The sequence below is a fragment of the Psychrobacter sp. Ps1 genome (assembly GCF_022129425.1).
Classification (GTDB): Bacteria; Pseudomonadota; Gammaproteobacteria; order Pseudomonadales; family Moraxellaceae; genus Psychrobacter.
In genome coordinates, this window is sequence record NZ_JADQAN010000005.1 from 1 (window position 1) to 57671 (window position 57671).

49 protein-coding genes (1 of these 49 running past the window's edge) are annotated in these 57671 nt (G+C 43.4%); 25 read left to right on the forward strand and 24 right to left on the reverse strand.

Going from position 1 to position 57671, the window contains the following annotated elements:
* Positions 1-231 precede the first annotated feature (231 nt).
* Positions 232-798 carry a DNA glycosylase gene (locus I3249_RS03335; RefSeq protein WP_346268576.1) on the reverse strand — a complete coding sequence of 189 codons (567 nt, stop codon included), beginning with the start codon at positions 796-798 and terminating at the stop codon, positions 232-234.
* Between the two features lie 481 nt (positions 799-1279).
* Between I3249_RS03335 and upp the strand changes: the two genes are divergently transcribed.
* Both upp and I3249_RS03345 read left to right on the forward strand, forming a co-directional pair.
* Complete coding sequence (gene upp, locus I3249_RS03340) at positions 1280-1939, forward strand: uracil phosphoribosyltransferase (RefSeq protein WP_194364955.1); 660 nt, start codon at positions 1280-1282, stop codon at positions 1937-1939.
* A 73-nt stretch (positions 1940-2012) separates the two neighbouring features.
* Positions 2013-2762 (forward strand): SDR family NAD(P)-dependent oxidoreductase, encoded by a 750-nt coding sequence (locus I3249_RS03345; protein WP_238068578.1) that lies wholly within the window; start codon positions 2013-2015, stop codon positions 2760-2762.
* A gap of 69 nt (positions 2763-2831) precedes the next feature.
* On the opposite strand, the gene I3249_RS03350 is transcribed toward I3249_RS03345, so the two are convergent.
* Positions 2832-3500, reverse strand: coding sequence for a hypothetical protein (locus I3249_RS03350; protein ID WP_165598164.1), 669 nt, complete (start codon positions 3498-3500; stop codon positions 2832-2834).
* Positions 3501-3723: 223 nt separating this feature from the next.
* Here I3249_RS03350 and I3249_RS03355 point away from each other — a divergent pair, with 223 nt between their 5' ends.
* Entirely contained in the window at positions 3724-4692 is a 969-nt protein-coding gene (locus I3249_RS03355; protein ID WP_238068579.1) for an alpha/beta hydrolase, read from the forward strand.
* Positions 4693-4779: 87 nt separating this feature from the next.
* Here I3249_RS03355 and I3249_RS03360 read toward each other — a convergent pair whose 3' ends face one another.
* Positions 4780-5007, reverse strand: a complete 228-nt coding sequence (locus I3249_RS03360; protein ID WP_179799147.1) for a DUF1653 domain-containing protein — start codon at positions 5005-5007, stop codon at positions 4780-4782.
* Between the two features lie 99 nt (positions 5008-5106).
* Positions 5107-6318 (reverse strand): tyrosine--tRNA ligase, encoded by a 1212-nt coding sequence (tyrS, locus tag I3249_RS03365; RefSeq protein ID WP_238068583.1) that lies wholly within the window; start codon positions 6316-6318, stop codon positions 5107-5109.
* Positions 6319-6461: 143 nt separating this feature from the next.
* Between tyrS and I3249_RS03370 the strand changes: the two genes are divergently transcribed.
* The 3 genes from I3249_RS03370 to I3249_RS03380 all read left to right on the forward strand — a co-directional run bounded on the left by I3249_RS03370 (position 6462) and on the right by I3249_RS03380 (position 10281).
* Entirely contained in the window at positions 6462-7820 is a 1359-nt protein-coding gene (locus I3249_RS03370; protein WP_238068584.1) for an anhydro-N-acetylmuramic acid kinase, read from the forward strand.
* A 153-nt stretch (positions 7821-7973) separates the two neighbouring features.
* Positions 7974-9308: a beta-ketoacyl-ACP synthase II gene (gene fabF / locus I3249_RS03375; RefSeq protein ID WP_238068744.1), complete on the forward strand. Its 1335-nt coding sequence runs from the start codon at positions 7974-7976 to the stop codon at positions 9306-9308.
* Positions 9309-9438: 130 nt separating this feature from the next.
* Positions 9439-10281: a hypothetical protein gene (locus I3249_RS03380; RefSeq protein WP_238068586.1), complete on the forward strand. Its 843-nt coding sequence runs from the start codon at positions 9439-9441 to the stop codon at positions 10279-10281.
* Positions 10282-10418: 137 nt separating this feature from the next.
* Here the strand turns inward: I3249_RS03380 and I3249_RS03385 are convergent, their stop codons facing one another.
* From I3249_RS03385 to I3249_RS03405, 5 genes are all read right to left on the reverse strand, one after another.
* Complete coding sequence (locus tag I3249_RS03385) at positions 10419-12236, reverse strand: aminopeptidase P family protein (protein WP_238068588.1); 1818 nt, start codon at positions 12234-12236, stop codon at positions 10419-10421.
* A gap of 407 nt (positions 12237-12643) precedes the next feature.
* Positions 12644-14212 carry a peptide MFS transporter gene (locus I3249_RS03390; protein ID WP_238068590.1) on the reverse strand — a complete coding sequence of 523 codons (1569 nt, stop codon included), beginning with the start codon at positions 14210-14212 and terminating at the stop codon, positions 12644-12646.
* A gap of 300 nt (positions 14213-14512) precedes the next feature.
* A complete protein-coding gene (locus I3249_RS03395; protein ID WP_102093922.1) occupies positions 14513-14956 on the reverse strand; it encodes a hypothetical protein in 444 nt (147 codons plus the stop codon).
* A gap of 192 nt (positions 14957-15148) precedes the next feature.
* On the reverse strand, positions 15149-16723 hold the full coding sequence (lnt, locus tag I3249_RS03400; RefSeq protein WP_238068592.1) for an apolipoprotein N-acyltransferase: 1575 nt from the start codon (positions 16721-16723) through the stop codon (positions 15149-15151).
* Between the two features lie 289 nt (positions 16724-17012).
* The gene (locus I3249_RS03405) at positions 17013-17912 is read right to left on the reverse strand and encodes a CBS domain-containing protein (RefSeq protein WP_057761902.1); all 900 of its coding nucleotides are present in this window, start codon (positions 17910-17912) and stop codon (positions 17013-17015) included.
* A 288-nt stretch (positions 17913-18200) separates the two neighbouring features.
* Between I3249_RS03405 and I3249_RS03410 the strand changes: the two genes are divergently transcribed.
* Positions 18201-19535 (forward strand): DUF4105 domain-containing protein, encoded by a 1335-nt coding sequence (locus I3249_RS03410; RefSeq protein ID WP_238068594.1) that lies wholly within the window; start codon positions 18201-18203, stop codon positions 19533-19535.
* Positions 19536-19542: 7 nt separating this feature from the next.
* Here I3249_RS03410 and I3249_RS03415 read toward each other — a convergent pair whose 3' ends face one another.
* A complete protein-coding gene (locus tag I3249_RS03415) occupies positions 19543-20082 on the reverse strand; it encodes a YcgN family cysteine cluster protein (protein ID WP_238068746.1) in 540 nt (179 codons plus the stop codon).
* Positions 20083-20317: 235 nt separating this feature from the next.
* Here I3249_RS03415 and I3249_RS03420 point away from each other — a divergent pair, with 235 nt between their 5' ends.
* From I3249_RS03420 to mutY, 5 genes are all read left to right on the forward strand, one after another.
* On the forward strand, positions 20318-21055 hold the full coding sequence (locus tag I3249_RS03420) for a dienelactone hydrolase family protein (RefSeq protein WP_238068596.1): 738 nt from the start codon (positions 20318-20320) through the stop codon (positions 21053-21055).
* A gap of 172 nt (positions 21056-21227) precedes the next feature.
* On the forward strand, positions 21228-24434 hold the full coding sequence (locus tag I3249_RS03425) for a DUF2339 domain-containing protein (RefSeq protein WP_238068598.1): 3207 nt from the start codon (positions 21228-21230) through the stop codon (positions 24432-24434).
* A 125-nt stretch (positions 24435-24559) separates the two neighbouring features.
* Positions 24560-25516, forward strand: a complete 957-nt coding sequence (ylqF, locus tag I3249_RS03430; protein WP_057761911.1) for a ribosome biogenesis GTPase YlqF — start codon at positions 24560-24562, stop codon at positions 25514-25516.
* Positions 25517-25646: 130 nt separating this feature from the next.
* Positions 25647-27044, forward strand: a complete 1398-nt coding sequence (locus I3249_RS03435) for a P-loop NTPase fold protein (RefSeq protein ID WP_238068601.1) — start codon at positions 25647-25649, stop codon at positions 27042-27044.
* Positions 27045-27149: 105 nt separating this feature from the next.
* Complete coding sequence (mutY, locus tag I3249_RS03440; RefSeq protein WP_238068604.1) at positions 27150-28421, forward strand: A/G-specific adenine glycosylase; 1272 nt, start codon at positions 27150-27152, stop codon at positions 28419-28421.
* A gap of 87 nt (positions 28422-28508) precedes the next feature.
* Here mutY and I3249_RS03445 read toward each other — a convergent pair whose 3' ends face one another.
* The gene (locus tag I3249_RS03445; RefSeq protein WP_238068606.1) at positions 28509-29411 is read right to left on the reverse strand and encodes an acyl-CoA thioesterase II; all 903 of its coding nucleotides are present in this window, start codon (positions 29409-29411) and stop codon (positions 28509-28511) included.
* Positions 29412-29772: 361 nt separating this feature from the next.
* The gene (gene rapA, locus I3249_RS03450) at positions 29773-32661 is read right to left on the reverse strand and encodes an RNA polymerase-associated protein RapA (RefSeq protein WP_185156624.1); all 2889 of its coding nucleotides are present in this window, start codon (positions 32659-32661) and stop codon (positions 29773-29775) included.
* Between the two features lie 454 nt (positions 32662-33115).
* Between rapA and I3249_RS03455 the strand changes: the two genes are divergently transcribed.
* Entirely contained in the window at positions 33116-34063 is a 948-nt protein-coding gene (locus I3249_RS03455) for an NAD(P)-dependent oxidoreductase (RefSeq protein WP_238068607.1), read from the forward strand.
* An 11-nt stretch (positions 34064-34074) separates the two neighbouring features.
* Here the strand turns inward: I3249_RS03455 and I3249_RS03460 are convergent, their stop codons facing one another.
* Both I3249_RS03460 and I3249_RS03465 read right to left on the reverse strand, forming a co-directional pair.
* Positions 34075-35700, reverse strand: coding sequence for an NAD(P)/FAD-dependent oxidoreductase (locus I3249_RS03460; RefSeq protein WP_238068608.1), 1626 nt, complete (start codon positions 35698-35700; stop codon positions 34075-34077).
* A gap of 97 nt (positions 35701-35797) precedes the next feature.
* Positions 35798-36511 carry an RluA family pseudouridine synthase gene (locus I3249_RS03465; RefSeq protein ID WP_057761926.1) on the reverse strand — a complete coding sequence of 238 codons (714 nt, stop codon included), beginning with the start codon at positions 36509-36511 and terminating at the stop codon, positions 35798-35800.
* A 480-nt stretch (positions 36512-36991) separates the two neighbouring features.
* Here I3249_RS03465 and trxA point away from each other — a divergent pair, with 480 nt between their 5' ends.
* The 3 genes from trxA (at position 36992) to I3249_RS03480 (ending at position 39657) form a co-directional block, all read left to right on the forward strand.
* A complete protein-coding gene (trxA, locus tag I3249_RS03470; protein ID WP_057761928.1) occupies positions 36992-37318 on the forward strand; it encodes a thioredoxin in 327 nt (108 codons plus the stop codon).
* Positions 37319-37843: 525 nt separating this feature from the next.
* Positions 37844-39112, forward strand: coding sequence for a transcription termination factor Rho (gene rho, locus I3249_RS03475; RefSeq protein ID WP_201614993.1), 1269 nt, complete (start codon positions 37844-37846; stop codon positions 39110-39112).
* Between the two features lie 317 nt (positions 39113-39429).
* On the forward strand, positions 39430-39657 hold the full coding sequence (locus tag I3249_RS03480) for a hypothetical protein (RefSeq protein WP_101204904.1): 228 nt from the start codon (positions 39430-39432) through the stop codon (positions 39655-39657).
* A 196-nt stretch (positions 39658-39853) separates the two neighbouring features.
* On the opposite strand, the gene I3249_RS03485 is transcribed toward I3249_RS03480, so the two are convergent.
* Entirely contained in the window at positions 39854-40741 is an 888-nt protein-coding gene (locus I3249_RS03485) for a neutral zinc metallopeptidase (protein ID WP_102092076.1), read from the reverse strand.
* A gap of 539 nt (positions 40742-41280) precedes the next feature.
* On the opposite strand from I3249_RS03485, the gene I3249_RS03490 reads away from it, so the two are divergent.
* Positions 41281-41637: a hypothetical protein gene (locus I3249_RS03490; protein ID WP_238068609.1), complete on the forward strand. Its 357-nt coding sequence runs from the start codon at positions 41281-41283 to the stop codon at positions 41635-41637.
* A gap of 246 nt (positions 41638-41883) precedes the next feature.
* On the opposite strand, the gene I3249_RS03495 is transcribed toward I3249_RS03490, so the two are convergent.
* From I3249_RS03495 to rpmI, 5 genes are all read right to left on the reverse strand, one after another.
* Complete coding sequence (locus tag I3249_RS03495) at positions 41884-42183, reverse strand: integration host factor subunit alpha (RefSeq protein ID WP_057761935.1); 300 nt, start codon at positions 42181-42183, stop codon at positions 41884-41886.
* Positions 42184-42397: 214 nt separating this feature from the next.
* A complete protein-coding gene (gene pheT / locus I3249_RS03500) occupies positions 42398-44797 on the reverse strand; it encodes a phenylalanine--tRNA ligase subunit beta (protein ID WP_238068610.1) in 2400 nt (799 codons plus the stop codon).
* Positions 44798-44985: 188 nt separating this feature from the next.
* On the reverse strand, positions 44986-46041 hold the full coding sequence (gene pheS, locus I3249_RS03505) for a phenylalanine--tRNA ligase subunit alpha (RefSeq protein WP_057761938.1): 1056 nt from the start codon (positions 46039-46041) through the stop codon (positions 44986-44988).
* Between the two features lie 327 nt (positions 46042-46368).
* Entirely contained in the window at positions 46369-46725 is a 357-nt protein-coding gene (gene rplT, locus I3249_RS03510; protein ID WP_011281252.1) for a 50S ribosomal protein L20, read from the reverse strand.
* A 119-nt stretch (positions 46726-46844) separates the two neighbouring features.
* Positions 46845-47042 (reverse strand): 50S ribosomal protein L35, encoded by a 198-nt coding sequence (gene rpmI, locus I3249_RS03515; RefSeq protein ID WP_057761939.1) that lies wholly within the window; start codon positions 47040-47042, stop codon positions 46845-46847.
* A 435-nt stretch (positions 47043-47477) separates the two neighbouring features.
* Between rpmI and I3249_RS03520 the strand changes: the two genes are divergently transcribed.
* The 7 genes from I3249_RS03520 to I3249_RS03550 all read left to right on the forward strand — a co-directional run bounded on the left by I3249_RS03520 (position 47478) and on the right by I3249_RS03550 (position 53925).
* Positions 47478-47921, forward strand: a complete 444-nt coding sequence (locus tag I3249_RS03520; protein ID WP_102093896.1) for a thioesterase family protein — start codon at positions 47478-47480, stop codon at positions 47919-47921.
* A gap of 195 nt (positions 47922-48116) precedes the next feature.
* On the forward strand, positions 48117-48974 hold the full coding sequence (gene hisI / locus I3249_RS03525; RefSeq protein WP_238068612.1) for a phosphoribosyl-AMP cyclohydrolase: 858 nt from the start codon (positions 48117-48119) through the stop codon (positions 48972-48974).
* Positions 48975-49192: 218 nt separating this feature from the next.
* Positions 49193-49432: a Sec-independent protein translocase subunit TatA gene (tatA, locus tag I3249_RS03530; RefSeq protein ID WP_057761945.1), complete on the forward strand. Its 240-nt coding sequence runs from the start codon at positions 49193-49195 to the stop codon at positions 49430-49432.
* 26 nt (positions 49433-49458) lie between these two features.
* Positions 49459-50169 (forward strand): Sec-independent protein translocase protein TatB, encoded by a 711-nt coding sequence (gene tatB / locus I3249_RS03535; protein ID WP_238068613.1) that lies wholly within the window; start codon positions 49459-49461, stop codon positions 50167-50169.
* On the forward strand, positions 50169-51101 hold the full coding sequence (tatC, locus tag I3249_RS03540; protein ID WP_238068615.1) for a twin-arginine translocase subunit TatC: 933 nt from the start codon (positions 50169-50171) through the stop codon (positions 51099-51101). Before tatB ends, tatC begins: the two co-directional genes overlap by 1 nt.
* 216 nt (positions 51102-51317) lie before the next feature.
* A complete protein-coding gene (locus I3249_RS03545; RefSeq protein ID WP_057761950.1) occupies positions 51318-52817 on the forward strand; it encodes a UvrD-helicase domain-containing protein in 1500 nt (499 codons plus the stop codon).
* A gap of 73 nt (positions 52818-52890) precedes the next feature.
* The gene (locus I3249_RS03550; RefSeq protein ID WP_238068617.1) at positions 52891-53925 is read left to right on the forward strand and encodes a tRNA-dihydrouridine synthase; all 1035 of its coding nucleotides are present in this window, start codon (positions 52891-52893) and stop codon (positions 53923-53925) included.
* Between the two features lie 217 nt (positions 53926-54142).
* Here I3249_RS03550 and I3249_RS03555 read toward each other — a convergent pair whose 3' ends face one another.
* Together I3249_RS03555 and I3249_RS03560 are read right to left on the reverse strand one after the other, a co-directional pair.
* Entirely contained in the window at positions 54143-54568 is a 426-nt protein-coding gene (locus I3249_RS03555) for an MAPEG family protein (protein ID WP_238068748.1), read from the reverse strand.
* A gap of 14 nt (positions 54569-54582) precedes the next feature.
* Positions 54583-54996, reverse strand: a complete 414-nt coding sequence (locus I3249_RS03560; protein ID WP_114701777.1) for an OsmC family protein — start codon at positions 54994-54996, stop codon at positions 54583-54585.
* Between the two features lie 475 nt (positions 54997-55471).
* On the opposite strand from I3249_RS03560, the gene I3249_RS03565 reads away from it, so the two are divergent.
* Positions 55472-55990, forward strand: a complete 519-nt coding sequence (locus tag I3249_RS03565) for an RNA pyrophosphohydrolase (RefSeq protein ID WP_238068618.1) — start codon at positions 55472-55474, stop codon at positions 55988-55990.
* Positions 55991-56087: 97 nt separating this feature from the next.
* Here I3249_RS03565 and I3249_RS03570 read toward each other — a convergent pair whose 3' ends face one another.
* Both I3249_RS03570 and I3249_RS03575 read right to left on the reverse strand, forming a co-directional pair.
* Positions 56088-56921, reverse strand: a complete 834-nt coding sequence (locus tag I3249_RS03570; protein WP_238068620.1) for an NRDE family protein — start codon at positions 56919-56921, stop codon at positions 56088-56090.
* Between the two features lie 108 nt (positions 56922-57029).
* On the reverse strand, positions 57030-57671 hold the end of the coding sequence (locus tag I3249_RS03575; RefSeq protein WP_238068622.1) for a DUF4139 domain-containing protein. The gene runs 1011 nt beyond the window's last position; the window shows 642 of its 1653 coding nt (coding positions 1012-1653); the start codon falls outside the window, past its right edge; the stop codon is at positions 57030-57032.

A 57671-nucleotide genomic window follows, 5' to 3' on the forward strand; every position in this document is an offset into this window, starting at 1 on the left:
TGTGTCAACCCGTTTTATTAATGTTTTTAATCTTATTTTAATAGATAAAGAAATCTGCATTTCTTTCAATGGGTTATGATTCAACTAATTTTGATAGGTTTAGAAACTGATTATAAATGTGCTATTTACTATACTTTCTAACATCAAAAATGTTTAGCTTTACTAGATAAACACCTTTTATTATCTCTAAGCTTTATTCTCTATTAGTGCAACCATTTCTCTATTTCCATTTTATAACTTACCCATCTTTTCAAAAAATGCTTTATACGCAGCGACTTTCTTATCCAATGATAGCGGATAGGCACGTGAGGTTGAAGGCAATCTATATAGGATTAGATTATTCACATCAGCTTTCTGATTATCTGTATTTTGCCATTGATAAGGGTAATCCATACTCTGATTGGTTTTTGGATGCTTTGATTTGGCAATTGGCTCATCTAGTAATCCGAGCAGTACTTCGGTCGCCTTACCTCCTGTCGTAAACAATGACGCTACCTTCGGCACTTGCGGCAAGATAACCTCTAAATCAACAGGTGTGACTACTGTTAGATTTTTATCCGAAGCATTACCCGTCTCACGGATCGCCTGCTTTACTGTCGGACAAGACGCAATGCCACGTTCAAACATAAAATCTCGAATGCGCTCAGGGTCAAAGCGTTTTTCATCGCCTATTCTAAAGTAGTCAGCATCATCAAAAAACACTCGACCATATATCCGCCACATATCATTATAAAAATTAGGATAATGAAAGCTCATCGCCCATTTATCAGCAGTCGGTGGAAACGTACCCATCATCATGACCGTTGCATTGGGTGGTAAGACAGGCTCAAAAGGATGGGTTTCGAGCTCTGTGGCTTTGTCATTAGACAATTTCGATTCAGTATCAGTGGTTTTTTGAGTGCTTGGTGTTTTTATAGTCATGATATTCTTCATCAGAAAAGCGGTTTTTTTGGTATCATAGCAAGTCTAAACACTACCTCACTTATAATCACGCTATATAGCCAAACTTAGTCGGTTCAATCAGTTGACTTAAATAGCGCGATATCTTTTTACTTGGCCTGAATTGCTTAGGCTTTGATGGCAGCTGTGAACGCAAATATTGTCATTGCGATAAATGAGCACTGTCGTAAAGTAGTTAATTAGCTTGATTGTGAAGGATTTAACTTTACTATTTATGAGCTAAAGATATGGTTAAAGTGCGGTAAGTGTTTGTATCTTTTATACTAATAGCAACCGCAGTAACTGCGCAAGCATCAGACAAGAAACCAAGAGAGTACTTATGAGTGACTTAAATAGCGGTTTAAATATTACGGTAATCGATCATCCACTAGTCCGTCATAAACTCAGCCTTATGCGTGAAAAAGACTGTAGCACTTATAAATTTCGTACGCTGACCAAAGAGCTTGCGCGCTTGATGGCTTATGAAGCGAGCCGTGATTTTGAAATTGAAACTTTTCCAATGGAAGGCTGGTGTGGCGAAATTACTGGTGAGCAAATCATCGGTAAGACGGCGACGATCGTACCGATTTTGCGCGCAGGTATTGGCATGCTTGATGGTGTGCTCGATCTAATCCCTACCGCTAAGATTTCTGTGGTCGGTCTACAACGTGATGAAGAAACGTTACAGCCAGTACCGTTCTTTGAAAAGTTCGTCAGCCACATGGACAAACGTCCTGCGCTGATTATTGACCCAATGCTAGCCACAGGTGGCTCGATGGTAGCGACCATCGAGATGCTCAAGAAAAATGGCTGTACCAATATCAAAGCATTAGTACTCGTGGCTGCTCCTGAAGGCGTACGTTTGGTGAATGAAGCGCACCCTGACGTGACCATTTATACCGCTGCGCTAGACAGTCATTTGGATGAACATGGTTATATCATTCCAGGTTTGGGTGATGCGGGCGACAAGATTTTTGGTAAGCAGTTATCGAATAGATAAGTCTCATTAGGGTAAATAAAGCCGTCATCAAAATTATGGCAATAGCAGACAACATCAATAATAAGGATAGATCATGAACGTATTGATTACAGGAGCAAGCGCAGGTTTTGGTAAAGCGTTGGCAGAGCGTTTGGTTGCTAACGGCCATCGCGTGATTGGTTGCGCCAGACGCCTTGATAAACTGAATGCTTTGGCAGAGACTTTGGGTGAGGCTTTTTTGCCCGTGGTTATGGATGTGAGTGATACAGCTGCTATCCCGCAAATCATTGCTGACTTGCCTGATGATTTTAAACAAATCGATGTCTTGGTCAATAATGCAGGATTGGCACTGGGTACAGAGCCTGCTCACAAGGCCAGTCTTGATGACTGGATGCGTATGACTGATACCAATGTTAAAGGCTTGATGGCATTGACCCATGCGGTCTTGCCAGCGATGGTAGCTCGCGATAGCGGTTATATTATTAATGTTGGTTCGATTGCTGGTAGCTGGCCTTACTTTGGTGGCAACGTTTACGGCGCAACTAAAGCGTTTGTAAAACAGTTCAGCTTAAACTTGCGAGCGGATCTGATTGGCACCCAAGTACGCGTGACCAACCTTGAACCTGGCAATGTGGCTGGCACTGAGTTTTCAAACGTGCGCTATCACGGGGACGATGACAAAGCTGCCAAGGTGTATGACGGTTTTAAAACCATGACAGGTGAAGATATCGGTGATATTTTGTTATGGCTAATTGAGTCACCTGCTCATATCAACGTTAATCGCCTAGAAGTAATGCCAGTCGCCCAGACCTATAATGGGCTAACGATTGCCAAGCAAGATTAATATTAACTGGTCGGCTAGTTTTAGTATTAATGTCGATTATCAATATAACACTTATCAACACCGAACCTGTTAGCGCATCTCATAAGATCGAAGCAATATAGAGTCATCTATATTGCTTTTTTTTATGTCTTCAATAGCTTGCTCATTGACCAAACGCAAATCCTGAAAGTCCAAAATCAACACTTCGTTACGCAGACGTTCGCTAGTGCGCTTATTATGACGTATCGCAAACCCTAATACTTGCTTACCAGTGATAGTTATCTGATTAATAATTAACCTTGAAGTATTCACGGTCAGCTTTTGTGCCAGATTTTGAGCATTTATTATTGCCGTTGCTGGATTCACCGTAGTGGTTAACGTCTTTGTCTGTCGTACACTTTTGGGCATATCTCCTGCAAAAAACAATATCTGACCTAATGGTAAATATTGCGTATGCCGTACTAATTCTTGTCGGAACAATGCAGGCATATCTGTGTTAAAACTGTCTTCTGTCTGCTGATAAAATGCGGTGAAGTTACGATGTAAATAACGCCCGAACACCGTAGTATTAATCCATTCCTGATAAACATCGTCTGCTAATAACTGCTTGGTAAAAGCACTGGCATCAATTGTGATATCCCTACTCAAAGTAGCAGATAACAGCGACAGTAAAAGCGCTTGCGGACTGGTAAATGTCTGCTGCTGCCATACTTGTGGATATAGGCTACTATCGAGTAATGGCAATGTTGATCTACTCATGCACTTGTATCCTCAACAATCATTTTCAGCCCCTATATAGCACTGGTATAGTATCACTGTTGACTTTTACCCTTAGCCAAATTCTATGCTATGGTCAGGCGACAGCTTTAATATAGCAGTCTTTTATTCGCGGTATAACTATTTTGTAGTGGTATATTCTACCGCTATACTTTCTTAACTAAATTGACCGAGACAGCTTGAAGAATCAAAGAGATATCACTCTATGAAAAAAGATCTCATACCGTTTCCTACTTCCTACCAGCTAAAGACCATTACTGTCCAAACAGCTGATGGAACACTGCTGCCCGTCTCTGTCATTGGCAAAGGTAAACCTGTCCTATTAATGCACGCTTTTGGTATGGATGCGAGGCAATTTTTGCCATTTATTTTACCGCTCATTCAGCACTACTGCTTTTACTTGCCTCATTTTAGAGGGTTTGGTTTGGCCAGTAACCTAACGCTGCCAACGTTTGATTTTATCGAGCAATATGCACAAGATACCCAAGATGTATTTGAATACGTGAGCAAAGAAACTGGCTTTGAGGCTTTTCCTGTTGCCGCGATTTCGATGGGAGCATTGGTCATGTGGGCGTATTTTCAGCGCTTTGGTATTCAGCACGTAAATCACTATCTGAATATTGACCAAGCACCAATTATTCATAATCAGCCAGACTGGCAAGGTGGCGGTGTATTTGGTACGCGGCAAACCGAATTATTCGCGCAATTTACAAGCTTAATTAGCGACACAGCTCCTTATCTACAAGCAGATCAAGAGGTTGACTTCCGTCATCTGCCCTATCGACTAAAAGTAAATTTATTAGACATGGAACGCTCTTTTTCTCTGCTCTCTGTCAGTAGCAAACCTTCGCAATTATTGGTAAAAGCCCTCAGTTATCGGGCACCACACAAAATTTCACTAATGCAGCACGCGACTTGGCAGCATAAACTGCGTTGCCTATCTGCTTATGTTGCGCTGCCCTACGATTACCGAGATGTTTTGCCCACTATCAATATTCCGACTACTTTACTAATTGGCGCGCGCTCGCAATTATATAGTGCAGAGTGGCAACAGCGTTTGACCACTCTGCTGCCCAATGCGCACAGTATTATGTTGCCAACATCAGGGCATGCTGTACCGATGGATGCACCAGTTAGTTTTTATAAAGTATTGAAAAAGTTTCTGAACGCTTAATGATGGGTTTTTAATAATGCACAAAAAAAACGACCTCAACGGGTCGTTTTTTTTGCGCTAAATTCAATCGAAATTATTGGCTAAGTATTAATCATTTAATGGTTTAATCAATTCAAATCGCGGAATTTCTTTACCATCGACCATGACTGTTTCAGCAAACATCGCAAGCGGACGTACCCACACGCCATATTCACCGTATAGGCAACGATATACCACTAGCGATTCTTCGGTTTCTGAATGCTGCGCCGTATGCAATACTTGATACAAACTGCCTTTATAGTGGCGGTAAATGCCTTGGGAAATGGTTTTAGTCATAGCAAACTCCTACTATTAAAAAATGGCTACTAATCATCGCTTCATAAAAAAGGTCGACAATTACTGCCGACCTCACTTTTAATCATTTTTATAGATTATCTAACCAACCGTCACTTTTGCATAAGCCTTTTTACCTGCTTGAATCACGACCGTCTGACCTGAGGTTAGACTAAAGCCACCATCAACGACTTCGCCATCTACTTTTACCGCGCCACGTTTTACCATGTCTTTAGCTGCTGAGTTGTTTTTAGCGAGCTTAGCTTGGTTCAATATCTGGGTGATAAACAAGGCATCTTGCCCCTCTAGATCCAACAAGATTTCTGGCAAGTCAACTGGTAGCTCGCCATCTGCTAAAACGTTACCCGCAGATTTGTGCGCATTAGCAGCGGCATCAGCATCATGAAAACGCTCGATTAATTCTTCGGCTAAGATACGTTTGATTTCTTGCGGATTACGGCCATCTTCCATTTCGCGCATCAATCTTTCAACTTCTTCCATTGGCTTAAAGCTTAAAAATTCAAAGTAACGATGGATTAGTGTGTCTGGCATCGACAGGATTTTTTGATACATGGTGCCTGGTGCATCATAGATAGCGACATAGTTGCCCAGTGATTTGGACATTTTATTGACACCATCCAACCCTTCTAAGATTGGCACAGTGATACAAACTTGCGGCTCTTGGCCATAGCGTCCTTGCAACGTGCGACCCATTAGCAAGTTAAAGGTCTGATCGGTACCGCCAAGCTCAACATCGGCTTTTAGAGCGATAGAATCGTAGCCTTGTACTAACGGGTAGAGAAATTCATGGATTGAGATGGGCGTTTGTGATGCATAGCGTTTTGAAAAGTCATCACGCTCTAGCATACGCGAGACGGTTTGCTGACTGGCAAGCTGAATCATGTCAGCAGCGCTCATGTCATTGAACCACTCAGAGTTAAAGACCACGCGAGTCTTTTCTTTGTCCAAGATTTTGAATACTTGTTCAGCATAAGTCGTGGCGTTGGCTTTGATTTGCTCATCAGTCAACGGTGGACGCGTGCTGTTTTTACCAGAAGGGTCACCAATCTTGGCGGTATAGTCACCGATTAGAAAATAAATCTCATGACCCAAATCTTGAAAATGCTTAAGCTTATTGATCAATACTGTGTGACCTAAATGCAGATCAGGGGCGGTAGGATCAAAGCCAGCCTTGATACGTAGTGGACGATTGAGCTTTAGCTTAGCCACTAAGTCATCTTCAGACAATATCTCTTGCGTACCACGCTGAATAAGGGCCAGTTGTTCTTCTAGGGTGTAAGTTTGATTGGTCATGATGCTCTCTATATATCACTTTAATTGGGATTTTTATGAATGACGGTTACTGGCTCAATACCTTAGGAAGTTTAGAACCTCAAAAGGTTGGAAAAAATGCTAGAATTTGACGGATATACTAGCGTTTTTTAAGGTAAATTGCCATGACCAACCCCGCATCGATTGCTGATACTGACCATAATGCCCTCGCAGACTTGCTTATGAATAATGGTTTGGATAACCCTTCAGACGATATTGATGATTTGACCTTTGATGATTCGAACTATGCCACCCTAACGGATGCCCTTGAGCAAACCGTGTTTGAAAGCTTCGATGATGGCTTATATATTGGCATGATGTCTGGCACCAGTTTGGACGGTATGGATGCTGTTCTTTGTCAGTTTAATCCTGAGATGAACAACGAAGACAACACTCAACCGCCGATGCAACTACTGGCGACCTATAGCCAAGATTTTCCGCCACGTCTGCGTGAAGTGCTATTGGCATTGTGTCAGCCGAATGGTGTGAATCAACTCGTACCAGAGGCCAATGAACCAAACAGTGAATTGGATTGGTTCGGCTGGGCAAGTCGCGAATATGCGGAATTTGCGAGCGAGGTGGTCAATACGCTATTGCAGCAATCAAATACCGATCCTGAGTCAGTACTGGCGATTGGCTGTCATGGACAAACCGTACGCCATCGCCCGCAGATGGGATTCACGTTGCAACTGGTCGATGCCAATATCATCGCGGAGCGCACAGGCATCAGCGTGGTCAGTGATTTTCGACGTCGTGACATGGCAGTTGGTGGTCAAGGTGCGCCTTTAGTACCTGCGTTTCATCAGGCACTATTTGCCAATCCTGATAGTACCCGTGTGCTATTAAACTTAGGTGGTATTGCTAATATAACCGTCTTGCCCGCCAATGAAAAAGATCAGGTTGTTGGCTACGATACTGGACCTGCCAACTTGTTATTGGATGCGTGGACCTCATTGCATACAGATAACTCTTATGACGCAGGTGGCGCTTGGGCGCAGTCTGGCACCATCATTGAGTTATTATTACAGCAACTTTTGGCACATCCATTTTTTGCTCAATCTCATCCAAAAAGCACAGGCCGCGAAGATTTTAATTTGGCATGGTTACAAGACGAATTACAGGTTTTTGAACAAGCCAATGCTGACATCATTTATTCAGCAGTTGATGTACAAACGACGTTGACTGAGCTGACGGCTATCAGTGCCAGTACACAGATCAATATGTTTGTCAGCACTTCAAAAAACAGCTCGGTTTATGTTTGCGGTGGCGGCGCGTTGAATGAATATTTAATGACACGCTTGCAAGCACACCTACCCCATTGCACAGTAAAAATCACTGAACATTTAGGGCTTGCGCCAACGTGGGTAGAGGCCGTTGCTTTTGCATGGTTAGCCAGACAAACATTGATGGGAGAAACTGGTAATTTACCAGCGGTGACTGGTGCAAATAAAGGCGTGGTATTGGGTCAAGTATGTTTTGCCTGACCAGTTAAATTTTAGTTTACATACGTGCACTTATGTGTTTTATAATGACTTTTGAAACGCCATCCTCTTAGGACCTGTAAGTATAGGATATATCGCATGAGCCAGAATAGTAGTTCACCTATAGACCAAGCCACCACTGATGACACAAATAATATGACTGCAGCACCTGTACATAAATCGCGTCAAAAACCACCTCACTACGAGCGTTCTGATGATACGCGTGTGGTAGTCACAGGTATGGGCGCCATTACGCCGCTCGGTCTAGACGTCGATAGCTCATGGATCAAGTTGCTCAATGGCGAGAGTGGTATCTCACCGATTACGCATTTCGATGCTACCGGCTACCGTGCGCAAATCGCAGGCGTGATCAAAGACTTTGATGCCAAGCAATATATGAATGCCAAAGATGCGCGTCGCTATGATGAGTTCATGCATTATGGGGTTGCCGCTTCTGCCATGGCACTAAAACACGCTGGTTTTATCGAGGAAGTCAGTGCTGCTGATGCGCCTGTGCAAGGCGTTGACCAAGATCGCTTTGGTATCATTTTAGGTTCAGGTATTGGCGGTATCCAAACAATCGAAAACAGCCGTGATACCCTACATGAAAAAGGCGCAGGCAAAGTCTCACCTTTCATTATTCCAGGCTCTATCGTTAATATGGCCGCTGGACTGGTAGCAATTAAGCATAAGTTGAAAGGCCCAAACCTTGCGACATCCACGGCTTGTACCACGGCGACTCATGCTATGGGTCTTGCTGCTCGTTTGATTGCTTATGGTGATGCTGACGTTATGTTGGCAGGCGGTAGTGAAAAAGGCTCTAGCCCACTTGGTATTGCTGGCTTTAGTGCTATGCATGCACTCTCTACGCGCAACGATGAGCCAACTAAAGCTTCACGTCCGTTTGATAAAGGTCGTGATGGGTTCGTCCTTGGTGATGGTGCTGGCGTGGTGGTATTAGAAAGCCTTGCCCATGCCAAAGCGCGCGGTGCAACGATATTGGCAGAGCTAGTCGGTTTCGGTATGAGCGATGATGCTGGCCATATTACTGCACCACCAGAAGACGGTAGCGGTGCAGCTAAAGCGATGCAAAATGCACTAAACGATGCCGGTATCGAGTCATCAAGCGTCGGTTATGTCAACGCGCATGGTACCAGCACCCCTGCTGGTGATGTGGCTGAGTCTATTGCTATCGAAACTGTGTTCTCTCCCGTTAAAGATAGCATTTTAGTTAGTTCAACCAAATCAATGACCGGTCACCTACTTGGTGCCGCTGGCGGAGTTGAAGCTATCTTTACAGTATTAGCGCTACAGCATCAGCATGTACCGCCTACGATTAATCTAGACGATGTCGAAGACAACTGCAACCTTGACTATGTGGCTAATCAATCGCGCAAGGTCGATAACTTGCAGTATGCAGTGTCTAACAGCTTCGGCTTTGGTGGTACCAATGGCTCCTTGGTATTTGCTCGCTGGCCTGTCAATCAATAACAGCCACCCAACTAAATTGCAGCGCATGGTAATGAGTGCGTTGTAACGTTGGCGTCAGATTTGCTACGTTTGTCCACTTGCAGCCCCTTATCGTACTTGCGTATGATAAGGGGTAATTTTTGGAACATTTATGGAAGATACCATGTCAAGCTACTCATTTTCCCATCAGTTTTATCAACGCTGGACGTGTGCGCCTGAGCCAGTACGCGCAGCGATTACCCAAGAACTAAAAGACATCACTACCCTGCTGCAATCTGACACCTCATTTGAAGACTTTACTTTTAATACTCACGATTTAGATGCGCATGTAGACGAGCTATACGACAACTACAATGCAGAGCAAGCCATTGCGAAAGCGATCACAGACAAACAAGAGCAAGAAGACGCGGCCGCTGCAAAACAAAAGCTAGAAGACGAGCAGAAGAAAGAAGAAGAAACCACACGTAAGGCAGAAGCAACTCGAAAAGAACAAGAAAAAAATACGCAGTCAGCGTTAGAGCAAGACAATATCGACAAAGAACTGGCTGCTACCGACGTAGCTAAAGTAGACACAGATAAAGTCGTGGCAGATAGCGCTGTTACTGACGATTTTGTTACTGATAATTCTAGTGCAAAGACTGAAAAGTTAACATCAGAAACAACTAATACTAAGGACAACGCTAGCGATAATAAAAATACTGACAGCAAAGCCATTAGTGAACAAACACAGGCGCTCAGTGATAGTCACATTAAAGATATTAATAATAAAGCCAGTGCAGCGATTAATTTAGCCTTAAAAGACGCTAAACTAGATGCAACACACCAACAGCTAATCCGTGAGCTAGAAACACAGGTCGATGACTATCTAAGTGAGCAAATGATGCTGATGTCTGAAAACCTAAAATCTTGGCTACGTGCTGAGGTCACTCAACACTTTAGCGAGCAGAGTGATTCAACTACTAATAATGAAGCTGCTAAGAAAAGCATCCACTAACAGTGATTATTTCTCAGTGTTAAATTTACAGTTAGAACAGCCGCTCAGTAGCAAGTACTAAATCACGAACACTAAAAAGCCCCGTAAATAATTTACGGGGCTTTTTAGTACTTTTAGTTAATGTTTTGAGCTTGGTATTAAATGGCTTTGGTACGTTCAGTCAACCACTCAAGCGCTGCACCTTCAACACGATCTTTTAGCTCTGCGAAGACTTGGCTATGATAGTCATTTAGCCAATCAATCTCAGTTTGGTCCAACAACGATGGCTCAATCAGACGCGTATCGATTGGGCAGTAAGTGATGGTCTCAAAGTTCAAGAAATCACCAAACTCTGTCTCAGTAGGCTTAGCAACTGGCGTATTTACTACCAAGTTCTCGATACGAATACCCCATTTACCTTCGCGGTATAGACCTGGCTCATTACTAGAAATCATACCGACTTTCATCGCGCGCTCTTTTGGCGTGCTAGCGCTATAGGCGATGACTTGTGGGCCTTCGTGTACGTTTAAGAAATAACCAACGCCGTGACCCGTACCATGACCATAGTCCATCTGTGCTTGCCACAATGGCGCACGGCAAATAGCATCGATCAACGGTGAGGCGATACCATCAGGGAAATGGGCACGAGCCAGCGCAATATGAGCTTTTAACACAATCGTAAAGTCGCGTTTATGCTCAGCAGTGACTTGTCCAATACCGACTACGCGGGTGATATCAGTCGTACCATTTTGATATTGTGCGCCTGAGTCAATCAGTAGCAATCCGCCTTCGCCCTCGGCCACATCAAGGTAGCTGAATTTTTCTGGTGTCGCACGGTAATGTGGCAACGCGCCATTTTCATTAAAGCCTGCGATGGTTGGGAAGCTTGGCGAGACATAATGCGGCTGACGACTGCGCACATCTATCAGCATGCTATCAACATCTAGCTCACTTAAACGCTCGCCGTTTGCTAGACGCTGCTCAAATGTGGCAAAAAACTCAGCTAAGGCAGCACCATCTTGACGCATCGCTTCACGGACATGATCGATATCTGCATATGATTTTACAGATTTGAGTAATGTGCTAGGTGCCATTTGCTCAATGAAGCCAACATCATCTGCCATTTTTGAGAGCGTACCTACTGCGACTTTGCTCGGATCTAACAGTAGTAAATCGTCTGGCGTTAATGCACTCAATGCTTCTTGCACAGCAGAATAGTCAGCCAGTGTGATACCGCTGTCTTTTAAACTCTGTGCAATATCTTCGCTTACTTTATCAGTATCAACAAACAACGTTGCTTTGTCTGCGTCAATCAACATATGTGATAAGAATACCGGATTATAATCAACATCAGCACCGCGCAAGTTTGTCAACCAAGCGATATCGTCTAAGCTTGAAAGTAAATGATGGGTCGCACCTGCTTCTGCCATGCCTTCGCGTACTGCAGCTAGCTTTGAGGTGGCAGACTGAGCAAGGAACTGCTCATCATGAGCATATAATTTGGCCGCTGGTAGTGCTGGGCGATCTGTCCAAATCTCTGTCAGCACATCACGCTCAGTAATCAAAGTAATATCATTGGCATCAAAGGCATTTAGCAGGCGATCTTGCTCAGCGATAGATAAAACATTACCGTCCACTGCTACGCTATCCCCTTCTTGCAAATGATCGGCTAGCCAATCGATATGATTTGGCTGACCTGGCGCAAGCTTTTCTAAAGTAATACCTGTGCCTTCTAACTGGTCGGCAGCATGTACCCAATAACGGCTATCCGTCCATAGACCTGCAAAATCAGCAGTCACAACCAGCGTACCGACAGAACCGGTAAACCCTGATAGCCATAAGCGTGCTTGCCAGTACTCTGGTAGATATTCAGATAAATGTGGATCAGCAGAGGGTACGATAATTGCGGTGAGATCTTGCGCGGCTAAGGTACTACGTAAGTTAGCAATACGTTCGTGAATGGCTTGTTTATTCATTGAATGTGTCCTTATAGAAGTTATAAAAATATGATGATGGCGCGATTATTTACAATCGTCTTGTTCTAATAGTCGTCTTGTTTGAGTTGTTGATACCGCTTTAGTTTTAATAAGACATTTATTATCGATAGTAATTGTTCAAGCAAACAGTCTACTTATTTAGCTATCTAACTGTGTTTTCGTTGATAACTGCATCCGCTTATTGAGAGTAGAAAATTGAAATTAATATTGCATCACGGATATTTATGTTGAGCTATCATTAGATGTCTGGGCAGATAGTAAGCTTTCAATGGCTCGTGCCAAATATCTCACCAATTGAAACAATAAAACGTGCTACCAGTAATGGTAACACGTCTCATCATATGTCACTTGTGCTGTTGTTAATCACAAATGTACATCAAACTATCTTATTGCTTGGCCAATTGTTTTTCACGCTCGCTTTCTTTAAGCATTTTATTGATAGGTTTTGCTAGTATCAATAATAGTACAGCAGTAACCACCAAGAAGATGGTCATGGTAGTAAATAGACCTGGTAAGCCTTCGATTTTATCAGCAGATACGTGCCCACCAAAGAAAGCAGCAACCAAGTTACCCATAGCGATAGAAGCAAAAAACAGGCCCATCATTTGGCCTTGCATACCCTCTGGCGCCAGCTTAGTCATGGCAGATAACCCAACTGGGCTTAATGCTAACTCACCTAGCGTCAATAATAATAAACTACCTACCAACCATAGCGGCGATGCCAAGCCAGCACCAGGCGCTAAAATGCTTTTTGAAGCAAAAATCATCAAGGCAAAACCTGCGGCTGCCAGTAGCATACCGAGTGCAAACTTAGCCATACTGCTAGGCTCAAGACCTCGGTTACCAAGCTTGACCCAAATAATACTAACGATAGGTGCCAATATTAAAATAAATAGCGGGTTCAATGACTGGAACCAAATACTTGGTATCTCAAATCCTAAAACATTCAGATCGGTATAACGATCAGCAAACAAGTTAAAAGACGTTGGTTGCTGCTCAAAGCTTGACCAAAACAGCGTCGAACCAATGATTAAGACAAAGCAAATTAACAAGCGTAGTTTGTCCGTCTTATCCAATCTCGGTGAGATAAACATAATCGCAAAATACAAGATGACCACCGCAGCAATGATATACGTCATATACTCTGCAACCATCTCAGGATTGAACGATATCATGCCAGTAGACACTAATAGCACTGCGGCTACTAGCAAGGCGACAAAACCACCAACCCAGCGACCGATGTTTTTATAATGGTCGTTAGATTTTTCCCACTCGGCTGAGATACCTTTGGCACGTGCATAACGTGTTAAATTCTTTTGCGCGAAAAAACGATAAATCAATAATGAAACCAGCATACCCAGACCACCAACGCCAAAGCCGACATGCCACATGCCTTTTTCTTTGAATACGCCAACGATAAGTGCTGCTAGTAACGCACCGATGTTAATGCCCATATAAAACAAGGTAAAACCGCCATCACGGCGAGAGTCGCCTTTGGGGTATAAGGCGCCAACCATCACTGAGATACAGGTCTTAAATAACCCTGAGCCCAAGACAATACAGATTAAACCAACAAAGAACAGCGTCATGCCAAACATCGCTGAAAGCGCGATACACAAGTGACCAAGGGCAATAATAATACTACCCCACCATAACGCCCGCTCTTGACCTAGCCAGTTATCTGCCAGCCAACCACCTGGTACTGCTGCTAAGTATAACGAACCCGCAAAAATACCATAAATAGCAGAGGCAGTGACTTCATCGAAGCCAAAACCGCCACTGCTCACTGTTGCCACCATAAATAAAACTAATAGTGGACGAATACTATAATAGGAGAATCGCTCCCACATTTCGGTAAAAAACAATGAGCGTAAGGGCGCAGGATGTCCCATAAAGCCATTGTCTAGTGCTTCTAGCTCTGCTGCACTAGCCCCCGAATTTGTTTCTGTGCCCATAACTTTATTCCTTTAAAGATCATATTTGTAATGACCAAACCCCTGATTATCCAGATGGACGGTCATATAGGCGGAACATTGTTTCACTTGGTTATAATCAAGTAAAGAAAAAGTTGGTCAAAAATTACACAAATACTCATAAAAAAAAGCCCGCTCTCAATGGTTGAGAACGGGCTCTTTTTATGACTATTTAGAACTGTATCATTATGCTTATAGCACTGTTGATAGAGACTTCATAATAAGACTCATTTTATAGTTAAGTAGCACTATTTTAGATCATTTACACAGTCATACTACAGCTTACTGTGCTGCGGTCTCTTCAGTAGCTTCACCAGCCTCTAAGTCACCATCCGCTTGCTCAGCTGTCAAATCAGCATCAGCAACAGCGGCTTGGTTTACAGTGCCAGAGGCAGTCGCTGTACCTGCTTCCGCAGTAACGACTGCACTATCTGCATCTGCCGCTGGTGTTGCATCTGCTGCAGTTTCAGGCGCTGTAGCATCTGACGCCTCTGCTGTTGTTGCAGCTTCTGCATCGGTTGGAGCCGCTTCTTCTTCAGTAGCAGTGGCTTCTGCTTCATCTGCCGCAGCCGACGCTTCAGTCGTCTCAGCAGTGATATGCTCGCCTGCTGGACGCAAAAATGCAGAAACACCAATAAGTAAGACAATACCTAAGAACATGGCAATGCCACCTAAAGCGAATAACAGCTCTTTTTTTGGATTGTTATTAACGATACCTTCTGACATACCTTATCCACCTTGCACAAAATATTTGAAATATTGACCTATTATATCGCAATTTATACTGATTTGTGAAAACCCTTAAGTATTTAAAGGGTTTATTATCCACAATTCTAACATCTGTTTTTGGCACTTGTGACAGCTAACCACTTAATCAGTTATCTATTATTCGCTATCGACACATCTTACTTAACAATACTACTTCACCGAACGTACTGGATTCTTCGGACGTTTACCCAAATAGCTGAGTATCAGCAACAGTGCCATGATAAACAAGATAGGATATTGACCAAAGCGCATGAATGGCGTATTGCCAACTCGCGCCTGAATGTCACCGCGCAATACAGTACGTTCAAACTGCGGTGCACGCTCTACGATACGACCTTTGTGATCAATGATAGCTGTCACACCTGTATTGGTCGCACGCATAAACCAGCGACCGTTCTCTAATGCGCGCATCTGTACCATTTGTAAGTGCTGTAGTGGGCCTGCTGACGTACCAAACCAAGCATCGTTTGAGATAGTTAATAAGAAGTCCGTGCCAATGGCGTTTTTGCGCGTGGTATCTGGATAGGCCACTTCGTAACAGATGGCTGCGCCTAAATTATGCCCTCGCACACGCAGCGGCGACTGCTGATCACTGCCACGACTATAGCTCATGATGTCTTGACTACCTGCTAGGTTTGGCAGAATATCGAGCACGCCTTGGAATGGAATATATTCCCCAAATGGCACCAGACGTTGCTTTTTATAAAGCCCTTCTGCCTGTGCCCCTAGCGCTACCACGCTATTGTAGAACGGCGGATATTTATCTGTACTGGCATCAAACGCTGCTTCATCCTTATAAGGAATACCTGTCACCCATGTCGTATCAGTCTCTTTGGCCATCGCGACCATTTCACTGATAAAACCAACAGCTTCTGTCTGAAACATAGGAATCGATGATTCAGGCCACAGCACGATGTCACGTCCCCACTCGTCACGAGTCAACGTTGCATAGATTTTTAGCGTTTCAATCTGATACTCAGTGAGCCATTTTAGGTCTTGAGGGATATTACCTTGAATCAAAGATACCGATAGATCAGGAGTGCCTTTTGGTTTGGTCCACTGCGGATTGATTAACCATAGCGCGCTACTAATGACTAGCAAGGCTATCGATGGAATCATATAGCCACCGCGGCGACGCAACAGCTCAACGATACTGGCAGCCAGTAGTACTGCCACAAAAGAAACCGCAAAGACACCAGCCACAGGCGCGAGCGACGACAACCAGTACTGCTCAGTAAATGCATAACCAACGAATAGCCAAGGAAAACCAGTAAATAGCCACGTTTTCATCCACTCTTGGAGTATCCACAGGGCGGCAAAAGATAACGGCTGCTTGCCGACCACACGATTAAAGATGAGCGCCAAAAAGCCATGGAACAATCCCATGCCTAGACCCATGAGCGCAATCATAATCAGCGCAAGCCATGCGGGCGTATCACCATAAACGTGTATCGAGGTATATAGCCAAAACGCGCCAACACACCACAGCCCTGTACCGTAGGCTTGACCAATCAGAAAGGCGCGGCGACCTGTCATCGCTGGTACCAATAACGCATATAAGATGGCAGGTGACACCAAGGCAACTGGCCAAATATCATAAGGCGCGAGCGCGAGTATAAAAGCGGCCCCTGCCAGCCAAGCTATTAGTACCGTCAACCCCATATGTAAACCTTTTGGCTTATCGGGGTTCAAACGTTTTTGTAAATCAACAGTAGACAGACGCATAGCAGTTATCCAAAACCATATTTTCTAAAATTTCTCAGCTGAGCGATGAGATAACACTCACGCAAAATCTGACTGCACAATGCTTTATGCAGGGCCACAAGTAAAACTCACCCATGATACCAGTCAAAACCTACAAGTGGGTAAATTTGCGTAGCTAAAACCTCATTCTAAAGTTCAAAAGGCAGAAAGCAAAAAACACGATTTTTCATCGTGTTTTTATGAAACTTGCTAGAAATAAGCTTGCCTGAAACTGTATTAATTAGGCATTTGATATAGCCCTATAGAAAAGCTAGTGGCTGCCTATCAATATCTGTTGCTCGGCATTGGTTTTGGTCAGCTCTAGATTTTGGATAAATCGCCCTTCTACGTCAGTAATAGTAATTTTCCAATCATCTATCACGACGCTCTCGCCTTCTAAATCACCAACGAAGCCAAGTGCTTGCATGACCAGACCGCCCATCGTATCGACATCAGTATCGTCAAAACGACTACCCAGCTCATCATTACAGTCTTCAATTACTGTAGACGCTTGGACACGCCATGTGTTTGGCTTTTCTGGATCAGGGACGATGTTATTGATATCGCTGTCTTCATCAAAGTCATCATGCTCATCGACGATGTCGCCAACGATTTCTTCCAACAAATCTTCCATGGTGACCACACCACCGAAGTTACCAAACTCATCAACGACAATCGCCATATGTACTTGGGTGCGCTGCAATGAGCGTAGCAAGGTATCAGAACGAGCCGTTTCACTGATATATAACGGCTGGCGCACCAAGTCTCTGAGACGCTTACTGTCAATTTTGTCTTCTTGATTGCGAACCATATGTACCAGAATCGGAATCAAGTCTTTTGCCAATAAGATACCGATGACGGCATCATCATCTTGACTGTCAAAAACAGGATAGCGCGAGTGAGTGGTCTCAAGAATGATGTCCATCACTTCGGCAAGACTGGTGCTCTCGTGCAAGCCAATCACTTGCGGACGCGGCGTCATGATTTCGCGGACTTGTGTCGCAGGCAAATCTAGCACGCCTTCTAGCATATCGACCGTATCAGGCTCTAAAAACTGGCGCGAGTCTTGTACCAGACGAATCAATTCATCACGGGTTTCGGGGGCGGTCGATAGCCAGCGTTTTAAGCCGCGCATCGACCAACTACTCGGGCTGGGAGTGTCGTCAGACATGGTGGTGTGATTTAACCTCTTTAGTTAATAAAAATTAGAATAGTATTCAATAAAAAAACGAACAATACTCAATAAAAAAATAAGTAGAGCCTAGATGGGGATAAAAGTAGCAAATAAAACAGCTGGTTTGTTATTAATTACTGCATGAATAACAAACTAGCTAGTACAAATTAGCTTCACTTTATCGCAAGGCTCACCGACATTCAACGACAAATTCACTCAAATTGTATTGTCAGCGTGTTATAAACTTTGCTATGGTCAAAGCCTTTATTTATCAAAGCAAACCCTATGTCGCTACGTTCCTTCTTTTCTCGCTTACTCTCGTCGCATACGCGTAGTCGACTGTCAGACAGTCGTGGCTTAGAGAGCTGTGGTTTAGAGAGTCTGGACTTAAAACGCAAAACATTAGAACGTAAACAGCCAAAGCCTACATGGCGCCAGCGTCTTGTGACTTTTTTAATTGCCGTTACGTTATTGTTATCAGCGCTATGGTTATTACTCGCGATTTGGTATCAATACGGCGTCAGCTCAGTATTGACTTGGCTTGCGACAATAGCAATTGTAGGCATATTAGCTGCGCTGCTAAGTACACGTTATTGGGATGCCGTCACAAGAGTATTGCACAGTGACTCATTATCTAATAAAAAATCAATTAGCAAAAATATAGCAACCAAGCTACTTATCGGCGTATATGGCGCTATTTGGCTTGTAGGTCTAGGTTGGTTTTTTTCTATCGAACCGAAACAAGATCGAGAATGGATGGCTGAAGTCGACCAGCGAGTCTCCTATGAGCGCGATGCGACCAATCCTGACTTGATTACCTTAACCAATGTTCGAAACTTTGATTGGCAAACTGAAGAAGACGCTACCGAGCATTGGGATACCCGTACGATTGATTTGTCTAAACTCTCTGGCGTTGATGTGACCAACTCTTATTGGATGGGACCACTAATCGCTCATACCTTGGTTAGCTTTCGATTTGAAGGTGATAGACCACTTGCCTTCTCATTTGAGATTCGTAAAGAAGACGGCGAGTCTTTTTCAGCGCTGGCTGGGTTTTTTCGACGTTATGAGCTGAGCCTGATTGCCGCAGAAGAGCGCGATATTATTTACACTCGCAGCAATGCGCGCGGCGAGCAGGTTTATCTGTTTCCTATCAGTAATTTGCAGCAGCATGAAGTGAGGTCGCTATTTGAATCTTATCTAACGGCGGCTGATGATTTGAACGCTAAACCTGCTTGGTACAATACATTGCTCAGCAACTGTACCAATATTATCTTTTATATGGCGCGTATCGTCAGTGGCGATCGTTTGCCATGGGATTATCGAATTTGGGTCTCTGGTTGGTTACCGAACTATCTATATGATGTAGGCATGTTGGATGCGGCGCCAGAAAAGGACAACCAGCCTTGGTCAATGAATACGTGGTATGAGCGCACTCATATCAACCCAAAAGCAAAAGGCTTTGATAATCAAGTCAACTCACAGTCTGATACCAATAGAGATAAAAACAGCCGTAAATTTTCACAGCAGATTCGTCAAGATATTCCGATACCAGCATTGGCTAACTCGCAAGCCAGTGCTGAAGCAAAGGCCAAATCTACTGCTCAGGCATCTAACTAACTGTAGACTAAGGGTTAACCCAGTTAACCACCCGCGTTTCCATCTCTTCATCAGACATACCGATTTCCGTGACACAGCGACCGGCGACGCCCACGTTGGCCGCTCGCATTTGTTGTTGTGTTACCACAGCATCCCCAGTCAATAATAAATGCCAACTTGGTAAGCCCTGCCCTTTATACAAACGCTTATAAGCGCAGTGCGATGGTAGCCACATCATCTTGGGTAAGTTGTCCATAGTCAGCTGAATACAGTCTGGTACGTGCTCCTGACGCGTTGCATAGTGACTGCAATACCCCGTCGCGCAGTCCATCAACTGGCAGGTGACATCGGTATATTCGACCAGCTCCTCATCTACATTGCCACTTTCATCTTCATCGATATACTTAATCAAGCAACAACTGCCGCAACCATCGCACAACGCTTCCCACTCGCTATGGTTTAGTTCTGTTAACGCAAATCGCGACCAAAACTGCGGACGTAGTGGCTCAGACTCATACTTAGAGTCAGAATCAGCATTAGAATCGACAACGGTACTATCAGGGAACAAACTCACCGATTGCGCAGGCTTGGCCGCTGCATCGAGACCTAAGTTCAAGTCTGATTGGTCATTATTTTTGTTTAACAAATTTATAGTCATAAAGTCGCAGTAGCATTTTGATAAAGAGCGTTACAGTATTATAGCTGTTTTTGCTAGACATGGGCGTTAAGGTAGTACGAGTTAGAAAAACGAACCATCACAATGACGAATAATTAAAACTCACAACATAAAAAAGGACAATAATATGTCAATTAAGACGTTTGAATTAATCAGTACTACCGAGAATGGTGTAGAACTTATCAGTTATGTAGCACTACCAGAAAACGCTTCAGATGAAAATCCAGCAGCAGGTATCTTAGTTGCACCAGAATGGTGGGGCGTGGTCGATCATCCAAAATCAGTGGTTGAGCGTTTGGCAGAAGCGGGCTATGCAGCAGTCGCTATGGACGTTTACGGTGAAGGCAAATTAACTACTGATGCAGCGCAGGCAAACATGTGGATGGAGCAAGTACTGGCCGATCAAGACATGCTAATGGCACGCTGCCGCTTAATTTTGAATGATTTCAGCGATCAGTTATCAGTCGATGGTGATAACCTAGGCGCAATCGGTTACTGCTTCGGTGGTAAAGTTGTACTAGATATGGCTCGCGAAGGCATGCCGCTAAAAGCAGTTGCCACTTTCCACGGTAACCCAACGCCAAAACAGCCAGCAGACAAAAGCTTTGCAGCAAAAGTGTTGGTCGCTCATGGTCGTGATGACTCAATGGTATCAATGGATGCTATCGAAGGTCTAAAATCAGAGCTAGATGCAGCCGATGTTGATTACACTATTGACGTTTATGACAACGCCAAACATGGCTTTACCAATCCGCATGCTGATGAACGCGCTGCTAAAAACGAAGTAGATCTTGGTTACAATGAAGCCGCTGCTAAACAAAGCTGGGAAAATATGCTTGAGTTTATGAAAGCCAATTTAGCATAAAAAATGATTTGGTATAAAGATCATTAAAAAGGGTAGCTTAATTATTAAGCTACCCTTTTATTTTGAGTGTCATTCTAGCATTTGTCTTTTAGCCCAGTAATCAGAGTAGTCTTGTGCTTCTTATCAAATCACGTCATTATCACTTTACTATAAACTGGATTGAGTGACGAAGATGTTGTATCTAATGGTGACCCAGTTGGGCTGGCTGGCTTTTACGATTTTATTGATCGTAGTGGTCGCGTTATATACTAGGATAGCTCGAAAAATCGAGCATCTACGCCGTGATGTAACGACGCTGCAAGCTGAGCTTGAGCAGCAAAGACATCGTATTATGTCGCCTCCATCTGCACCTTTGATCGATAAAAGCAATTACGCACGCAACACTACTACTAACGATAATGATCTTAAAGACAATATTCCTAAAGACAGTAACACTAAAGACCATGATGCTAAAGAAATAGCTTTTGACTCACAGCACTCTTCTCTAGATAATCGGCTGCCTGTATCACCACCACCGCTTCCTACCGTTGCTTCAAACTCGACCACACATGCAGCATCAAATATATCTAATAGTAAATCTATAGACGATAACGCCTCGATAAATACGAAAAACACGGCGTCTACCGCACCGATTGAGCCAGATGAACGCTCACTACCTATCGTTACCTCACTGATTCATTCAATCAAAAACTGGTTTTTCGGTGGCAACTTGGTCGTGCGAGTCGGCGTATTGGTTCTGCTAGTAGGTGTGGTGCTCCTGCTTCGCTTATTAAGCGAATATATCGAGATTTCGATTGCCACGAAGTTGATAACAGTTGGCGTTACAGGGTTAGCATTGGCAGCGCTTGGATTAAAGCTGACCGCAAAACGCTTTTCATATGGGATTACGCTACAAGGTGCAGGCTTAGCGATTGCCTATCTAAGTACTTTTTTTGCTTACAGTGTTTATGAAATCATTCCTAGTATCCCGAGCTTTATCGGACTTGGGTTATTGTCTGCCATTACCATTGCTCTCGCCGTACGTCAAAACGCCTTCCCATTAGCATTACTAGCATTATCGGGTGGATTTTTTGCACCGATTTTGACCAGTGAAGATACTGGTAGCTTGGTCACGTTATTTAGCTATTATCTACTGCTAAACGTCACGATTGCCGTCATTGCTCATTATCGACCATGGAAAATACTGAATCTCTTCGGTGTAACTGTGACATTTGGCTTGGCATACTATTGGGGTATCAGCGAAAACCTGAGCGCCGTCATTGAAACGCAGCGCTGGTCATTGGTAGCGTTAGCAACCTTACACTGGCTGCTTTACTTATTTGTCGTCATTCGTTATGCGCAGCAAATCATCACCTATAATGCGCTAAACGAAAAAGACCTCAGTCATGCTGATAATGTAGATGACACAAAACACTTGGACAGAGCCCATGTAGGCAGCTCCTATGTATTTCCCATTGATACGGGCTTACTATTTTCAGTACCGCTACTGGCTTTTGGTTTGTTTTCTGCCTTACTAAACGACATTTCTAACGCCCTCACGATTACCAGTGCCATTTTGGCTACGGTTTATCTTGGGGTGGGCTGGTTGTTCATCCAGCGCAGTAGACGCTATGCTTTAATCACCGAAGGCATGCTGGCGTTAGGGTTAGGGTTTTTTGCGCTCGTTATTCCGCTGGCGCTAAATGCTGAATGGATTGCTTTTGGTTGGTCTGTACAAGGATTGGCGCTAGTATGGTTTGGACGACGCTCGTTGAGGTCTTGGTCGGTGTTATTCGGTTTACTATTACAGCTCGTCAGTATTGGTATGCTAGTGACGACAGCGATATTCTCTATCGAAGACTATCCTGTTTTGGCCTTTAGTATTTCAGCGCTCAGTTATCTAGCGACCGTCTTTATATTACGCGCTAGCAACTCCCCTGCCGCGCTGATTAATAGCTTAAATAGTAGTAACAACCTTAATAGCTTTAACAATAGTGGCGCTACAACATCCTCGGTCATACAATCACTGGACAGCACATCAGATGTCTTGACCAGCTATGCCCATGCGCTGGGTGTCAGTACGCAAGCTGCGCAGCAATGGCTGACCTCTATCAATAGTCAGAGTCGCGTATTCAAATTCGTTTGGCATAGCCCTAGATTCATCAAATTTTTGACATTGACCGCGATGGCTTGGATGCTACAAGTACTGATGCTTGATTTGCATCATTGGTTTGATATCTGGCAATCAAGTACGACCGTAATTGCACTAGCAGCACTCATGAGCCTGATCGCTTATTGGGTCATCAATCGCTATCGTCCATGGGTGGAAATCAGACAGCTTAGTCATGGATTGCTAGCTTTGTTCTACTTTATGCTAATACTGCAACTGCCCCAAAAGTTTGAGCAAAATTTAACATGGGCAACAGCGGAATGGTTGGTCTTAATAGGGTTGATAGTCGGCTGGTTAGTCATGGGTCAGCTATGGTTAAAGACATGGTCTGATACATGGTCCGATAACAAAAACACCTCACGTTATACTGCTGCAAGTTGGCTAGGTACAGGCATCTTACTTATCGCTGCCGCTGCGCATTATGGCCTACCAGACTCTGATGGCGTGATGGCTTTCTTGTTTTCAGCGGTACTTATATTATTTGGACTATGGTTCAATCGTCGTTATCTCAGTCAAAATGCAGAAAATACATCAACTAATCCAGTTTCAAAACAAGGTCTGCTGTACTGGTTTGATTGGCAACAAGCATTATTAGGAGGCGCTGCCATTTTTGCTCCCATTGCTTTACTGTGGGTTGTTCTTACCAATTGGTCTTATGACGGTATGATTTGGGGAATGTCTTATTTTCCATTATTCAACCTATACGACATCACATCGTGGCTGACACTATCGGTTGGTTTTAGTCTGTATTACATCAGCCAACGTCGCCACAATGAAACCGTTATAGAATCGGGTGCAACTGCCAAATCTAAGCACGTATTCAACGCTGAAAGTCTGTTAATTGTATTGGGGCTGATCAGCTTTTGGTTAATCTCCAGTATGTTGGTCAGAACGCTACATGCCTTTATTGGCACACCACTTTGGAATGACTATCAAGGCGGCGCATGGCAAAGCGAGCAAGTACAAACAGGACTGACGATTTTATGGACGCTCTTGGCATTGATCGCCACCATCATGGCGAGTCGCTACTGGCAACGCGCGCTTTGGTTTATGGGTATTGGACTATTAGGTATCGTCGTACTTAAGCTTGTCTTGGTAGATTTGTCACAGACTGAGGCAATTTGGCGAGTCATATCTTTCCTTGGCGCAGGCAGTTTAATACTATTAATTGGTTACCTTGCCCCATTACCACCCGCGCATGAGGAAACAGAAAACCAAAATCAAGCGTAATGACAAAGCTGGTTGGGTGAAATTGTGCCGTGAGCAAGGTGGTTCTGTAGTAAACTGGACACCATTAGAAAGTAAACGTTGATTGTTTTACTTTTAGCATTTTTTATAAAAGGTTATGAAAGCAGATGGATAAGAGAGCAAGTATTCAGTGGTTCCCTGGGCATATGAACAAAGCCCGTAACGAAATCAAAGAAGTCATGCCGCAGATGGATTTGGTCATCGAGGTCATCGATGCGCGTATTCCATATAGTAGTGAAAACCCAATGGTCGCAGCACTGCGCGGCGAAAAACCTGTTATCAAAATCCTGAACAAAGCTGACCTTGCCGATCCTGAGTTGACGCAAGCTTGGATGGATTATCTCGAGCAGCAAGATGGGGTCAAAGCCATTGCTTGCGATACTGAAAAAGCCAATGATGTTAAACGCATCATCGCCATCTGTAAGCATCTTGTACCCAATAAAGTCGGGACCGGTCGTCAAATCAAAGCGATGATTATGGGTATTCCAAACGTTGGCAAATCAACGCTGATCAATACGTTAGCAGGACGCGCTGTGGCGAAAACAGGCGACGAGCCAGCCGTGACCAAGTCGCAGCAGCTGATTAAGCTTGACGATGATATCATGCTCTATGACACGCCCGGTATGCTATGGCCGAAAGTTGAAAACGAAAACTCAGGCTATCGTCTAGCAGCAACAGGCGGTATCCGTGATACGGCTTTTGACTTCGCTGATGTGGCAAGCTATACCGCTGAGTACTTGATGCAAGCCTATCCTGAGCTGCTAAAAACCCGCTACAAAATTGAAGAGCTGCCAAAGACTGATTGGGAGTTTTTTGAAGTGGCTGGGCGTAATCGCGGCTGTGTACGCGCGGGCAATCAAGTCGATACGTATCGCATGTCTGAGATTCTCATTAACGAATTGCGTAGCGCGAAGATTGGTCGTATCACGCTAGAAACACCAGCGATGACTGAAGCTGAAGAAATCGTCGTCGCTGAACAACGACTCGCTGCTGAAGAGAAGAAAAAAGCGAAAGAGGAAGAAAAGCGCTTACGTCGTCTAAAAACGCGGAAGAATCGGAAGTAGCGTTTATTTAAAAAATCATTGCTCAAAAAGCTACTACCTATATAAAAGCCCTTATGGGCTTTTTTTATGTCTGTATTATCTGTATAACATCAGTATCGTATATCAGAATTATAAATATAGAGAGTGCTTAATGACAGATTACAGCGTAATGAAAGAGTTAACTTTTTCTAGCAGAGATGAGTTCACACGTAAGCCTATCGCTGAAAAAATCATTAAACTCTTGGACTCAGATATTGATGTCTCACCACTTATCATCGACGGTAAATGGGGTACAGGTAAAACCGAGTTTTGCTTCAAACTTAAAAATTTGATTGAAGCGAACAATACGAATAATTATAAAGTTGGTTACGTTAATGCCTTTCAAGCTGACCATGCAAATGAGCCGCTGTTAACGCTGATTGCAGAAGTGGCTGGATTCTATGATAAGAACGACGATAGGCGAAAAAGCTTTATCAAAAACGCAATTCCCTATTTGCGTTTAGTCTCAGGTATAGGTATCAAGGCAATAGCGAGCTTGGCATTTGGCAAATATGCAGCAGATATTCCTGACGACTTTCAAGAGGGCATGGAAGCTATAGAAGATGGTTCAGACTCATTTATTGACCAATCTCTTGAGTCAATGATTAAAGATCAAGTAGAAGCTGAAAAGAACTTATCAACTCTTAGAGAAGCCTTAAAAAATATAGCAGCTATTAATCCAGTTATCCTTCTAATTGATGAACTTGACCGCTGTCGTCCAGATTTTGCAGTAATGATGTTAGAGACGATCAAGCATGTGTTTGATGTAGATAATGTACAAATTATATTAATTACCAATGCTGAGCAGCTTAAAGCCACTATAAAACATAGCTATGGTAGCGAGACTGACTCACACAGCTATTTATATAAATTTTTTAAATATCAAATTAACCTGCCAACGACCATCAAAGATGTTGAAGGCAGGTCTATTGAAAATAACGTCACTTATTTCAAAGCGACAGTTCAAGCTAGCAGGGTAATTCCTCAAGACTTTAAAGACAACGAATTTATCTATGAGATTCCAACATTTCTTGATGTTGGTACGCTGTCTCTACGAAATATTGAGCAAATCGTCCGCTGTATAGAGACTCTAGTAGTATTTGAAAATATTGAGCGGAGTAAATCATTGACTATTGAACAGATTTTAATGGTCTTTCTATCATTTGTTTATATGATGGATAGAGATTTACTAAATCAAATCATAACAAGACATATAAATCCGACTAAATTTTCAAATTTTGTCAGAGGCACTAGGTTAGATATGAGGCAACCGTATTCTAGGTCTGACATCCTTAATGATTTGTCCGTCAAAAATCTTTTCTCGATTGCATTTGATAAGTATTTTGTAAATTCTTTTCTAGACCTACCAAGTAGTACTATTGAACAACAAGAAGTGCAAAGGCATATCAAGATTAGTTTAGGCAAATATGATTATATCAGCGATATACATAATGATGAATACATTAAGCAGATAATCAATAACCTCCTACTATTCGACATCGTTAAGTAGTTATTTTTATTATATTATTTCATAGAAACACGTCAAAACTGGGTCGTAGCAAATACGTATATCAGGTATAATTGTTTACCTTCAAAAAATCAAATATAAGAGCCTATGACCCAGCTAACTGCCAACTCTATACCTTCTGATACCGATTTTAGCCATTCTCCAACATCCCTAAACTCCTTTGCCCCGCGCCTACTCGATTGGTTTGCCGAAAATGGTCGCCATGACTTACCTTGGCAACAGCATCAAACCGATACACCCAACCCTTATATCGTTTGGTTATCCGAAGTGATGCTTCAGCAAACGCAAGTGACCACTGTACTGCCCTACTTTGCACGTTTTATGGCGTCATTTCCGACCGTGCAGGATTTGGCCGCAGCGGAGTGGGATTTGGTTGCCGAGCATTGGGCAGGGCTTGGCTATTATGCACGCGCGCGTAATTTGCATAAAGGAGCTAAGCAGTTGGTCGAAGTAATCGATGAAACGGGTAACTTTCCGCAGACGCTCACAGGATGGGAAGCTATTTCGGGCGTTGGGCCATCGACTGCTGGTGCAATTATGGCGATGGGACTGCATCATTATGGCGTCATCTGTGATGGTAACGTCAAACGAGTGCTGACACGTTGGGCCGCTATCGACGGTGATATCACTAAATCTGCTACCACCAAAGATTTATGGGCATTGGCAGAACGCCTAACACCGACAGAAAACTCAGGATTGTTTGCGCAAGCCATGATGGATATGGGTGCGACATTATGTACCCGTAGCAAGCCTGCCTGCCTATTATGTCCATTAAAAGAAGACTGCCTAGCCCATGCGCAAGGACGCGAAACTGATTACCCCGTCAAAGCAAAAAAGCAGCCCAAACCTAGTAAGTTCAGTGACGCACTGCTCATCGAAAGTTCAGATGGTGAGATATTGTGGCTACAACGCCCTGACAATGGTATCTGGGGTGGATTGTGGAGTTTGCCATTACAGTTTGTGGAAAAGGTTGATGGTAAAAGTAATAAGGCTACCGTTAAAAAGACACTAGCTAACGATGACAAACTATCGAATATGCCAAATGACGTACGTAGTAATGAAAAAGTATACGAAGCAGAATTTACCACTGCTGAGCAAATCATAAATGAATGGCTGATAAAAAATGAACTGGTCACAAAATCAGTTAGCAATACTTTACTCGATGACGCTCCTATTAAACATTCGCTGACGCATTTTCACTGGTATTTGACCCCGCGTAAACTGATGATTGATGCGACGCAGGTAACTGAGTTAAATCAGAAGTTAGCAGCGGCTGAAATTGAATTTAAGTGGCTAACCGAACAAAAAGCGCAAGACAGCCTAGGACTGCCTCGCGCGATGGTTAAAATCTTAGAATAAGAAATTGGAATAAAAAAAGCGACTCACTATTAATAATGAGTCGCTTTTTTATGATGATAATATAAAGATAACTAAGCCTACAGCACTTTAAGACTTTAGCACACGTAAACGCATAAGGCCTTCTTGTTGCACAGTAGCGACCAGTTTGCCATCCTGCCAAAACTGGCCATGGTTCAATCCTTTCGCATTAGACGTGGTATCACTCCACATGTCATACAACATCCATTTATTCAAATCAAAATCACGATGGAAATGCATCGAATGGTCAATACTGGCAGCCTGTAGACCACTGGTCATAAAGCTCACACCATGTGACATCAGCCCTGTGCCAACCAAATAAAAGTCAGACGAGAATGCCAATAGTGCTTGCTGAATAGCCACTGGCTGATTGCCCAATTCACGAATGCGTAGCCAGTTTGCTTGCTTAGGCTTCATTGGTTCTGGGCTAATCGGATTACGCGGCTTCACTGGCTTAATCTCGACATGACGGCGGCGCATAAATCTTGCTTTTAGCGCTTCTGGCACTTTTCCAACATTTTCTTCTTTTAAATCTTGCTCTGTCAGCAAGTCTTCTGGCGGTGGATAGACAGGCATGTCTTCTTGATACTCAAGCCCATCTTCCATCGGTGAAAACGAGGCAATCATTGAAAATATCACTTGCTCAACAGGCGGCTTACCACGTACTTCTTTGTACTGAATAGCGGTGACTTCACGTGCAGACAAGCTACGACCATCACGCAATCGACGGACTTGGTATATTACCGGTTGGTTGATATCGCCACCACGCAAAAAATACCCATGCAGTGAGTGACAAGGTTTGTCTTTATCTAATGTATGCGCCGCTGCCATAATCGCTTGGGCGAGCACTTGCCCACCAAATATACGACTGCCCACATAGTCATGGCTTTTACCCTCAAACACATCAGGGGTAACTTCAATAAGCGCGATAGTAGCCAGCAGCTCATCAATCAGTTGTAGATTATCGGACATGACGATATGTTTCCTTATTTTTATCAAAAACGCTCAGCATCTGATGATATTGATGCCATATAGCCATCATATTTGAATGTAAAATAATGCGAGATCACTTGTTAAGATCTGTCGAAGGAGACCTTAAAATAAACATACAGACATCGTTAGCGATGTTATCACCGAATATTTATTTTCTATAGAAAAGGTAAACATCTTACCCAATATTGGTGGCTTTGACTAGTTACTGTCGGCTTACTCATAAGTATTGCTTGTCTGTTTTTGCCAGACAAATCACAAATAAAGATCAAAACAAGTAATCTCAACCATAAAAAAAACGAGATGTATAATAACACCTCGTTTTTGAAAAATACGCCGATGTTTATGGCTTAACTGCTACGAGTACGCGAATAGAATCCGGTACTAATGACAAGTTACCAAGTGCTTGCTCACCTTGAGCTTTAAGCTGCTCTAAACGCTCAATCTCTTCAGGACGTACGTTTGGATTAATCGTCTGTAGATGTTTTAGACGCTTAATTTCGCGTGACCACTGCTGGCTAAAGCGGCTACTTGCTTGCTCACCAATCTCAGCAATCTGCTGACGAGCAATATCTTCAGCTTCGTAATAACGCTGCTCGATCACATCGCCGCGTACTTTAATGACTTGGCGGGCACGGTTTTTATCCAATCGCTCAACGTGCGGCATAATCATCTCAGCACTGATACGAGCCGATAAATCACTACCCTGCTCACTGATAAAGACACGAATGTTTTGCGTGGACAAAGTCGCTGGTAGATTAAGCACTTTTGGCGCAATCGCTTCAACACGGAAGTTCACCTCTAGCAGTACCATACCTTGTGGAACAGCGGCACTTTTCAGCATGGCAACTGTCGTGTTACCAAAGGTGCTAGTGCTCGCTAGCTCATAAATCGCACGCATCAATGGATGCTCGTGAGTGATAAACTCGATATCTTCACGTTGAAGCGCTTGCTCACGCTCAAAGGTCAAGGTCATACCGTCTTCATCACCAAGTGGCAAACCATCAATATAGTCACTGATCTCGGTGCTATCGATAGGTGCGATCACCCACGAGCCATCACGCTGGATATTATGATCGATATTGGCAGACGCAAAGAAACGCTCAATAAAGTGCGGCAGCAAATTATTACCATCAAAGTCACGCATAGCATCGGCGATACGACCTGCGACACGCGGACGGCATGAGTTGTACTCTAGCAGACGGTCACGACCAGCTTGTAGCTGTGCTTCTAGTCCCAAACGTGTCTGTAGCGCCTCGTCAATGATGTCTTGCAAGATGACATTGTTTTCAGCGGTATCAGCACCCTCAAGCATTGGCTTGAGCTCTTGGATATATTGCTCTTGCACGCTTTGTGCCGTTGGCGATATCTGATTGAACATGTTCAGCGCATCGTTATACCACTGATACAGACGCTCTTGCGCTGTACCTTGCACATAAGGTACATGTAGCATGATTTGCTGCGTCTGACCGATACGATCTAGACGGCCAATACGCTGCTCTAACGTATCTGGGTTAGCAGGTAGATCCCATAGTATTAATTGGCTTGCAAACTGGAAGTTACGACCTTCTGAACCAATTTCTGAACATAGAAGTATCTGAGCGCCTTCACTATCTGCAAAGAATGCAGCTGCTTGGTCTCGCTCAAGCAAAGTCATCTGCTCAGTAAAGATAGCTGTTTTGATACCTGCATGCAGACGCAATACCGCCTCTAAACTCTCTACCGTCGCACCACTACGAGCGATTAATAGGACTTTTTGATGCTTCAGCTCACCGCGTAGGATATCAATCAACCAAGAGACGCGCGGGTCGTCCTCTAACCAGCCACCATCTGGTTGGTTTTCTTCGCCCCATAGCTGCTCACGCAACTTGCCATTGGTTTGATAGCTGTCTTTCCATGCTTCAGGTAATGGCAATGGATATGGCTGGCTACTGCGGCCATAGAAACCTTTCACACTCTCACGAGTATTACGGAACAAAATACGACCTGTACCATGACGATCTAGTAGCTCGTTTAGCGCATGCGTTCGTAGTTTTTCATCTTCATTGATTGAGGATAGCTCTTCAATACTGATGTCTAATAGACTACTTAAGGCAGCAATTTGGCCTTCATTCAATGGCTTTTCTTCTATCAAGACGCCAGCAACTGCTGCTGTTTCTGCAAAAGCTTCTTGACCATCGATAAACTCATCCAAATCATCAAAACGATCTGGATCAAGTAGACGCAAACGGGCAAAGTGACTTTGCGCCCCAAGCTGCTCTGGCGTTGCTGTCAATAGCATCACGCCTGGCGTTTCTTCTGCGAAATCTGCAATCAAGTCATACTTATCATTGCCGCCCTGCGCTTCATCCCAATGCAGATGATGCGCTTCATCAACAACCAATAAATCAAACCCTGCATCCATCGCTTGATCGTATAAGTCTGGGTGATCGAGTAACAGATCCATACCACCAATGATACATTGCTCAGTGGCAAAGACGTTTTGTTCAGGGTCGTGTTCTTTAATAGCCGCAGTACGCACTAGATCAAACAAGGCAAAGTTTAGATTAAAGCGACGACGCAGCTCAATCATCCATTGATACTGCAAGCTATCGGGCACTAAAATCAACACACGCTCAGCTTTACCTGTTAGCAACTGCTGATGAATAATCATGCCCGCTTCGATGGTCTTACCAAGGCCAACTTCATCAGCCAGTAGTACACGCGGTGCGATACGCTTACCGACTTCATGTGCAATATATAGCTGATGCTCGATGATATCGACACGTGCACCCATCAACCCTTTTAGTGGGTGGCCTGCTAGCGCTGACTGCATGCGCAAGATGTCTTGACGCAGCTCATACCAATCACCGCGCTCAATACGGCCAGCAAGCAAACGCTCAAGCGGCTTGGCCAACGTGATATTGGCAGCAAGACGGGTTTCCATGATGCCGCGCTCGTGCTCATCGACGCCATATTTAAGTACGCCCATCACTTCATCAACAGCATTGACCGTATAGCTTTTGCCATCTTGATCGTAGATGCTATCGCCCACCTTAAACACCACGCGCGATAATGGCGCAGAGTTTTTTGCGTAGACGCGTGTCTCTTCACTTTGCGGAAATAAAATATGCACACATCGGTCGTCAACATCGATGACCACACCTAAGCCAAGCTCAGACTCCGTATCAGATAAATAACGTTGACCAACGGCGAATTCAGTACTGTGCAATGAAGCAATAGAGATAGTCATAAGGCGATGTCTTTTGTACTCAGATAATGAAATTTAGATAGATAGCTTAGAAAACAGCAATGGCGGCTAACAATAGCTAAATAAGGTTGTTCACACCATAAAATGTCAAAAAGACATAGAAGAAGTGCCACAACACCAATCAAGCCAATCGTTAAGCCCAACCATTATATAACGTTAGCGGGTAGATGAGTGCGTTAAGTTGAATTTTCAAGAGGCAGCTTGCGATAGCTATGATTTTATCAGCTATTTAATCGATACTATGTCAGACCAATATACGATTGTTAAATAATACAGATTATCCTATTTCAACAGCAGCTTATATCTATTCAATCGATATTTGGCCAATTCGTTTTTGACTAAAAATATCAACGTGCTACATTAAGCCGATAAGAAATCATGCGATAGCCATTTATTCGCTAATTATCTATAAGACAACAATAAGTGAGGACTAGCCATGCAAGCCGTTTTTTTAGATAAAGGTACGTTTTCTGAAGGTATTGACCTGCCAGCGCCAATAGGTGTGAGCGATTACATCACTTATAACGACACGCCAAAAGACACGGCTGTCATCATTGAACGCTGCAAAGATGCTGACATTATTATTACCAACAAAGTCCAGATTGGTGCAGAAGTAATAGAGCAATTGCCGAAACTCAAGCTTATCCAACTGACTGCTACTGGCATGAATAACGTCGATCAAGAGGCTTGCGATAAGCACAGTGTTGCGCTGTTCAATGTCGCTGGTTATGCGGTCAAAAGCGTGCCCGAACACACATTTATGCTTATGTTAAATGCAATGCGCGCAGGCATCCACTACCATCAGAAAGTCGCTGATGGCACGTGGCTGGCAAACGGCAATTTTTGCCTGCTGGATATTCCGCTGATTGATTTGGAAGATAAGATATTAGGTATCATCGGTATTGGCACTATCGGCAAACGCGTAACCGAGGTTGCTCGTGCCTTTGGTATGACCGTACTATGGGCAGAACACCAAGGACGCGAACCGCGCAGCGACGACTATACCGAGTTTGATGAAGTATTAGCGCGTGCGGATGTGATCAGTCTGCACTGTCCATTGAATGAACAAACTGAGCATCTTATTAACAAAGATACTCTGGCGAAAATGGTTAAACAACCGCTCATCGTCAACGTCGCACGTGGCGGCATTGTTGATAGCCAGGCATTAACTGACGCGATTAATAGTGAGCAAATCATCGGCTATGCTAGCGATGTGTTTGAACAAGAACCGATCGCCGATAATGACCCTTTGCTCAGTATCAGCGACCATCCGCGTGTTATCTTTAGTCCGCACAATGCATGGGGTAGCAAAAGCGCTCAAGAGACCTTATGGCAGATGTTAAGCAAGCAGGTCGCTGACTTCATCGACAACCATCATCAATAATTACCAAGGCGCTAACGACTAAATAGTAACCAGTCGTCTTTTATCTTGCGATACTTAAGCATGATTCGATCGCTTAGATAGTTGTTGGTCACAAACCAAGGATAGCGATCGCCTTGCTTAGGTAGCTCGTCTTTGCCGCGTCTGACATATCCAGACGATAGCGAACCCATTACGGTATCTACTTGAGCACAGGCTGTCATATCTGCAGTCTGTGCTTGTGGCATGGCGACTTGATAACGGTTCTTATGCATATACCCCAGTAGCCTCACTACATACTGACAAGCCAAATCGATTTTTAGTGTCCATGAGGCATTAGTATAGCCAAACAGTGCAGCCATATTAGGTATGCCTTCTATCATGACTGCCTTATAAGTCATACGCGTGCCAATATCGACAGCTTGACCATCGATATATACCACAGCCCCGCCCAACATCTGTAGCTTTAAGCCAGTCGCAGTAACGATGATATCAGCGTCGAGATGCTTGCCAGATTGCAGCATAACTCCTGTCTCAGTAAAGTGGCTGATTTGATCGGTCACCACTGTTGCACGTTTGTCCTGCAAGGCCTTGAATAAATCACCGTCAGGTACCGCGCATACTCGTTGATCCCACGGATTATAGTCAGGCATAAAATGGTTGCTATCAACACCGCTACCCTTTAACTCTTTTTTTACTCCATTTTTTAAGACTGCTTTCATCACCTTGGGTGCATGAGTCGCAACTTTGTACAGGCCTTGTTGCCGTAACACGTTGCGCGCGCGTAGTGCCGTATAAGCCTGCTCTTTTGATAATGGTGAAAACTTGCCTGATAGCCAGTCCATAGCATGGTCATCACCCGGCACGCTCGCCACATAGGTCGGCGTACGCTGTAGCATCGTGACATGACGTGCACACTGATTACTGTCTTTATCTACTAGCGCAGGTAGCAACGTCATCGCTGTGGCACCACTACCAATAACGACGACTTTTTTATCATCATAATTTAGATTATTCCAGTGCTGTGGATGGACGATTTGACCGTGAAAACCCTCCTCTCCATCAAAATGAGGCCGATAGCCTTGTTCATAATCATAATAACCAGTGGCCCCTACGATAAACTTGGCAGTCTTAACAAACATCTCACCGCTTGCATGGTTTTTAATAGTTGCTGACCACTGTTGATCCTCACTAGACCATGATATCTGCTGAACTTCGTGCTGATAGTGGATATGCTCGGTCACCCCAAACTCGCGTGCTGTATCGGCGATATAGCGCTTGATATCATCGCCTGCTGCAAGCATTCTATAATCAAGCCACGGCCTAAAGTTATAACCAAAGGTCAAGGCGTCAGAGTCAGAGCGAATCCCCGGATAGGTAAATAAATCCCATGTACCACCCAAATCAGCACGCTTTTCTAAGATAGCAAAGCGCTGTGGAGGTTTATGCTTATTAGTCGAATTTACCTGCTTTTGCTTTTTGGGAGCTTTATGACCGAATAGGCCTTTATGCTGCTGTTGCTGTAAACGGCAAGCCATACCAATACCTGCAATACCCGCACCGATGATCAATACTTCATAGTCGACTACTTTATCTGTCTTTGAATTTTTACCTTTAAAGCGGTTTTTGATAGCCTGTTTGGTCGTGGTGATATCAAGCATACTTTTACCCTTGTATTTACATGACTGGCATTTTATAGCTGGCTTTAGAGCCGCTGTTTATCGCATCTATTAACAGCAAGCGGTAAAATCTAACGATTTAAAATGGGCAGGGACTCTCCCAGTCCATCCAAGCACCCAGTACTGGATGCTTTAAACGCAATTGCTGTGCATGTAAATTCAATCTTGGAGCTATCTCTAATGCAGCACCTTCAGCATAAATCGGATCGCCAATCATCACATGATCGACATGGACCATATGTACGCGTAGCTGATGGCTGCGACCAGTGACTGGCTTTAGCATGACCCGAGTGACTGCCTCGCCATTACAGGTTTCATGAGCCACAACTTCATACAAGGTCAGTGCATGTTTTGACCAGTCGTGGTCGACGATATGGCGCGGTTTGGTACTTGGCTCATAGCGTACTGGCACTGATATCTCACCAGTTGCGCCGACCTGCTCCCACTCACCAAAGACACGTGCTTGGTATTTCTTTTGCGGTAAACGCTCGATGAATTGCTTACTGATATTGGTTTGCGCTGCTGCATTTTTTGCAAAAATAAGCAGTCCCGAGGTATCCATATCTAAACGGTGAATTAATTTAACGGCTGGATTGGCACGCTCAAGACGAGCAAGCAGACTGACTTTGAGTGTTTTACCATCGACGCTTAATAGGCCTGCAGGTTTATCAACCACCCAAATGTCATCGTCTTCATAAACCGTAATTTCTTGCGCAAAATTTTTAAAGAACTCAAGCGGATAAGCGCTTTCTTGGGCATTGAGGGCATTAACTTCTTCATCGGTAAAAGGCATAAAATTAACTACTTATGTAAATTGGTTTTAAGATAAGGATTTTTGGTGGTTAATCTTTTGGACATGATAGCTATATTTGGCACGATAGCCACTTTATGAGCAACGGTTATATGGACAAAAGGGCAAAACTTTGACTGATTTTTAACGTTATTAATATCGCTAGCTACTAATCACTAGCTACTATATAAACGAGGTAAACATAAAACTTCTATCGTACTAAGATACATACTTTGATAAGGATAATCGTATTAAATAACAGATTAGACACTCTTGTGCTGCACCGTTTCGATTTATTGTGCTAATACTAGTTGTTAAACAATTTAACCAGCCTGTATCTGTCAAATTAGGGCAAACATGTTAATATAATGGCACATTTTCACCCCTTCTAAACAATTCTTTGACCACCAACTGATTTATTATTAAACCAATATATAGGTTGATGAGTGGTGATAGAAGTAATAAAACAAGAGAGATAAAATTATGTCAGACCTTATTGTACATACTACCGACACAGACTTTGATCAAGACGTTCTACAATCAGACGTACCTGTACTAGTAGACTTCTGGGCACCATGGTGTGGTCCTTGTAAAGCCATCGCTCCTATTTTAGAAGATCTAGCAACTGAGTACCAAGGTAAAGTTAAAATCGTCAAAGTAGACGTGGACAACAACCCGCAGGCGGCTAGCCGTTTCGGTATCCGCAACATCCCAACGCTATTTGTATTCAAAGATGGCGAAAAAGTTGATTCAGTAATGGGCCTACAGCCAAAAGCTGAGTTGGCTAAAGTACTAGACAAGCATTTATAAGCTACATTTGCTCGCTCTAGGTTACCTTGAGCTGGTAAAATAGAATAACCGAGAAAGCCATTATCTAACTAAGATAGTGGCTTTTTTGCTTGTTTTTTGTGCAAAAAACTCGATAATATGACTTTTTTGGCAAAATTTATTGACAACGCTATTGTGAAGACCGTATAGTCTGCTGACAAGAGAAAACCAACTGTTTTCCTAAGTATCTTGTCGCTATTCTCCTCGTGTTTATCAACAAAAACACAATCGTCATTATAAACACCATTGCTGAACAAAATGACTAAACGCAATTACTGATATTGAGTTTTTGACGCAGACTCTTATGTAGCCTTTTTTATCCTTATTTCTTATTACCTTGCCTCCAATGATGGCAATGCGTACATAAGCAGACATATAAAACCAAAACTACATAAACTACAGCGCTGTGCACACACCCATATCATCATATTACCGTTATTTTAATCACTGTCGTGACTTGTGCTGCTAATGGCATCTCTCATCTGATCAATTGCTAATGACCTATCTATGAATCTTACTGAATTAAAGAAAAAATCAATCGCTGAGCTATTGGCTATCGCCAAAGAAATGGGTCTTGATAATATGGCGCGTAGCCGTAAACAGGACATTATCTTTGCTATTCTCAAAACCCATGCGCGTAACGGTGAAGCCATTTATGGTGACGGCGTACTTGAGGTTCTTCCTGATGGTTTTGGATTTTTGCGCTCATCAGAAGGCTCATATTTAGCCGGTCCTGATGATATTTATGTCAGCCCTAGCCAAATTCGCCGTTTCAGTCTAAAAACTGGTGACAGTATCGCTGGTACGATTCGTCCACCAAAAGATTCTGAGCGTTATTTTGCATTATTAAAAGTTGGCGAAATTAACTTTGATACGCCAGATCGCTCACGTCATAAGCTTATTTTTGAGAACCTGACGCCCCTATTCCCAACTGAGCATTTAAAACTTGAGCTTGGTAACGGAACCACTGAAGATTTGACTGGTCGTATCATCGATCTAATCGCTCCGATTGGTAAAGGTCAGCGTTCTATCATCGTCGCACCGCCAAAAGCGGGTAAAACGATGTTGCTACAGACCATCGCGCAATCAATCACTCGTAATAACCCCGAATGTTATTTAATCGTACTATTGATTGATGAGCGTCCAGAAGAAGTCACTGAGATGGTACGTACAGTACGCGGTGAAGTGGTCGCTTCTACCTTTGATGAGCCGCCACAGCGTCACGTACAAGTTGCTGAAATGGTCATCGAAAAGGCCAAACGTTTGGTCGAGCATAAGCAAGACGTGGTGATTTTACTTGATTCAATTACGCGTCTAGCGCGTGCTTATAATACGGTTATCCCATCATCAGGCAAAGTATTGACGGGTGGTCTAGATGCCAATGCTCTAGAACGTCCAAAACGCTTCTTTGGTGCTGCGCGTAACGTGGAAGAAGGTGGTAGTTTGACTATTATTGCCAGTGCATTGATTGATACTGGTAGTAAGATGGATAGCGTTATTTTTGAAGAATTTAAGGGAACGGGTAACCAAGAGATTACGCTTGAGCGTGACTTGGCTGAAAAACGTGTATTCCCTGCGATTAATATCAAAAAATCTGGTACACGCCGCGAAGAGCGTCTATTGAACGAAGACAAACTGCGTAAAGTATGGATCTTACGTAAACTACTTCAACCGATGGATGGCGTACAAGCCACTGAGTTTTTGTTGGATCGCCTAAAAGAAGCGAAAACCAACGATGAATTTTTTGAGCAAATGAAGCGTAAATCGCAAAACTAATTTTTAGTTAGCTTGCTAGACATATTCAGCTTCGATTTGATATTAAGACTACCTATAGGTAGTCTTTTTTATGGCAGCATCAAAATATTAATAGTTAAGCCAATTAAACTATGCTGCTCTGTCGTTCACAGCCATTGCCGATGATACAGTACGGCAACATCGCTTACATCTCATTTGCAAAGTTTAGCGTTTTTACTACGACTATATTATTGGTAACCGACTATTATGACAGACAGTAGGAATATACTTGAAAATATCATTGACATAGTATTTTGAAGGTATTGTATTTTAAACTTGATGACTTAATAGGTGATAATATGAAATTTGCTAAAACGATCGCAATGACTGCAATTACTAGCTCAGCCCTAATCATGACTGGTTGTAACTCTTATAGCGGTATGAGCAATACAGCTAAAGGTGCTACCGCTGGCGCAGCAGCTGGTGCTCTTATTAGAAGCAAAGGCGACAGCAAAGATATCGCTCGTGGCGCATTGGCTGGTGCAGCGATTGGCGGTGCTGGTGGTTATGTTCTTGATAACAACTAAATCTTTCTACGCTGATATTATTTGACAATTGATTGAGTAATATCAGATAAAAGATGATAAAAAAGCCTGCAATTCGTTGCAGACTTTTTTATGTCTTAATTTTGATTATAAGTCCATGCGCTAGACTTATAATCAAAAACATTAGTATTAGAAATACATCATTAGTCAAATACACAGTTATTAATACATATGGCCATTAAAGTGCACCGCTGAACGTATCGCAAGATTGTACATTACCGCTTTCTAGACCACGGGTGAACCATTCGACACGTTGTTGACTGGTACCATGAGTAAAGTTGTCAGGCACTACTGCACCGCCACTCGCTTTTGCTAGACGATCATCACCGATTTGACTAGCTGCATTCACCGCTTCATCAAGATCACCAGCCTCTAAAAACTGTACACGTTCTTGATTGCGCTGGGCCCATACACCAGCAAAACAATCCGCTTGCAACTCTTGCAATACTGATAGCTTATTGGACTGTGCTTGGGTCACTTGCTGACGAGCTTCATTAACTTGTTGGCTGATGCCCAATAACGTCTGAACATGATGACCTACCTCATGTGCTATCACGTAGGCCTGTGCGAAATCGCCAGCCTTACCTTGGTTCTCTTCACCACCAGAGCCTTGCTGATCGCCTGAAATACCAAGATTCTGACGCATCTCTACGAAGAATGACGTATCCAAATAAACAGTCTGATCCCCTGGACAATAAAATGGACCTGTTGCAGAGCTAGCACTACCACATGCTGAGCTGACCTGACCATTAAACAAAATCAATGACGGTTCTTGATAAGTGCTACCAGCTTCGTTAAAGATTTGATGCCAGACTTCTTCTGTATCTGCTAGTACAACTTTCACAAACTGCGTGTCTCGGTCTGTGCTGGTTGCAAGCTCGGTAGATGACTCACTACCACCGCCTGTGACCGCTTGTCCTGTCTGTAATGCGGTCATTGGGTTTACCCCAAATACCAACCATAAAATACCTGCGATGATAATACCGCCAATACCACCGCCGATCATCTTACCGCCACCTGTGCTAGAACGCACATTCGAGCTGCCTCGTCTACCTTGCCATTTCATAATTCTATTCCTCAAATATAGATTGATTCATTATTTCTATTAACCACTATCTCTATTAGCCACTACTTCTATTAATCATTACTTATGTTATATGTTATTTAGCCAGTCAATTCACGCTATGACCTAGTCTACTATCCCAAATGCAAGTAGAAACCTATAAAATTGCTAACTTAACTAGGGTTTATGTAATATAAGACGATAATCGGACTATTCAATTCTTACCCATAAAAACGGGATTAATATCGACAATTCGAGACAAAGGATGATAACTAAAAAAGGGCTCAATCCCTCTGATGTCATTGATTATACGTCGATTAATCTAGCCTCTTGTATTAAAAAGTATATCGGATAGAGAAAGTAAAATATTATTTTAAATTTTATTGTTACTTAATTGTACAGGCTATTTCTATTTACTTAGAAAACCTATAGAATGCGTGGAAGCTGAGTAGCTGCGACTAAGACTAGTTGAATTCTGAGAAATCTCGGATTTCGACCTTTGTTGCTGCTACTGCTCATTTCATTTTTCCGGAGAAAACCATATGAAACTTAAATTACTTGCTCTAGCTGGTATCATGACTGCAACTATGGGCCTTACTGCCTGTGATAGCAGCAAAGAAAACGCTGCTGAAGATTTATCTGACGCGCAAGAAGAAGTGCAAGACGCTTCTGAAGAGCTAAACGAAGCTGCTGCTGAAGGCGAAATGACTGCTGATGCTGACGCTGCTGTTGCTGACGCTGAAGCTGACATCGCTGACGCTCAAGTTGCAACTGCTACTGACGAAATGGACGCTGAAGTTCCTGTAGACGGTACTACTACTAGCGTTGACGTAGCTAGCGAAACTGATACTGCTGCTGTTGAAGCTTCTGACGAAGTAGTAGTTGAAGAAGCTCAGTAATTTATTGTTCATACAATAGATAAACTGTAGTAAAAAAAAGAGAGCCTGTGCTCTCTTTTTTTATGTCTATTATTTATGATTTTAGTAGGTTTCTACTTTATAGATAACTCTAATATAAGATGCGTGCTGCAATATCGAAATATATAGATGTACGCAAGAATAACTAAGTGCAAATACGCACTAGTATTCTTATAAACTCACGATAAAACAGACACACTATCGTTCAGCGCAGTGCCAAACTAGGTATTAGCTATCAAACAAACGCTCGTCAACCTTCTGACGAAATTTCTGCCCTGTCTTAAAAGTAACCACACGGCGCGCGGATACTGCAACAGGCTCCCCTGTTTTCGGGTTACGGCCTGGACGGCTGTTTTTATCTTTAAGCTCAAAGTTGCCAAAGCCTGAAAGCTTGACCTCTTTGCCATCAATCAAACTCTCTGACAGCTCATCAAAAAAGTTCTCCACCAGACAGCGGCCTTCTTGGCGTGTTAGGTTTAGGTGACTCATCAAATGCTCAATCATGTCAGATTTGGTTAAGGTGCTCACAGTACGACTCCTATGCTATGTCGTGATGTCGAATATCATGGTTTAGCGGTATGAGGGTTAAGGCTAGCTATTATAAAGGTTTTTTGACCGTTTTTAACAAAGTCTTCATTAAAATCCTTTATTAATAACCACTTAACTTATTCTATGAATAGCAATGCTCCGTAGCCTCATGGTAAAAAGACTACAGAGCATTGGGTATAATACTTACTAAATGTTAGCTGTCGCGCAGCTGTACAGAATGCTGGTCAGTTAGCGCTTGTACCACTTTATCTGTGGCAGTCTTGACGGCTTCGTCAGACAACGTTTGCGTACTATCTTGCCATATCAGTGCAAACGCTAGTGAGCGCTGACCTTCTGGTACTTTGTCACCTTGATAAACATCAAATAACCAAAGATCAGTCAGCATATTACCTGCTGCAGCTCGCACGGTTGTCTCTAGCGTCTGCAAACTGATGTCACTGTCTACCAAGATAGCAATATCGCGGCGTACTTGCGGGAACTTGCTTGGTGTCGTGATAGCATGCTGCTCACGTGCAATCGTCAATAGCGGTGCCAGTGACAATTGAGCGACCCATGTAGTAGGCATATCTAATTGCTTAGCAGTATTTGGGTGCAACTGACCCAACCAACCAACATATACATCATCAATATACAACTCAGCGCTTTGTCCTGGATGCAGGAAGCTCAGCGTACTACGCTCGTAGCGAATACGTGCGCTATCGATTTGTGCTGGTAATAACTGCTCAATATCATGCTTTAGGTCATAAAAATCTAAGGCGCGGTTTTGATAAGCTTGTTCGCTCCATATATCACCAACTGCGACTAAAGCAATACTTGGCGTTTGTACTAAGTCACTAATACTTTGTCCAACAAAGCTAAGACCCGTCTCAAAGAAGCGTACACGTGGCTGCTGACGATTCAAGTTATATTGCACGCAAGGCAATAGGCTCGATAGCAAGGTACGACGCATAACGGCCAAATCACTAGAGATAGGGTTTGCCAGTGCCAACACCTCTCCTAGCGCTTCGTCGTCAAGCAATGCTTCTAGTTTTGCATCACTAAAGCTAAAGCTAATCGCTTCCATATAGCCGTTGTCGACTAATGATAGCTTCATCTCATGGGTCAAATCCGCAGTATCATCATAATCCATACTGACTTGTAAATGTGGCAGGACGCTTGGAATATTGTCATAGCCATAGATACGAGCAATCTCTTCGATTAAATCCTCGCGGATACTCATATCAAAACGATAAGATGGCGGCTTGCAAATCAGTGAATCGCTCTGCAGCTCTACGTCAAAACCCAATTGGGTCAAGATACGTACCATCTCAGATGGCTCAATATCAATCCCAATGACATCACGAACTTTCGCGATTGGCAATGTAATCGGTGCGCGTGCTGGCAAATGCTCAAGGTTTTCGGCCGTGACTATTTGACCTGCTTCCCCGCCAGTGATACTGGTGATTAAATCACAAGCTCGTGCCAACGCCAATGCTGGCAATTCAAAGTCGACGCCACGCTCAAAACGCTGTGATGCGTCCGTATGTAACCCAAAACGACGTGCGCGTGCAGCAATGGCTAGCTGATTAAAGAAAGCACTTTCTACAACGATATTGGTAGTGCTATCAGTGACACTGCTACGCTGACCACCCATAATACCAGCCAGTGCCAAAGCACCTTTATCATCAGCAATCACAAGCTCATCACCGGTCAAGGTAACGGTTTGCTCATTTAACAAAGTGATGGTTTCATCAGGCTGTGCCAAACGTACAACGATATCACCTTCGATCGTGTCTGCGTCAAACGCATGTAACGGTTGACCCAATTCCATCAATACATAGTTGGTCACATCGACCAAGAAGTTATGTGAACGTAGTCCTGATTGTACCAGCGCATCTTGCATCCATTTCGGAGTATCAATGCTACGATCAATATTACGAATCGATTGCAACAGATAGCGAGGGCACGCTTCCTTTGCATCAACTGTCACAGCCGGCGTTGCAGCAGTGCCAGCAGTATTGGCAGAGATTTCTGGCATTTGTACAGATAAATCGTTGATGACAGATATTTCACGAGCGATACCACGTACGCTAAAGCAATCACCACGGTTTGGGGTGATTGAGATATCCAATATTTGATTATCTAAACCTAGATATTCACGAATATCTGTACCAACTGGTGCATCTTCAGGCAACTCAAGCAAGCCATCTATATCATCGACTAAATCAATTTCAGAAGCGCCACATAGCATGCCATTTGAGGCCACACCGCGTAGCTTACTCTTTTTGATTTTAAACCCTTTCTTATCATCGCTTGGCAATACCGCACCAACGGTAGCAACCGGTGCTTTCATACCGACGGTCACATTAGGCGCGCCGCAGACAATTTGTAATGGCTCAGCATCACCAATATTTACTTGAGTGACACGTAGTTTATCTGCATCAGGATGCTGCTCAACGCTGATGACTTCACCGACAACCACACCGCTAAAAGCACGGGCAACCGCATAGCGATCATCAATTTCAAGACCTGCCATAGTCAACTGTTCGGCTAACTGTTCGCTAGTATTTGTAGGGTTTACCCACTGACGTAGCCACTGTTCGCTAATTTTCATAAATATCTCGGATCAGAATTTTATAATAAAGATGTTGGAGTAAAGCTTGGCGAATTCACTTGCTATAGTCAACTCTATATAAATTAGATACAGCGTCAGGCTCGCTCAGTCTACGATTTGTAGCACTTTCACTCACCTTTCTTGGATCTAAAATAACTTAAACTGACTATATAGCTATAAAAAAAACTCTAGCCAAATTGCTTTAAGAAGCGCACGTCATTTTGGAAAAACAAGCGCAAGTCATCAATACCGTAATACAGCATCGCAAAGCGTTCGATACCCATACCAAAAGCAAAGCCAGTGTATTTGTCGCTATCGATACCGCAATTAGTCAATACTTGTGGATGTACCATGCCGCAGCCCATCACTTCAAGCCACTTACCGTTATCATCTAAGATATCCACTTCTGCAGACGGCTCAGTGAATGGGAAAAATGAAGGACGGAAACGTACGGTCAGCTCTTTGGCAAAAAACGCTTCTAGAAACTCACTGATTAAGCCTTTTAGCTCAGCAAAAGTACTCGACTCGGTGACCATGAGACCTTCTAGCTGATGGAACATCGGCGAATGAGTTTGGTCTGAGTCGTTACGATAAACACGGCCTGGGCAAATGATGCGAATCGGCGGCTCATTTTTTTCCATGGTACGAATCTGGACAGGGCTGGTATGCGTACGCAATAGATAATGCGCATCAAAATAAAAGGTGTCATGCATCGCGCGCGCAGGATGGTGCGACGGGATATTTAACGCTTCAAAATTATAGTAGTCGCTCTCGACTTCGGGGCCAGTTGCGACATTGAAGCCCGCTTGAATGAAGTACTGCTGCATACGCTGAGTAATCATAGTTACTGGATGCAGATGACCCTTTTGGCCACCACGAGCAGGCAAAGTGATATCAATGCTTTCGCTTTCTAGCTTGGCATTGAGCGCGGCGACTTCTAGTTGCTGCTGCTGATCGGTTAATGCTTGCTGAATGCGGCTACGTACTTGATGCAACCAGCCGCCATAAGTTTTTTTATCATCAGCATCGAGCTTGCCCATCTGCTTTGACCAGCCCGTTAACGGACTCTTTTTACCAGTCAATTGCACACGCAAATCTTGCAGTGTACGCGCATCAGTTACTTGTAGGATTAGAGCTTCAGCAGCACTCGCAAATTCGGTAAGCTGAGCTTCGTTAAGCTCATTGAGCTCTGAAGACAAGGTCGGTAGCGCCGACAAGTCGTTGGTGGCAGCAGGGTTAGTCATAAGACGCATTATTCCTGATTTGAACGGACTATTAATTGTAGGGATTTGACCAAATATTGCAAACCATTTATCCAGCTATGTTTATATAAAAGATTAATATAAAGGCTGGTTATAAGAATGGCTTGAATATTTAGACGATGATAAGCGTATTTTTACTCAATAAAGTTCAATATAGAGCACGCTTAAAATAATTTAATATAAAAAAAGCCACCGACCAGCGGTAGCTTTTATTAATATCATACTATTAATCAATATTAGTCCTATCCATTTAGAAAATTGCTTATAAATAATTATTTAAAAGCGTCATACCTAAAGGACGGTTAATATTTAGGCCAATTCCGCTTTTGCTTTTTCGACCAATGCTGTGAAAGTCGCTGCATCATGCATAGCGATGTCTGCTAGAACGCGACGATCGATTGCGATGTTTGCTTTTTTCATGCCATTGATGAAGCGGCTATAGCTTAAGCCGTTTAAGCGTGCACCAGCATTGATACGTGCGATCCAAAGACGACGGAAAGTACGTTTCTTGTTGCGACGGTCACGATAAGCATATTGACCAGCTTTGGTCACTGCCTGTACCGCTACGCGGTAAACACGTGAACGGGCACCATAGTAGCCTTTTGCGCGCTTTAAGATTTTTTTGTGACGGCGATTTGCCTGTACACCACGTTTTACACGGGCCATAATTTACTCCAAGATTTTTTAATCACTGTTAAGCGAGTGATGATGCTGTCAAATAACAAACATCATTGTCAGATTGCAAAGTCAAATATTTTCAATCAAAGATAGATGACGGTAGGCTATTAAATGTATGGGCACATACGACGAACTGCTGCTTCGTCAGACTTGTGCACCAACTTAAGACCACGCAATTGGCGAATACGCTTAGCTGATTTCTTGGTCAAAATATGGCTTTTGAATGCTTGCTTACGCTTGAAGCCATTCGCTGTTTTTTTGAAGCGTTTAGCTGCGCCGCTTCTGGTTTTCATCTTAACTTTCATGATGATTTGCCTCTTTTTCTGTTTTAGAACCTGGTCGTCAAATAGTCATGCTGAATAATCGTTATATAAATAACCACTAAACCTCTATTTGCCTCGAGGTGGGAGGCGCTATTTTAGCAGATAGTGCCTTGTTTTGCCAAGTAAAGTTTTGGCGAGGTTTTAGTAGACAATATAGACAAGTAATCAGCATCAAATAAGCGATAGCGACTCTCCTAAAAACGCTAATAAAACGGCTGATTTTTATCCAAATAGATTGAATGTCAGCCTAAGCTGTGCTTTAGTAGAGACTAAGCTATATCTTCATATAAACCCTATTAAAACCCACTTATTTACCATGAATATTTAAGCTGGAATGCATAGTCATAACGATAACAATGCTGCCAACCTACAGCACGATAAGTAGAACAATCTTTGGCCATCACTCTAGGAGATAGTGTGTCAAAACAAGAGTTAGTATTCGACGACGACTTGTTTGTTTTTGAGACAGTGATGCGTGTGCGTCATACGGAAGCCGACGCAGGACAGCACATGACAGTCGAATCTCTGACAGCACTATTGTCCGAAGCGCGGCTAAGGTTTCTATATGCTAAAGGTGTCAAAGAAATCAACGCAGACCATCAAGGCTTAATTATCGATAAATTGCAGCTAGATATTGTGAGCCGTATCCGCGTACGAGAAGAGCTGTTATTTGAAGTTGGTGTTGAGCCAATATATGATAATGGCGGTAATATAATACTAAAGGTCACGCGGATGCATACGGGCGAAATAGTAGCAAAAGCGCGCCAGCATTTTAGAGGTTACGACTTTAACCTCAATAAAGTGACCAAGCTTGATAATACGATCAAAGAAGCGCTGTATCCGCATTTATTTAGACTGTAGAATCGCTTGTTATAAATAGTATGCTGTCATTTAGCATACTTGCACTCTATAGCGCATTTAGTTGATATCATATTGATATTGCTAGCTGTCAGCATCTTGCAAAGCATTTCAGATAATCTCCCCGCTTTAATCATAAGTAGTATAATTGCTTAATCACTCTTTTTCACTTTCTACCTATAAGACGACGAATACATTATGACTTTACCTGCTTGGCTGACTGCCGTAACTTTTAATGCTGATGGTTTGATTCCTGCAATTGCTCAAGATCATCAGACAGGTCGTATTTTGATGATGGCATGGATGAATGCAGAGGCATTACAGCTCACCGCACAAACACAGACAGCGGTTTATTTTTCACGCTCGCGAGCCAAACTGTGGCATAAAGGTGAGTCATCAGGTCATACACAAACTGTGCATGATATTCGTCTAGACTGTGATGCAGATGTGATTGTGCTTAGTGTCACTCAGGCTGGTGGCATTGCTTGCCATACGGGACGTGAGTCGTGCTTTTATCAGCGGTTGGATTTGTCAGGCCAAACGCCTGAGTGGCAGACCGTCGATAAAGTATTGAAAGACCCTGCGGATATTTATCACACTCATGAATCTACTAGCAACACTCATGAAACGGAAAACACTGGCGCGAATACTGATTCTGATACCATCCAAGCACAATCTGATATTGCTCAAGCACAAGTCGATAAAGCCTCTGTATTGCAGCAGCTTGATAGCGTATTAGCAGAGCGCAAACAAGCCGATGCCGACAGCTCTTATGTGGCCAGTCTGTATGCCAAAGGATTAAATAAGATATTAGAAAAAGTTGGTGAAGAGAGTACAGAAAGTATCATCGCTGCCAAAGATTTTGCTAACTGCGATGAGAGTACAGACAAAGCAAGCTACGATGAAGCGCGTCATGAGTTAATCTATGAAGTTGCCGATGTCTGGTTCCATACCTTAGTCGGACTGGCCTGGTTTGATATAGAGTCGGATGCTGTGTTAAATGAGCTAGGCAGACGTTTTGGGTTATCCGGTATCGATGAAAAAGCCGCTAGATAAGCCTAAATAAAAAATAAACGTCTATTTTATTTGATTATTGTTGCTTTCACCTATTTGTAATAAGTGCAGGTTATAATATAGCTCTGTTTTATCTCGCATTATATGTCGATGCTTTTTGTTTGCTAGATAGACCCTTTTGCAAACTAAAAGCAGGCGTATAAAGACTGAAAACCAAGTCGCAAAATCAGGTCACAAAACCAGGTCACAAGGATACCATTATGGGTAGTTTTTCTATTACACATTGGCTGATACTATTGGTCGTTGTCGTTGTCGTGTTTGGCACCTCAAAACTCAGAAATGCTGGTAAAGATTTGGGCGGTGCTGTTAAAGGCTTTAAAGAAGCTGTTAAAGATGAAAATACAGAGCATGCCAAAAAACACGCGGTTCTTGACCACGATGCGACGGCACACACTGAAGAGCGCTCAACCACCAAGGTTGATGATAAGCATAACGTATAGCATCTAAACAGTGACATCGGACCATTATGTTTGATATCGGGTTTTCTGAACTACTTCTCTTCGGCGTTATCGCCCTAATCGTACTGGGCCCAGAAAAACTGCCACAGGCAGCGCGCACGGCTGGGCAATGGTATGCCAAAATTCGTCGCACAGTCTCAACATTGCAATCTGAAATAGAGGCTGAGCTTGACTTAGCTGAGACGCGTCAGCAAATGCAAAAAGAGCTCGCCAAAATTCGCCAGACCGAAGCGGAAATGAGGCGTGAGATGGCTGAAATGCGCGGCAATATGAAAGCTTTTGAAAGCTCACATAGTCCTGCTTCTATAGCTTCTGAAGCATCTACGAATGCTGAAAACAGCAAGGGTGACGAAGCTCATAAAAATAGCCACATACAAAAACAGCCGTCAGCCACGCCAAAAGCGTTCGACTATGCTTATACCACTGACGAGCAGACAAATACATTAGAAAACGGTCAATTATCGAAGCGCGGTCACAGCGGTGACAATATAGATGATCCAAATGTAGATGATGTAAATGTGGGCGATCACGCCAAGGCAGCGCCAGTTGTTCAGACCATCACTACCCGTCCATGGGAAAACATGTGGTTTCGGCTGGGCGCTTATGATAAAGCACGTCGGCTCCCAATGCCGCCATATGTGCCAAACTATAAAGCGGATGCCCTACTCAACAGTCCTGCCAACATGCAGACTTCTGACCATAAGCAGGAGACTGATTGATGTCATTATTCAAGCGCAAAAAAAGTCGTCAAGAGAAAATCGCTGTTTCTGCCATTACTGATCAAGATGTTATTGATCAAGAAGCTATTGATCAAGATACCTTTAATAAAGATACCCTTAATCAAGGTGCTGCAGCAACGACCAATACCACTCAAGATAAAAAATCAGAGGATGTGTTAAGCCCTTTAGCTGATATGCCTATTACCGAGCATTTGATTGAGCTGCGTCGGCATTTGATCAAAATATGTGTGGCGGTACTGATAATATTTTTAGGCTTGGTCGGTTATTCGCGCGAGCTATATAACTTGTTGTCTGACCCATTGGTGGCACAGTTACCCGCCAACTCGACCATGATTGCCACTGATATCACGTCAAACTTTATGGCGCCAATACGTCTGACCGTATTCGTAGCCGCGTTTTTGGCGATGCCCTACATTCTTTATCAAATTTGGTCATTTGTAGCACCCGGCCTGTATAAAAAAGAAAAGAAAATCGCTATTCCAGTACTGCTATCTTCTATATTTTTATTCTATGCTGGTGTGGCTTTTTCTTACTTTATTGTGCTCAAAGGGGTCTTAAAGTTCTTTATCATGTTTGCCCCACAAAACGTACTACCCATGACGGATATCGACAGCTATCTCAGTTTTGCCTTAAAATTATTTATGGTATTCGGCTTAACGTTTGAGATTCCAGTTGTCACTTTGCTATTGATATTGGCAGGTATTGTCTCCATTCAGAGCTTAGAAGAAAAACGTCGTTATATCATTGTAGGTTGTTTTGCTGTGGCTGCCGTTGTCACGCCGCCAGATGGCGTATCGATGCTCATGCTAGCGATTCCGATGTGGTTGTTATTTGAGCTTGGTTTATTTTTGGCGAAGATTTTAATCAAAGAAGAGCCCAGTCCTACTCTCGTGTCGTCAGACAAAGAATAAAACACTTATCAGTCTAATCTAGACTAAAATAAAGTTATTGATTACATATAGCTATGCGTTAAACTACCATTACACCGTTTTATTCTTGCCTCATTAGTAAGCTGATTGCTTATTATCACGTTTTAGCATCACCATCATCTATAAGCCATTGTTTACCCAGTGGCTTTTTTTGCCCCTTTTATTTTTAATCAATTTTTGTATTTAGGTAGCTTTATTATGTCCGCATCTATGCCAGCTTATATGAGCGATCCCACTGACGAGCAGCTGAGCGCGCTGAATATGGCGATGGATCACAAGTCGTTTAAAGTGGTCGCTTATGCGGGCGCCGGTAAGACAACGACGCTCAAGCTAATCGGTGAGCGCTTACGTGGCCGCGGACTGTATCTAGCCTTTAACAAAGCGATCGCCAATGATGCTCGTTCAAAGTTTCCGCCGCATGTAGAGTGTCGTACTTTTCACTCATTAGCTTATCGTCATGTTGCTCGTGATATTACCGCCAAGCTATCTCTGCCGCGCTTTTCACCCAAGCGTCTCGGTGATGATTTGGGCTTGCAACCTGTGCAAGTGCGTCGGCAGATGGATGGGGTTAATAAATACATCACACTGACACCCGCACGATTGTCTCGGTTCGTCAGCGACGCGGTCAGTAATTTCTGTAGCACGCATGCCAGCTACCCTGCGCCAAGGCACATACTCTTCCCAAGCTGGCTCGATGACTCAGATGCAGAGCAGCTGCGCGAGATGCTCTACCCTGCTGTTGAGCAGCGCTGGTTACAGTCGATTGATGCGCGTCACCCTGCTGGTATTGGCCATGATATTTATCTTAAGCTGTGGGCCTTATCTAAGCCTAGTATCCCAGCGGACTTTATCTTATTTGATGAAGCACAGGATGCCGACCCATTGATGATGGGTATCTTGACGCAGCAGTCGAGACAAGTCATCTATGTGGGCGACGCGCATCAGCAGATTTATGAATGGCGCGGCGCGGTCAATGCCATGAAAAAGTTGCCGCTACCGCAGACATTATTGACACAGTCTTTTCGCTTTGGCGAGCCGATTGCAGAAGTGGCCAATACCTTATTAAAAGCGCTACAAGAAGACGTACCGCTAAAGGGTAATCCAAACAAGCAATCCTCTACCGATAAGGGCATGGTACACAGTAAGAAAGATGCTATTTTGTGCCGTACCAATGCGGCTGCCATGTCACAACTATTGACAGGATTAAAACACGGGCATCGCGTGGCGCTACAAGCGGATACCGACCGTATGCTCAAATTCTGTCAAGCAGCCGAAAACTTAAAAAATGGTAAATCGGCTTATGGTGTACCTGAGCTGGCGTATTTTTATAATTGGGGTGATGTGCAAGAGTACGCCGAAACCAATGAGGGTAGCGATCTCAAAACACTGGTCAAACTGGTCGATGACCATGGTACCAATGTCTTGAGCCAAGCGGTCAATAGTCTGACCAGTATCGAAAATGCAGATTATGTCATCTCTACCGCGCATAAAGCCAAAGGGCTCGAGTGGGGCAAAGTGCAGTTAGATGATGATTTTTACTACGATGTGACAACCAATGCGGTCAAGATCAGTCCAGAAGAGTTGCGTTTGCTCTATGTCGCCTGTACTCGTGCGCAAAGCAATTTGGATATTCATAATATTAAAGACTTGATATCGGGATTACAGACGGGCAAAAAAGTGATTTTTGGTAATACTTAATTATCCTACATCTATCAGTCTCAAGTTTTATTCAATCTCTCTTATAACGACCCTTTAGCAGTGAATCACCAGCATGAATAATAGCCAGCAACTTCAAACGCGTCAAAATACCATTAATCAGTTATTTGCGGATCCCGTGCGTTTGCTCGCACCTATGGAGGGCTTGACCGATCCATTAATGCGCCAAATATTAACCCAAATTGCGTCTGACTTGGGTCGTCCTTATGATTGGTCAGTCAGTGAATTTATTCGCATCACACAGCACGTCTTGCCTGCGCACGTGTTTTATAAATATGTGCCTGAGCTACATCATGATGCCAAAACGGCCTCTGGTACGCCTATTCATGTTCAGCTACTCGGTAGCGAAGCGCAGCTTATGGCAGAAAACGCCGCGTACGCTTGTGAGCTCGGTGCGCCTGCGATTGATATCAACTTTGGCTGTCCTGCAAAAACGGTCAACAGCCATCGCGGTGGTTCTGTATTGTTAGATGAACCTGAAACTATGTATCAGATTATCAGTGCCGTACGTCAAGCCGTTCCCGCCCATATACCAGTATCAGCTAAGATTCGTCTGGGCTATACAGACACTAGCCGAATGGATGATATTCGCGGCGCGATTGCTTCTAGCGGTGCTGATTGGCTAACCATTCATGCACGCACTAAGACCCAAGGCTATAAGCCGCCTGCCTATTGGGACAAAATCCAGAGCTTTAATGCGCTCGATATTCCAGTCATTGCCAATGGAGAAATTTGGAACTTTGAGCATGCGCAAAACTGTATGACGCAAGCAGGTACACCGCATTTAATGTTAGGTCGCGGCGCAGTAACACGTCCTGATTTAGTGGCACAGGTTGATAATGATACTGAAAAAAGTACTGACAGCGTAGAGAATACGGCTACGTTGTCATGGCAAGACTTGATTGCCCATCAGATTAAGTTCTTGGAAGGTGAGGCAAAGAACGATGTGGTTTTGGTCGGCCGTTATAAACAATGGCTAGGTATGCTTACCAAAGGCTATGTTGAGGCGCAAACAGTGTGGGAAGGTATTAAACGAGAGAAAAATAAAGCGGTGATTATTAGCGCCCTACAAGCAAGCGTACGAGATTAATCACCTGCTTGTATTTGAGCGTTTTGGCGGTTACGGATATTTTTACTAGGGTGTGTCCTTATTTCAAAAATGGAGATAAAAATGAGATAAATTGCCGTCAAACGAGAAAAATAGCGTAGATAATATCGAGATACTAGCAAGCGATTTGACGCTGTTTGGCAAAATTTAGCCATTTTTAATCCATTTAGATAACTGTCATTTGAATTGAGGACATGCCCTAGACGCTGACTCGTATCGCTAAATAAAATAGCATTAGACAACATGCCATTGATAGTACCCAGAGGATAGAGCGGAACATTGCCAAATTAGTAATATACGCCACACAAAAACCAATTCGTATCATCACATACAACCAAGCCAATACGTTAATAATCGACTGCGGTACAAAGAACAGCATAGCTACCAATACTGCTGCCAAAAACACTGGCAAGGTTTCATAACTGTTTTGCTGTGCTGCATTAGCACGTGCTGCCAGGCCTGTCGCATTTTGAAAAAATTCGCGAGGATGTGCATTATTTCTGACTCTAAAGCCACCAGATACTTTTGCAACGATTGACACCGCCCATGGCAGTAAGCTTGCTACCACCATGGCCAAAATGGCAGACGCCACTTTATCCGTTACCAACTCAAAGAATGCACTTATCATTATATAAGTCCCTAGCCTGCAACCACTTCAAAGTCATGGGTGATATTGACCCCACCTGCTACTAGCATACGGCTGGCAGAACAGTATTTTTCTGCTGATAATTGGATGGCTTTTTCGACTTGTTTTTCTTTGACATCTTGACCAGTAACAATGAAATGCATATGAATATCGGTATAGACCGCTGGTACGGTTTCAGCACGCTGGGCGGTTAGCTCACAACGTACATCCGTCACTGCTTGGCGTGATTTCTGCAAAATCTCTACGACATCATAACTGGCGCAACCACCTAGTCCTAGCAAAATCAGCTCCATTGGGCTTGAGCCTTTTTCTTTATCGGCATCGATTTGGACGTTATGTCCTGATGGTGACACACCCATAAAGGCTTTGTTCTCTTGCCATATTACGCTTGCTTTTGATTCTGACATTGTAGATTTTCCTTATTTTAAATGGCGTATTGCCTATTATTATTGTGTGAATGATATATTGCCCAGCTAGTGTAGCATAAGCCAAAGCAAGATTTTATAGGCTCATTGTTTTGCTGCTAGCTCACCAGTAAAATCTGTGCTTTTATCACTTTATACATATCGAAATAGTGGACTTCGATAGTTTACTAAATAATCGTATGTTCATCCGCCTATTACTACTCTTCAACACTTGCCTAAAAATGCTATATAAAAACCTACAAAAGTTTGCTTATAAATAGTTGATTTTAAAAGGTAAAACTCGTGAAACATTTTATAGCAAAATACTGTTACACATTTTGCTTGTTTCTTGGTTTAATAACGGTAATAAATCTTGTTTTGAGCGAATATCGATAACAATCACCTTATAATAATTACGATTGCTATCACGGTTTTAAGTCAAAACAAGCTATTTTTAAACAAATTAAAAGGTTTAGTCATGATAGATGCAGACGGCTTTCGCGCCAACGTCGGCATCATCTTGGCAAATACACAAGGGCAGGTTCTGTGGGCAAAACGTATTGGTCACAACGCTTGGCAATTTCCGCAGGGTGGTATCGACCGCGGGGAGAAGCCGATGGATGCAATGTATCGCGAGCTCTGGGAAGAGGTCGGCTTACATCCGCGTCACGTAGACTTATTGGCAGTCACGCAAGACTGGTTGCGCTATCGTTTGCCAAAACGTTATGTACGTCATGGTCAGCATCCCTTATGTATTGGGCAAAAACAAAAATGGTTTTTGCTACGCTTAGATGAGCCAAATACTCAACATATCCGCTTTGATGAAGGGAAACCTGAATTTGACCATTGGCAATGGGTCAGCTATTGGTATCCACTCGGACAAGTGATTCACTTTAAACGAGGCGTTTATCGTCGTGCCTTGCAAGAATTGGTACGCGAACTCCCCCTAAAGCAAGAGCTGATCATTCCTGAGCAAAATAATCATTTGCTTATGTAATGAGTCACTTAATAGTACGATGCAAAACACCCACGATAGTAGCTAGAATGTTAGCAATTACCGTGGGTGTTTTTTTATTATCTACTAACAGTCATTGTCAGTGACTATGATTATGATTGTCAAACTCTCGGCTAACAATATCAGCTATGTAGTTTGCTCCCGTATCTCTCTCTTTGCGCAACGTTAAGATGCTTTGAGTGCGGGTACCATAAGTAGGTTTACTAGTTTCAGTGTCGCCAAAAGCGACAGGTTCAATATAAACAGACGATAACATCTGCTCTACTTCAAATGCTACGCCAGTAACAGGCAATTTGTCTTCTGGTGCTTTGGTACTATCTGACAAGACATTAAAAGCCGCCGCTTGCCAGTACGCAGGTGAGCTATCCTCCGCAATCAAGGGCAGCACTTCTTGACGTAGTCGCCCGCGCAACCGCTCTGTCTTAAACCAACTGTCCTCTGGTTGACCATTAGAGATAACATGTAGACCTGCATATAATGGCGTGGGTGCATGACCGCGGTTATTGACGATCACAGCTTGCGCAGCATCACCAATGATCAGATTAAAGCCCGCATAATCTTGCAAATCAATCTGCCGTGCAAAATCCATCGGACTTAGAGTCCCTGTCAAGAATTCAGTGACCAGCGCGCCCCGCGATCGCTCATCACTGCTTGCCTGTACACCGTCACGAAAGTTCAATACCGCAGCCCAACGACCATTCTGTTCATAATACTCTGCACTCTGCGCTGGTGACACTTGCTGATGAATGCCTAACCACGTACCACCGCTTTGTTTATCGCGTCCAGCATAGATAGGTTGGTCAGACCACTGGTGGAGCGGCTCAGTTGGGCGCTGCAAAAACTCATCACGATTAGACAGTAGTACCAGCGGTAACTCATCAAATAATTGCCAAGCAATAGCGACAATACACATAGCTTTCCTTTTATAATAATTTTCGTTATGCGAGTAATTCTTAATAGAGGCAAAGATATTATTTCAGACTTTACCTATTAATAAGGTAGCACTTACAGGCAGTACTTATTAATTGCCAGTTAGCAATTTATTGGCAGGATAACTAATCTGGGAGGTTGTACGTATTACTTGTGATTGCTTACTTGGTAAGTCAAACTCCCACGCCACCATGCCTTGATTGTCATTCCAATCTCGCTCAGTTACAGGCGGCGTATGCGTCACCGCAACTTTTAGACTGTCATCACGACTGATAGGCTCACTGCCCAGTACTTGTAAGCGTACGCTACGATTGTGCTGATTGGTAAACTGATAGGCCTTGGTAGTCGTCAGTGTTTGCGTACGGTTTAGCACACCTTTTTCACCTTGCTTATCTTCGTTGGTCAGCTCTTTCACGAGCATATTTGAGTCACGACCAAATCCAATCCCCTGCTCTTTTAGCACTTGATAATTATAACGTGACTGACCTACATAGTTGTCATCACGGTACAACTGTAGCGAACCATCGACCCAGTCCGGCGTTAAAAACGGTGCTGACGCATACCAGTAGGCAGCAGTCTCAACACTTGGCGTACTGCGAATCCAGAGCTTACTATTACCTGCCTGCTCCCCAATCACTGTGCGTACCCGTCTCCCATCACTCGGAATACTGACCAACTGCGGTAAACGATACTCGATGATGCCATTTTTATTTTGGCTACTGACCGTAAAATT

Coding starts and splice junctions, on each gene's coding strand:
- I3249_RS03335 (WP_346268576.1), bottom strand. CDS start 798: ATGATGATGGGTACGTTTCCACCGACTGCTGATAAATGGGCGATGAGC.
- upp (WP_194364955.1), top strand. CDS start 1,280: ATGAGTGACTTAAATAGCGGTTTAAATATTACGGTAATCGATCATCCA.
- I3249_RS03345 (WP_238068578.1), top strand. CDS start 2,013: ATGAACGTATTGATTACAGGAGCAAGCGCAGGTTTTGGTAAAGCGTTG.
- I3249_RS03350 (WP_165598164.1), bottom strand. CDS start 3,500: ATGAGTAGATCAACATTGCCATTACTCGATAGTAGCCTATATCCACAA.
- I3249_RS03355 (WP_238068579.1), top strand. CDS start 3,724: ATGAAAAAAGATCTCATACCGTTTCCTACTTCCTACCAGCTAAAGACC.
- I3249_RS03360 (WP_179799147.1), bottom strand. CDS start 5,007: ATGACTAAAACCATTTCCCAAGGCATTTACCGCCACTATAAAGGCAGT.
- tyrS (WP_238068583.1), bottom strand. CDS start 6,318: ATGACCAATCAAACTTACACCCTAGAAGAACAACTGGCCCTTATTCAG.
- I3249_RS03370 (WP_238068584.1), top strand. CDS start 6,462: ATGACCAACCCCGCATCGATTGCTGATACTGACCATAATGCCCTCGCA.
- fabF (WP_238068744.1), top strand. CDS start 7,974: ATGACTGCAGCACCTGTACATAAATCGCGTCAAAAACCACCTCACTAC.
- I3249_RS03380 (WP_238068586.1), top strand. CDS start 9,439: ATGGAAGATACCATGTCAAGCTACTCATTTTCCCATCAGTTTTATCAA.
- I3249_RS03385 (WP_238068588.1), bottom strand. CDS start 12,236: ATGAATAAACAAGCCATTCACGAACGTATTGCTAACTTACGTAGTACC.
- I3249_RS03390 (WP_238068590.1), bottom strand. CDS start 14,212: ATGGGCACAGAAACAAATTCGGGGGCTAGTGCAGCAGAGCTAGAAGCA.
- I3249_RS03395 (WP_102093922.1), bottom strand. CDS start 14,956: ATGTCAGAAGGTATCGTTAATAACAATCCAAAAAAAGAGCTGTTATTC.
- lnt (WP_238068592.1), bottom strand. CDS start 16,723: ATGCGTCTGTCTACTGTTGATTTACAAAAACGTTTGAACCCCGATAAG.
- I3249_RS03405 (WP_057761902.1), bottom strand. CDS start 17,912: ATGTCTGACGACACTCCCAGCCCGAGTAGTTGGTCGATGCGCGGCTTA.
- I3249_RS03410 (WP_238068594.1), top strand. CDS start 18,201: ATGTCGCTACGTTCCTTCTTTTCTCGCTTACTCTCGTCGCATACGCGT.
- I3249_RS03420 (WP_238068596.1), top strand. CDS start 20,318: ATGTCAATTAAGACGTTTGAATTAATCAGTACTACCGAGAATGGTGTA.
- I3249_RS03425 (WP_238068598.1), top strand. CDS start 21,228: ATGTTGTATCTAATGGTGACCCAGTTGGGCTGGCTGGCTTTTACGATT.
- ylqF (WP_057761911.1), top strand. CDS start 24,560: ATGGATAAGAGAGCAAGTATTCAGTGGTTCCCTGGGCATATGAACAAA.
- I3249_RS03435 (WP_238068601.1), top strand. CDS start 25,647: ATGACAGATTACAGCGTAATGAAAGAGTTAACTTTTTCTAGCAGAGAT.
- mutY (WP_238068604.1), top strand. CDS start 27,150: ATGACCCAGCTAACTGCCAACTCTATACCTTCTGATACCGATTTTAGC.
- I3249_RS03445 (WP_238068606.1), bottom strand. CDS start 29,411: ATGTCCGATAATCTACAACTGATTGATGAGCTGCTGGCTACTATCGCG.
- rapA (WP_185156624.1), bottom strand. CDS start 32,661: ATGACTATCTCTATTGCTTCATTGCACAGTACTGAATTCGCCGTTGGT.
- I3249_RS03455 (WP_238068607.1), top strand. CDS start 33,116: ATGCAAGCCGTTTTTTTAGATAAAGGTACGTTTTCTGAAGGTATTGAC.
- I3249_RS03460 (WP_238068608.1), bottom strand. CDS start 35,700: ATGCTTGATATCACCACGACCAAACAGGCTATCAAAAACCGCTTTAAA.
- I3249_RS03465 (WP_057761926.1), bottom strand. CDS start 36,511: ATGCCTTTTACCGATGAAGAAGTTAATGCCCTCAATGCCCAAGAAAGC.
- trxA (WP_057761928.1), top strand. CDS start 36,992: ATGTCAGACCTTATTGTACATACTACCGACACAGACTTTGATCAAGAC.
- rho (WP_201614993.1), top strand. CDS start 37,844: ATGAATCTTACTGAATTAAAGAAAAAATCAATCGCTGAGCTATTGGCT.
- I3249_RS03480 (WP_101204904.1), top strand. CDS start 39,430: ATGAAATTTGCTAAAACGATCGCAATGACTGCAATTACTAGCTCAGCC.
- I3249_RS03485 (WP_102092076.1), bottom strand. CDS start 40,741: ATGAAATGGCAAGGTAGACGAGGCAGCTCGAATGTGCGTTCTAGCACA.
- I3249_RS03490 (WP_238068609.1), top strand. CDS start 41,281: ATGAAACTTAAATTACTTGCTCTAGCTGGTATCATGACTGCAACTATG.
- pheT (WP_238068610.1), bottom strand. CDS start 44,797: ATGAAAATTAGCGAACAGTGGCTACGTCAGTGGGTAAACCCTACAAAT.
- pheS (WP_057761938.1), bottom strand. CDS start 46,041: ATGACTAACCCTGCTGCCACCAACGACTTGTCGGCGCTACCGACCTTG.
- rplT (WP_011281252.1), bottom strand. CDS start 46,725: ATGGCCCGTGTAAAACGTGGTGTACAGGCAAATCGCCGTCACAAAAAA.
- rpmI (WP_057761939.1), bottom strand. CDS start 47,042: ATGAAAGTTAAGATGAAAACCAGAAGCGGCGCAGCTAAACGCTTCAAA.
- hisI (WP_238068612.1), top strand. CDS start 48,117: ATGACTTTACCTGCTTGGCTGACTGCCGTAACTTTTAATGCTGATGGT.
- tatA (WP_057761945.1), top strand. CDS start 49,193: ATGGGTAGTTTTTCTATTACACATTGGCTGATACTATTGGTCGTTGTC.
- tatB (WP_238068613.1), top strand. CDS start 49,459: ATGTTTGATATCGGGTTTTCTGAACTACTTCTCTTCGGCGTTATCGCC.
- tatC (WP_238068615.1), top strand. CDS start 50,169: ATGTCATTATTCAAGCGCAAAAAAAGTCGTCAAGAGAAAATCGCTGTT.
- I3249_RS03545 (WP_057761950.1), top strand. CDS start 51,318: ATGTCCGCATCTATGCCAGCTTATATGAGCGATCCCACTGACGAGCAG.
- I3249_RS03550 (WP_238068617.1), top strand. CDS start 52,891: ATGAATAATAGCCAGCAACTTCAAACGCGTCAAAATACCATTAATCAG.
- I3249_RS03560 (WP_114701777.1), bottom strand. CDS start 54,996: ATGTCAGAATCAAAAGCAAGCGTAATATGGCAAGAGAACAAAGCCTTT.
- I3249_RS03565 (WP_238068618.1), top strand. CDS start 55,472: ATGATAGATGCAGACGGCTTTCGCGCCAACGTCGGCATCATCTTGGCA.
- I3249_RS03570 (WP_238068620.1), bottom strand. CDS start 56,921: ATGTGTATTGTCGCTATTGCTTGGCAATTATTTGATGAGTTACCGCTG.